The 44,907-nt window shown below is 64.8% G+C and carries 42 protein-coding genes; 8 read left to right on the top strand and 34 right to left on the bottom strand.

The annotated features are described in order from the left end of the window. On the top strand, positions 1-738 hold a 738-nt coding region (locus G3N99_RS05340), incomplete at its 5' end, for a transporter substrate-binding domain-containing protein (protein WP_206121852.1). A 721-nt stretch (positions 739-1,459) separates the two neighbouring features. Here the strand turns inward: G3N99_RS05340 and G3N99_RS05345 are convergent. The 19 genes from G3N99_RS05345 to G3N99_RS05435 form a co-directional block, all read right to left on the bottom strand. Further along, entirely contained in the window at positions 1,460-3,187 is a 1,728-nt protein-coding gene (locus G3N99_RS05345) for an AMP-binding protein (protein WP_206121853.1), read from the bottom strand. 255 nt (positions 3,188-3,442) lie between these two features. Continuing rightward, positions 3,443-3,868: a F0F1 ATP synthase subunit epsilon gene (locus tag G3N99_RS05350; protein WP_006477288.1), complete on the bottom strand. Its 426-nt coding sequence runs from the start codon at positions 3,866-3,868 to the stop codon at positions 3,443-3,445. Positions 3,869-4,024: 156 nt separating this feature from the next. Then, positions 4,025-5,419, bottom strand: coding sequence for a F0F1 ATP synthase subunit beta (atpD, locus tag G3N99_RS05355; protein WP_174940224.1), 1,395 nt, complete (start codon positions 5,417-5,419; stop codon positions 4,025-4,027). 66 nt (positions 5,420-5,485) lie between these two features. Beyond that, a complete protein-coding gene (gene atpG / locus G3N99_RS05360) occupies positions 5,486-6,361 on the bottom strand; it encodes a F0F1 ATP synthase subunit gamma (protein WP_174940226.1) in 876 nt (291 codons plus the stop codon). Positions 6,362-6,430: 69 nt separating this feature from the next. Further along, positions 6,431-7,972, bottom strand: coding sequence for a F0F1 ATP synthase subunit alpha (gene atpA, locus G3N99_RS05365; protein WP_011350525.1), 1,542 nt, complete (start codon positions 7,970-7,972; stop codon positions 6,431-6,433). A 44-nt stretch (positions 7,973-8,016) separates the two neighbouring features. Continuing rightward, positions 8,017-8,556, bottom strand: coding sequence for a F0F1 ATP synthase subunit delta (locus tag G3N99_RS05370; protein WP_206121854.1), 540 nt, complete (start codon positions 8,554-8,556; stop codon positions 8,017-8,019). Between the two features lie 2 nt (positions 8,557-8,558). After that, positions 8,559-9,029: a F0F1 ATP synthase subunit B gene (locus tag G3N99_RS05375; RefSeq protein WP_011350523.1), complete on the bottom strand. Its 471-nt coding sequence runs from the start codon at positions 9,027-9,029 to the stop codon at positions 8,559-8,561. 130 nt (positions 9,030-9,159) lie between these two features. Beyond that, positions 9,160-9,429 (bottom strand): F0F1 ATP synthase subunit C, encoded by a 270-nt coding sequence (gene atpE / locus G3N99_RS05380; protein WP_122167899.1) that lies wholly within the window; start codon positions 9,427-9,429, stop codon positions 9,160-9,162. 75 nt (positions 9,430-9,504) lie between these two features. Further along, a complete protein-coding gene (gene atpB, locus G3N99_RS05385; protein WP_011350522.1) occupies positions 9,505-10,356 on the bottom strand; it encodes a F0F1 ATP synthase subunit A in 852 nt (283 codons plus the stop codon). Between the two features lie 109 nt (positions 10,357-10,465). Next, positions 10,466-10,990: an ATP synthase subunit I gene (locus tag G3N99_RS05390; RefSeq protein ID WP_046550074.1), complete on the bottom strand. Its 525-nt coding sequence runs from the start codon at positions 10,988-10,990 to the stop codon at positions 10,466-10,468. Between the two features lie 571 nt (positions 10,991-11,561). Continuing rightward, positions 11,562-12,692: an SLC13 family permease gene (locus G3N99_RS05395; protein ID WP_206121855.1), complete on the bottom strand. Its 1,131-nt coding sequence runs from the start codon at positions 12,690-12,692 to the stop codon at positions 11,562-11,564. 10 nt (positions 12,693-12,702) lie between these two features. Then, positions 12,703-13,596 (bottom strand): ParB/RepB/Spo0J family partition protein, encoded by an 894-nt coding sequence (locus G3N99_RS05400; RefSeq protein ID WP_041492996.1) that lies wholly within the window; start codon positions 13,594-13,596, stop codon positions 12,703-12,705. Positions 13,597-13,627: 31 nt separating this feature from the next. Next, the gene (locus tag G3N99_RS05405) at positions 13,628-14,407 is read right to left on the bottom strand and encodes an AAA family ATPase (protein ID WP_174940232.1); all 780 of its coding nucleotides are present in this window, start codon (positions 14,405-14,407) and stop codon (positions 13,628-13,630) included. 56 nt (positions 14,408-14,463) lie between these two features. Beyond that, positions 14,464-15,150: a 16S rRNA (guanine(527)-N(7))-methyltransferase RsmG gene (gene rsmG, locus G3N99_RS05410; protein ID WP_174940234.1), complete on the bottom strand. Its 687-nt coding sequence runs from the start codon at positions 15,148-15,150 to the stop codon at positions 14,464-14,466. Then, positions 15,147-17,117, bottom strand: coding sequence for a tRNA uridine-5-carboxymethylaminomethyl(34) synthesis enzyme MnmG (gene mnmG / locus G3N99_RS05415; protein WP_206121856.1), 1,971 nt, complete (start codon positions 17,115-17,117; stop codon positions 15,147-15,149). The genes rsmG and mnmG overlap by 4 nt, the downstream gene beginning before the upstream one ends. A gap of 601 nt (positions 17,118-17,718) precedes the next feature. Further along, complete coding sequence (locus G3N99_RS05420) at positions 17,719-18,474, bottom strand: ABC transporter ATP-binding protein (RefSeq protein ID WP_174940238.1); 756 nt, start codon at positions 18,472-18,474, stop codon at positions 17,719-17,721. Continuing rightward, on the bottom strand, positions 18,474-20,258 hold the full coding sequence (locus G3N99_RS05425) for a branched-chain amino acid ABC transporter ATP-binding protein/permease (protein ID WP_174940240.1): 1,785 nt from the start codon (positions 20,256-20,258) through the stop codon (positions 18,474-18,476). The genes G3N99_RS05420 and G3N99_RS05425 overlap by 1 nt, the downstream gene beginning before the upstream one ends. Before the next feature lie 4 nt (positions 20,259-20,262). Further along, entirely contained in the window at positions 20,263-21,318 is a 1,056-nt protein-coding gene (locus G3N99_RS05430) for a branched-chain amino acid ABC transporter permease (RefSeq protein WP_174945247.1), read from the bottom strand. Between the two features lie 199 nt (positions 21,319-21,517). Beyond that, a complete protein-coding gene (locus tag G3N99_RS05435; protein ID WP_011350511.1) occupies positions 21,518-22,675 on the bottom strand; it encodes an ABC transporter substrate-binding protein in 1,158 nt (385 codons plus the stop codon). Positions 22,676-23,011: 336 nt separating this feature from the next. Between G3N99_RS05435 and G3N99_RS05440 the strand changes: the two genes are divergently transcribed. Beyond that, complete coding sequence (locus tag G3N99_RS05440) at positions 23,012-23,296, top strand: hypothetical protein (protein ID WP_174939969.1); 285 nt, start codon at positions 23,012-23,014, stop codon at positions 23,294-23,296. 506 nt (positions 23,297-23,802) lie between these two features. Here the strand turns inward: G3N99_RS05440 and G3N99_RS05445 are convergent. The 6 genes from G3N99_RS05445 to G3N99_RS05470 form a co-directional block, all read right to left on the bottom strand. Beyond that, positions 23,803-24,777 (bottom strand): branched-chain amino acid ABC transporter permease, encoded by a 975-nt coding sequence (locus G3N99_RS05445; protein ID WP_174940244.1) that lies wholly within the window; start codon positions 24,775-24,777, stop codon positions 23,803-23,805. After that, positions 24,777-25,661: a branched-chain amino acid ABC transporter permease gene (locus G3N99_RS05450; protein ID WP_174940246.1), complete on the bottom strand. Its 885-nt coding sequence runs from the start codon at positions 25,659-25,661 to the stop codon at positions 24,777-24,779. The genes G3N99_RS05445 and G3N99_RS05450 overlap by 1 nt, the downstream gene beginning before the upstream one ends. Positions 25,662-25,789: 128 nt before the next feature. Continuing rightward, complete coding sequence (locus G3N99_RS05455) at positions 25,790-26,989, bottom strand: ABC transporter substrate-binding protein (protein WP_011350507.1); 1,200 nt, start codon at positions 26,987-26,989, stop codon at positions 25,790-25,792. A 76-nt stretch (positions 26,990-27,065) separates the two neighbouring features. After that, a complete protein-coding gene (locus tag G3N99_RS05460) occupies positions 27,066-27,821 on the bottom strand; it encodes an ABC transporter ATP-binding protein (protein WP_174945245.1) in 756 nt (251 codons plus the stop codon). Continuing rightward, positions 27,818-28,597, bottom strand: a complete 780-nt coding sequence (locus G3N99_RS05465; protein ID WP_021160426.1) for an ABC transporter ATP-binding protein — start codon at positions 28,595-28,597, stop codon at positions 27,818-27,820. Before G3N99_RS05465 ends, G3N99_RS05460 begins: the two co-directional genes overlap by 4 nt. A 459-nt stretch (positions 28,598-29,056) precedes the next feature. Further along, the gene (locus G3N99_RS05470) at positions 29,057-30,742 is read right to left on the bottom strand and encodes a GMC family oxidoreductase N-terminal domain-containing protein (protein ID WP_206121857.1); all 1,686 of its coding nucleotides are present in this window, start codon (positions 30,740-30,742) and stop codon (positions 29,057-29,059) included. A gap of 171 nt (positions 30,743-30,913) precedes the next feature. Between G3N99_RS05470 and G3N99_RS05475 the strand changes: the two genes are divergently transcribed. Next, positions 30,914-31,813: a LysR family transcriptional regulator gene (locus tag G3N99_RS05475; RefSeq protein WP_174945240.1), complete on the top strand. Its 900-nt coding sequence runs from the start codon at positions 30,914-30,916 to the stop codon at positions 31,811-31,813. A gap of 138 nt (positions 31,814-31,951) precedes the next feature. Further along, complete coding sequence (locus tag G3N99_RS05480) at positions 31,952-32,485, top strand: class IV adenylate cyclase (RefSeq protein WP_206121858.1); 534 nt, start codon at positions 31,952-31,954, stop codon at positions 32,483-32,485. Positions 32,486-32,547: 62 nt separating this feature from the next. On the opposite strand, the gene G3N99_RS05485 is transcribed toward G3N99_RS05480, so the two are convergent. Then, on the bottom strand, positions 32,548-33,033 hold the full coding sequence (locus G3N99_RS05485) for an Lrp/AsnC family transcriptional regulator (protein ID WP_006408082.1): 486 nt from the start codon (positions 33,031-33,033) through the stop codon (positions 32,548-32,550). A gap of 139 nt (positions 33,034-33,172) precedes the next feature. On the opposite strand from G3N99_RS05485, the gene phhA reads away from it, so the two are divergent. Then, entirely contained in the window at positions 33,173-34,066 is an 894-nt protein-coding gene (gene phhA / locus G3N99_RS05490) for a phenylalanine 4-monooxygenase (RefSeq protein WP_217465779.1), read from the top strand. 147 nt (positions 34,067-34,213) lie between these two features. Next, positions 34,214-34,522 carry a 4a-hydroxytetrahydrobiopterin dehydratase gene (locus G3N99_RS05495; protein ID WP_206121860.1) on the top strand — a complete coding sequence of 103 codons (309 nt, stop codon included), beginning with the start codon at positions 34,214-34,216 and terminating at the stop codon, positions 34,520-34,522. Positions 34,523-34,614: 92 nt separating this feature from the next. Here the strand turns inward: G3N99_RS05495 and G3N99_RS05500 are convergent, their stop codons facing one another. Then, positions 34,615-34,845 carry a DUF3717 domain-containing protein gene (locus G3N99_RS05500; protein ID WP_039351485.1) on the bottom strand — a complete coding sequence of 77 codons (231 nt, stop codon included), beginning with the start codon at positions 34,843-34,845 and terminating at the stop codon, positions 34,615-34,617. Between the two features lie 122 nt (positions 34,846-34,967). Between G3N99_RS05500 and G3N99_RS05505 the strand changes: the two genes are divergently transcribed. After that, positions 34,968-35,660: a response regulator transcription factor gene (locus tag G3N99_RS05505; protein WP_006401494.1), complete on the top strand. Its 693-nt coding sequence runs from the start codon at positions 34,968-34,970 to the stop codon at positions 35,658-35,660. A gap of 118 nt (positions 35,661-35,778) precedes the next feature. Further along, entirely contained in the window at positions 35,779-37,263 is a 1,485-nt protein-coding gene (locus G3N99_RS05510; RefSeq protein WP_174945234.1) for a sensor histidine kinase, read from the top strand. 135 nt (positions 37,264-37,398) lie between these two features. On the opposite strand, the gene G3N99_RS05515 is transcribed toward G3N99_RS05510, so the two are convergent. The 7 genes from G3N99_RS05515 to mnmC all read right to left on the bottom strand — a co-directional run. Further along, entirely contained in the window at positions 37,399-37,929 is a 531-nt protein-coding gene (locus G3N99_RS05515; RefSeq protein WP_174940256.1) for an SET domain-containing protein-lysine N-methyltransferase, read from the bottom strand. Between the two features lie 180 nt (positions 37,930-38,109). Then, the gene (locus G3N99_RS05520) at positions 38,110-39,222 is read right to left on the bottom strand and encodes an NADH:flavin oxidoreductase/NADH oxidase (protein WP_206121861.1); all 1,113 of its coding nucleotides are present in this window, start codon (positions 39,220-39,222) and stop codon (positions 38,110-38,112) included. Positions 39,223-39,437: 215 nt separating this feature from the next. Continuing rightward, positions 39,438-40,148 carry a glutamine amidotransferase gene (locus G3N99_RS05525; protein ID WP_206121862.1) on the bottom strand — a complete coding sequence of 237 codons (711 nt, stop codon included), beginning with the start codon at positions 40,146-40,148 and terminating at the stop codon, positions 39,438-39,440. Between the two features lie 28 nt (positions 40,149-40,176). Beyond that, entirely contained in the window at positions 40,177-40,815 is a 639-nt protein-coding gene (locus G3N99_RS05530) for a MarR family winged helix-turn-helix transcriptional regulator (protein ID WP_043184842.1), read from the bottom strand. 508 nt (positions 40,816-41,323) lie between these two features. Further along, complete coding sequence (locus tag G3N99_RS05535) at positions 41,324-42,439, bottom strand: YbdK family carboxylate-amine ligase (RefSeq protein ID WP_034183814.1); 1,116 nt, start codon at positions 42,437-42,439, stop codon at positions 41,324-41,326. Positions 42,440-42,453: 14 nt separating this feature from the next. Beyond that, positions 42,454-43,668, bottom strand: a complete 1,215-nt coding sequence (locus G3N99_RS05540) for a cation:proton antiporter (protein ID WP_174940262.1) — start codon at positions 43,666-43,668, stop codon at positions 42,454-42,456. Positions 43,669-44,339: 671 nt separating this feature from the next. After that, the coding region (mnmC, locus tag G3N99_RS05545) for an FAD-dependent 5-carboxymethylaminomethyl-2-thiouridine(34) oxidoreductase MnmC (protein WP_206121863.1) at positions 44,340-44,907 on the bottom strand (568 nt) is incomplete at its 5' end.

Genomic DNA, 44,907 nt, shown 5'->3' on the forward strand with positions numbered 1-44,907 from the left:
ACCGGCGCGGGCGCCGCTGCCGCCGCACCGGGCGCCGGCTCGCGGCTCGACGACGTGCTCGCGCGCGGCACGCTGCGCGTGTGCACGACGGGCGACTACAAGCCGTATTCGTATTACCGCGCGGACGGCCGCTTCGAGGGCATCGACATCGACATGGCCGAATCGCTCGCGAAGTCGCTCGGCGTGAAGACCGACTACGTGAAGACGAGCTGGCCGAACCTGACCGGCGATTTCGTCGCGAAATGCGACATCGCGGTGGGAGGCGTGTCGACGACGCTCGAGCGCCAGAAGCGCGTGTTCTTCACGCAGCCGTACGTGGTCGACGGCAAGACGCCGATCGTGCGCTGCGCGGACGCCGACAAATACCAGACCGTCGCGCAGATCGACCGGCCGGAAACGCGCGTGATCGTGAACCCGGGCGGCACCAACGAGCGTTTCGCGAAGCAGTATTTCACGCATGCGAACCTCACCGTCTATCCGGACAACGTAACGATCTTCAAGCAGATCCTCGCCGGCAAGGCGGACGTGATGGTGACGGATGCGTCCGAGACGCTGCTGCAGCAAAAGCTGAATCCGGGCCTCTGCTCGGTGCATCCGGACAAGCCGTTCCAGTTCGGCGAGAAGGCGTACATGGTGCCGCGCGGCGACGTCGCGTTCCAGCAGTACGTCGACCAGTGGCTGCATCTCGCGCTGTCGACCGGCGAATACCAGGCGATTTCGGACAAATGGCTGAAGTAAGCAGGCATGCGCGCGGCGGCCGATAGCGGGCACCGACCCCGCTGCCACCGCCGCAAAAGTCGCTGCGCGGCGGCGGCCGAAGTGCCGCCGTTACACTTCGGCGCAGCGTGCCGACGCCCGGAAAATCGGCCCGAAGCCACCGAATTGGCCGAATGGCCGACTTCCGCGCCGGCCAATCACGTTTCAAAATCTTTCTGACGAATGACTCGTCATGCGCAGTATCGGGCGAAAGGCGCATTTTCTCGCGTGCAAATCGGCAATTCGTCGAGCCTGATACGCATGAAAAACGCATCGCGCGCATGCGCTGAAAACGCTGCGGAAAATATGAGTAAAAATGACCTTTTTCAGGCCCTCAAAAACAGCAAAAAATCCCGGAAAGCCTTATCTGGCGGGCGTTACAACCTGAAACACTTTGTTACCGCGAGGGGTCATTAATTCGCCCACAATGGCCTCAACGGTTTCAACACGGATGCGGTCTCGTGTGCCAAGTGTGAGCGGACGCGAAGCGCTGCGAGCCAGTCGGTCACGTACCGAAGCCCTTCCGAGGGGCATCCCTGTTGGAGTCGTTTCCGGCCCCCCGCCGGACTCGGTTTCATCTTTGGTCTCCTCGCGCTAACCCCGTAGCGTGTGGTTTTTAGCGGGCTAATAAGCCCGCTTTTTTTCGTCCATCGAAAGCGCAACGGCCCGCAGGCCGCCGCGTTTTTCCCACCTGCATGCCGCGCTACGCGGTCTTCTGCACGTCGAGCTTCAGTTCCTCGATCATCCGGTCGCGCATCACGAACTTCTGCACCTTGCCCGTCACCGTCATCGGCAGCTCGTCGACGAAGCGGATGTAGCGCGGGATCTTGTAGTGCGCGATCTGCCCGTTGCAGAACGCGCGCACGTCGTCCTCGGTCATCTGCTCGTCCGCGCGCAGCACGATCCACGCGCACAGCTCTTCGCCGTACTTCGTATCGGGCACGCCGAATACCTGCGCGCTCTGAATCTTCGGATGCCGAAACAGGAATTCCTCGATCTCGCGCGGATAGACGTTCTCGCCGCCGCGAATCACCATGTCCTTCAGCCGGCCGACGATGTTGCAGTAGCCGTCCGCATCGAGCGTCGCGAGGTCGCCCGTATGCATCCAGCCGTCCACCAGCACCTCGCGCGTCTTCACGTCGTCGTCCCAGTAGCCGAGCATCACCGAATAGCCCTTCGTGCACAGCTCGCCCGTCGCGCCAACCGGCACGATGCCGCCGCTGGGATCGACGACCTTCACTTCCAGATGCGGCTGAATGCGCCCGACCGTCGTTGTGCGCTTCTCGAGCGGATCGTCGGTGGAGCTCTGGAACGACACGGGGCTCGTTTCCGTCATCCCGTACGCGATCGTGATCTCCGACAGATGCATCTGCGACACGACGCGCTTCATCGTCTCGATCGGGCACGGCGAACCGGCCATGATCCCGGTACGCAGCGTCGACAAGTCGAATTTGGCGAACTCGGGGTGATCGAGCTCGGCGATGAACATCGTCGGCACGCCGTGCAGCGCGGTGCAGCGCTCGTCGGCCACCGCCGCGAGCGTCGCGACCGGGTCGAACGCTTCGCCGGGGAACACCATCGCCGCGCCTTTCGACACACAGGCGAGCACCGCGAGCACCATCCCGAAGCAGTGATACAGCGGCACCGGGATGCACAGCGTGTCCTGCTCGGTGAACCGCATCGCCGTCGCGATCGAGCGCCCGTTGTTGACGACGTTGCGATGCGTGAGCGTCGCGCCCTTCGGGCTGCCCGTCGTACCGCTGGTGAACTGGATGTTGATCGGCTCGCTGGCCGCGAGCGTCGCGCCGATCGCATCGAGCAACGCGGGATCGACGGCCTGGCGGCCGCGCGCCATCAGGTCCGCGAAGCGGAACATGCCGGCGGGCGCGATGTCGCCCATCGACACGACCGTGCGCAGGCTCGGCACGCGCGCCGCATGCAGGTCGCCCGGCGTCGCGGTCGCGAGCTCCGGCGCGATGGTCTGCAGCATCTCGACGTACGCGGACGTCTTGAATCGCTCGGCAGCGATCACGGCCTTGCAGCCAACCTTGTTCAGCGCGTATTCGAGCTCCGACAGCCGGTAGGCCGGATTGATGTTGACGAGCACCGCGCCGATCCGCGCGGTCGCGAACTGCGTGAGCAGCCATTCGCTGCGGTTCGGCGACCAGATGCCGACGCGATCGCCCTTCACGATGCCGAGCGAGGCCAGGCCGGACGCCAGCACATCGACCTCGTTCGCGAACTCGCGCCAGGTCCAGCGCACCTGTTGCTCGCGGAACACGACGGCCGGACGATCGGGAAAGCGGCCGGCCGTATCCAGCAGGAACCGGCCGATCGTCGCTTCGGAGAGCGGCACGTCGGTCGTGCCACGCACGTACGACAAGCCGTTTTCGGGCGCGATCAGCGCGCCCACGCCAAGGTCTGCTGCCATGAATGTCTCCGTCCTTTTTGTCTGATCGGCCTGCACGCGCCTTCGGCGCCCGCCTCCGCCGCGCAATCGCGACGGACGGCCTCAACACGGATGATGACGCGCGCGGCTGACGATACTCTGACAGCAAATCGCGGCCGACGGATGAAATAGCACGACCGGACGGAATGATCCGGCCCGCAAAAAATCAGACGAACACGACGGACGAAAAAAAAGCAGCCCGAAGGCTGCTTTCTTTCGCGGGATACGCGGCGCGGCTCAGTGCCGGCTGCGGATCTTCGCCAGACGCTGGATCGCCTCGAGCTGCGCCATCGCGGTCGCGAGCTCGGATTGCGCCTTCGCGAGGTCGAGATCCGACTTCGCGTTCTGCAGCGTTTCCTCGGCACGCTTGCGTGCTTCCTCGGCTTTCGCCGCGTCGAGGTCCTTGCCGCGAATCGCGGTATCGGCGAGCACCGTCACGGCACCCGGCTGCACTTCGAGAATGCCGCCTGCGACGAACACGAATTCGTCGTTGCCGCCCTCGACTTCGATGCGCACCGCACCCGGACGAATCCGCGTGATCAGCGGCGTGTGACCCGGCAGAATGCCCAGCTCACCCGTTTCGCCCGGCAGCGCGACGAATTTCGCCTCGCCCGAGAAGATCTGCTCTTCCGCGCTGACGACGTCTACTTTGATGGTTGCCATATGGACTCCTGTCGGCGAGAGCGAACGCCTCGCGGCGCCTGCTCTCGTCCCATGCACGGCGGATTGAGCGTGTTGCGGTCGGCGCGGCCAGCCTGACTATCGGTCAATGAAGACCGACACCCCGGCCAGCACGCGCCGTGCGACTCACTCGAATCCTTACGAGATCTTCTTGGCCTTTTCGAAGGCTTCGTCGATCGTGCCGACCATGTAGAACGCCTGTTCCGGCAGGTGGTCGCACTCGCCGTCGACGATCATCTTGAAGCCGCGGATCGTTTCCTTCAGCGGCACGTACTTGCCCGGCGAGCCCGTGAACACTTCAGCAACGTGGAACGGCTGCGACAGGAAACGCTGGATCTTACGAGCGCGCGCGACCGACAGCTTGTCTTCCGGCGACAGTTCGTCCATACCCAGAATCGCGATGATGTCGCGCAGTTCCTTGTAGCGCTGCAGCGTTTGCTGAACGCGACGGGTGATCGAGTAGTGCTCTTCACCGATCACGTTCGGGTCGATCTGACGCGACGTCGAGTCGAGCGGGTCGACCGCCGGGTAGATACCCAGCGAAGCGATGTCACGCGACAGAACGACGGTTGCGTCCAGGTGGCCGAAGGTCGTAGCCGGCGACGGGTCGGTCAAGTCATCCGCAGGGACGTACACGGCCTGAACCGACGTAATCGAGCCCTTCTTGGTCGACGTGATGCGCTCTTGCAGCTTGCCCATTTCTTCAGCCAGCGTCGGCTGATAGCCCACTGCCGACGGCATACGGCCGAGCAGTGCCGACACTTCGGTACCGGCCAGCGTGAAACGGTAGATGTTGTCGACGAAGAACAGCACGTCGAGGCCTTCGTCACGGAAGTGCTCGGCCATCGTCAGGCCGGTCAGCGCAACGCGCAGACGGTTGCCCGGCGGCTCGTTCATCTGGCCGTACACCAGCGCGACCTTGTCGAGAACGTTCGAGTCCTTCATTTCGTGGTAGAAGTCGTTCCCTTCACGGGTACGCTCGCCCACGCCCGCGAACACGGAGTAACCGCCGTGTTCCTTCGCGATGTTGTTGATGAGCTCCATCATGTTGACGGTCTTGCCCACGCCAGCACCGCCGAACAGGCCAACCTTGCCGCCCTTTGCGAACGGACAGATCAGGTCGATAACCTTGATACCCGTTTCGAGCAGTTCGGTCGACGGCGACAGTTCGTCGAACGCCGGAGCCTTCTGGTGGATCGAACGCGTCGTTGCGCTTTCGATCGGGCCAGCTTCGTCGATCGGACGGCCAAGCACGTCCATGATTCGGCCGAGGGTCGGCTTGCCGACCGGCACCGAGATCGGCTTTGCCGTGTTCTTCACGGTCAGGCCGCGGCGCAGGCCGTCGGATGCACCCAGACAGATGGTACGGACAACGCCGTCGCCCAGCTGCTGCTGGACTTCGAGCGTCAGTTCCGAGCCATCGAGAATGAGCGCGTCGTAGATCTTCGGCATGCTGTCGCGCGGGAATTCCACGTCGATAACGGCGCCGATGCACTGTACGATCTTGCCTTCTACCAAAGCAGCAGTACTCATCGCTTTTCCTTTAAATACCTGATTCTTTACTCGCGCAAAGGCGCAGTTGTCGTCCCGGGCGCGCGCTTAAACAGCGGCTGCGCCGCCGACGATCTCCGACAGTTCTTTCGTGATCGCGGCCTGACGGCTCTTGTTGTACACGAGCTGCAGTTCGCTGATCACCGTCTTCGCGTTGTCGGACGCGGCCTTCATCGCGACCATGCGCGCCGATTGCTCGGACGCCATGTTTTCCGCGACGGCCTGGTACACCAGCGCCTCGACGTAACGCACGAGCAGTTCGTCGACGACTGCCTGCGCGTCCGGCTCGTAGATGTAATCCCACGACGTGGCCGGCGTACCGTCATCGGCTTCGAAGTGTTCCGACGACAGCGGCAGCAACTGCTCGATCACGGCTTCCTGCTTCATCGTGTTGACGAAGCGCGTGTAAGCGATATAAACCGCCGACAGCTTGCCTTCCGAGTACAGATCGAGCTGCGTCTTCACGGCGCCGATCAGCTTGTCCAGATGCGGGGTGTCGCCGAGGTGCACGACCTGCGACATCACCTTCGCGCCGAAGCGGTTCAGGAACCCGAGGCCCTTGCTACCGATCGCGGTAGCTTCGACCTTCTGGCCCTTCTCTTCCAGCTCCTTGAACTTCTGCACCGTCGCACGCAGCACGTTGGTGTTCAGACCACCGCACAGACCCTTGTCCGTCGTGACGAGGATGATGCCGGCCGTCTTCGAGCCTTCGTTCGCCACCATGAACGGGTGGCGGTACTCCGGGTTCGCGCGGCTCATGTGCGCGGCGATGGCACGGACCTTGTCCGCATACGGACGAGCGGCGCGCATGCGTTCCTGCGCGCGGCGCATCTTCGATGCGGCCACCATCTCCATCGCCTTCGTGATCTTGCGCGTGTTCTGCACGCTCTTGATCTTGCCGCGAATTTCCTTCATTCCAGCCATAGCTTGCTCCTTGACCGAAGCGGCGCGGGCGCATCAGCACCCGCGCGGCCTCAGTGTGTCACTCGCGGATCAATAGGCACCGGACTTCTTGAAGGATTCGATCGCCGAGCGCAGTGCGCCTTCGTCGTCCTTCGAGAGATCCTTGGTGTCTTCGATGCGCTTGATGAGGTCAGCGTTGCTGGTCTTCAGGCTTTCGCGCAGGCCCTTCTCGAACGACAGCACTTGCTTGACGTCGAGGTCGTCGAGGTAGCCGTTGTTTGCGGCGTACAGCGACACGGCCAGTTCCCACACCTGCAGCGGCTGGTACTGCGGCTGCTTCAGCAGTTCCGTCACGCGGCGGCCGCGCTCGAGCTGCTTGCGGGTTGCTTCGTCGAGGTCCGATGCGAACTGGGCGAATGCCGCCAGTTCACGATACTGCGCGAGGTCGGTACGGATACCGCCCGACAGCTTCTTCACGACCTTCGTCTGAGCGGCGCCACCGACTCGCGACACCGACACGCCGGCGTTGATTGCCGGGCGGATGCCTGCGTTGAACAGGTCGGTTTCCAGGAAGATCTGGCCGTCGGTAATCGAGATCACGTTCGTCGGAACGAACGCGGTCACGTCGCCAGCCTGCGTTTCGATGACCGGCAGTGCCGTCAGCGAACCGCTCTTGCCCTTCACTTCGCCGTTCGTGAACTTCTCGACGTACTCTTCCGACACGCGAGCAGCACGCTCGAGCAGACGCGAGTGGAGATAGAACACGTCGCCCGGGTATGCTTCACGGCCCGGCGGGCGGCGCAGCAGCAGCGAGATCTGACGGTATGCCCAGGCTTGCTTGGTCAAGTCGTCATAAATGATCAGCGCGTCTTGGCCGCGGTCACGGAAGTATTCGCCCATCGTGCAGCCGGCGTACGGTGCGAGGTACTGCATCGCTGCCGAATCCGAAGCCGAAGCGGCGACGACGATCGTGTATTCCATCGCGCCCGTTTCTTCGAGCTTGCGAACCACGTTCATGATCGACGAAGCCTTCTGGCCGATCGCGACGTAGATACAGATCAGGTCCTTGCCCTTCTGGTTGATGATCGCGTCGAGCGCCACCGCGGTCTTGCCGCACTGACGGTCGCCGATGATCAGCTCACGCTGGCCACGGCCGATCGGCACCATTGCGTCGATCGACTTGATGCCCGTCTGCACCGGCTGCGACACCGACTTACGCCAGATCACGCCCGGGGCGATCTTTTCGATCGCGTCGGTCAGCTTTGCGTTGACCGGGCCCTTGCCGTCGATCGGGTTGCCGAGCGCATCGACCACACGGCCGACGAGTTCCGGACCAACCGGGACTTCGAGAATGCGGCCCGTCGTCTTGACGATGTCGCCTTCCGAGATGTGTTCGTATTCGCCGAGAATCACCGCGCCGACCGAGTCGCGCTCGAGGTTCAGCGCGAGACCGAACGTGTTGCCCGGAAACTCGAGCATTTCGCCCTGCATCACGTCCGACAGGCCGTGGATACGCACGATACCGTCGGTCACGGAGATCACGGTGCCCTGGTTGCGAACGTCTGCGCTCGCTTCAAGGCCCTGGATCCGGCTCTTGATCAGCTCGCTGATCTCAGAGGGATTGAGTTGCATTATTCGCTCCTGATAGTCAATTCTGTTGCGTGCCGGCGTGGCGCTCAGGCGGTCAACGCAGCCTGCATCGTTGCGAGGCGCGCGCGAACCGAGGTGTCGAGCACTTCGTCGCCGACCGTCACGCGCACGCCGCCGATCAGCGACGAATCGACTGCGACCGTCGGTTTCAGCTTGCGCTTGAACTTGCGTTCGAGGCCCGAGACGAGACTCTCGAGATCCGCGCCGTTCAGCGGGAACGCGCTCACGATCTCGGCGTCGGCTGCACCTTCACGTTCGTTCTTGAGCGCCTCGAACTGCTCTGCAATTTCCGGCAGCAGCGCGATGCGATGATTGTCGACCAGCATCTGCACGAAGTTCTTCGCTTCTGCGCCAGCCCCGAGCGGCGACTTCACCGCAGCAAGCAGCAACTCGGCTACTTGCGTGCGCGTCACCTTCGGGCTCGACGCGACCGACAGGACTTCCGGCAGACGCGCAACCTGGGCCAGCTCTTGCACGAGCGTGGACCAGGCGGCGATGTCACCGCCCTCGGCCACGCGGAACAGCGCTTCTGCGTAAGGGCGGGCGATGGTTGCAAGTTCGGCCATGATCAGAGCTCGGCTTTCAGTTGATTCAGCAGTTGGGCGTGGGCCGTTTGATCGACTTCGCGCTTCAGGATCTGCTCGGCGCCCTTCACGGCCAGCGTAGCGACTTCACCACGCAGCGCTTCGCGCGCCTTCACGATTTGCTGTTCTGCTTCCGCCTTCGCCTGGGCGATGATGCGGGCGGCTTCAGCCTGGGCGTTGGACTTGATTTCCTCGGCGACCGCCTGGGCACGCTTTTCAGCGTCGGCGATGCGCTGCTGGCCGTCATTGCGGGCCTGCGCGAGTTCCTGGTCCACGCGCTTGTGCGCTGCGTCGAGTTCTGCCTTGCCCTTCTCGGCGGCGGCGAGGCCGTCGGCGATCTTCTTCGAACGTTCGTCGAGGGCGTTGATCAACGGCGGCCACACGAATTTCATCGTGAACCACGCGAGGACCAGGAACACGACCATTTGCGCAAACAGAGTTGCGTTGAGATTCACGGTGTTTCCTTATCTGCTATTCCGGAAAAATGAAACGGTAAGGCGCTCATCGAGTTGCATTCGATCAGCGCCCCAAGTCTCCGTTCCGCCCTGCGCCGGCTTGCGCCGGACGCATATTTCCGAGGGAACCTTAGCCTGCGAGCTTCGCCAGGAGCGGGTTCGCGAACGCGAACAGCATTGCAACACCCACGCCGATCAGGAATGCCGCGTCGATCAGACCAGCCAGCAGGAACATCTTCGTTTGCAGCGGGTTGATGAGTTCCGGCTGACGTGCGCAGGCTTCGATGTACTTACCACCCATCAGCGCGATACCGATACAGGCGCCGATTGCACCCAGGCCAATGATGATGCCGATACCGATGGCGGTCAGACCCTGGATGTTGGCGATGTAAGCTTGCATGATCACTCCTTTGTGAAAAGACTTGGAACTGAGATTTAAAAAACTAAAACGGAAACTCTTTCTTGCACGCCGCGCTTAGTGCTTGTCGTGCGCCTGGCCGAGATACACCAGCGTCAGCATCATGAAAATGAATGCCTGCAACAGAACAATCAGAATGTGGAAGATTGCCCAGACGCTACCCGCGATCACATGGCCAACGAAGCCGAGGAACGTTGCGTCGCCACCGAAGCTCCACATGCTGCCGAGCAGGGCGATCAACAGGAACAACAGCTCACCCGCGTACATGTTGCCGAACAGCCGCATACCGAGGGAGACGGTCTTCGCGAGATATTCGACGATGTTGAGCGCGAGGTTCGGGATCCACAGCAGCGGGTGGGCGCCAAACGGTGCCGACAGCAGCTCATGCACAAAGCCGCCCGCGCCCTTGATCTTGATGCTGTAGTAGATCATCAGGACGAACACGCCGAGCGCGATGCCGAGCGTGCCGTTCAGGTCGGCCGTCGGGACGATGCGATGGTGGGAAATCACGTCCGACAGACCGAGCAGGCCGATCACGCGGCCCGGCAGGTCGACCGGGAGGAAGTCGAGGGAGTTCATCAGCGCGACCCACACGAACACGGTGAGCGCGAGCGGAGCGATGAAGGTACGATTGCCGTGAACGATGGCCTTCGATTGGTCTTCGACCATCTCGACGAGCATCTCGATCGCGCACTGGAAACGGCCCGGCACGCCCGACGTCGCCTTGCGGGCGGCCAGACGCAGCACGAGGATCGTCACGATGCCGCAAACGATCGACCAGAACAGCGTGTCGAGATTCCAGACGTGAATGTCGAAAATCGACGTCTGATGCGAGGTGGAGAAATTCTGCAAGTGGTGCGCAATGTACTCGGACGGATCCGGACCGCGCGTGCCTTCGCTAGCTGCCATATCGTTAATGCCACCCAAATTGTCGAAAATCGTTTTGCCAGTTCCGCAACACGCTATTGCGGGAACGGGCCGGTGCGGTTCGTTGTCGAAACCGCACGCTGCTTGTTCCTTACCGCCAGGCCAGCGCGATCCAGTACGTCTTCAGCACGACGAGGTACGTGACGAGGAACGGCACCCAGTGCACGCCGGACCAGCCGAACGCCACTGCAGTGAACATCCCGATCGTCAGAGCGAGCTTCAGGGCTTCGCCCATCACCCAGCTCATCACGGTGGCCGAGCCACCTGCCTTCAGTCGTGCCACGAATACCGCACTGGGCACCCAGCCGATCGCTCCGCCCAGAAACGCGGATTGCGCAGCGGCGCCCGGCGACTTTGAAAACAGCCACCACGCCAGCGTTGCAACCAGGGACAGAACCACTTGCGCGAACACCACCTTATAGGGGGTCACGCGCGAGGGCTTGCTCACGTTCGGGCCGAACAGCTTTTCGGCTTCTACCCGTGTGAGCGGAACGATATTGTTATCTTGCTGCTCGGCATCCCAGTCATCATCGAATTCGCGCCGCTCGCCGGCCGCTGAAGCGGTGCGTTGCGTGCGCTGATCATCGTGCCTGTCGTCCGGCGCCTGACCCGCCATCGCAATCTTCCGCAAAATCCTTGAACCCGGCCCCAAGCTTTCTGAAAGCTTTCAGGGGTGCCTAGCTAACAAATCCGGGCGATTGTAAGCGATAGTTGCAAGTGATTCAAGGCTTTAGACGCGACAAAAACCTGCGTAAAACGACGCCTCATCATGTGAAAAAACACGCGATTCGACGACGTACGATGACAGTTGTAAGGTCGCTTTTTTGCACCGGTATTTCTTGCCCGAAGAAATCCGGCGACGAGGGAATGGCGAGGAAACGATGCCCGGCGCGGGCGCGGACGGAGCGGCACGATCACCGCCCAGGATCCACGCTGTGACGCGGCGTCGAGCCCGAGTTCAGCACGACGCCCCGAGCAGACGAAACACTGCGATCGTCCGGCCGCGACGGATGCGCGAAATCCGGATCGACGCTGACGCAGCAAATTATCCAATCAGTTGTCATGCCACCACAGTCGATCGACTGTGGATTGCCACACTTATCAACAGCCCCGCACCAGCGGGAATGCTGTGCGCCCCCCCCCCCGCCACCCGAATGGCACGCCTGTGCCACGCACACCGGCGTCGCTCAACCGTGAACGAGCAGCCATGCGCCGAGTGCCGCGCTGGCGAGCGCGAACGGAATCGAGACCAGGTGGAACGGCAGCCACATGCGTGGCTCCTTCGCGAGACGCACAGCGATCAGGTTCGCCAGCGAGCCGATCGCGAAACCGAATCCGCCGACCGATACGCCGAACGCGAGCGCGCGCCAGTCGTGCGTGAACTCCGACAGCAGGATCGCGGCCGGCACGTTGCTGATGCCCTGTGACAGCACGGCACCGGCCGCAAAGATGCGCAGCGGTGAATCGAGATTCGCATGCGCAATCGCGTCATGGATGACGGGCAGCGCAGCCGCGCTGCGCAACACGACGAACATCAGCACGAAGATCAGCAGCAGCAGCCAGTCGATCTTCAGGACTGCGTCACGTTTTACGGCGAGCAGCACGATCGCGACAGCAACCAGGCCCGGCAGCGGATGATGCGCATCGGCGAGCAGCACGAATGCCGCGAACAGCACCGCCGCGATCAGCGCGTGCATGCGTTGCACGGGAATGGCGACGACGTCGCCGGACAGGTCGAGCGGCTTCGCGCGAAACGCGCACGCGGTCAGCACGAACAGCAGCGCCATCAGCGCGATCGCGAGCGGCCCGAGCGTGACCACGAAGTGGCCGAACGACACGCCGCTCAATTGCCACAGGAAAAGATTCTGGGGATTGCCGAGCGGCGTCGCGACGGACCCCGCGTTGACGGCCAGCGCGACGACGATCACGAGCCGCCGGAACGGCAGCGGCGTCAGCGCACGCAGCGACACCATCAGCGGCACGACGACGAACAGCGCGACGTCGTTGGTGAGCCACATCGACAGCAACGCGGCGAATCCGACCAGCAGCATGGCCAAGCCGCGTTCGGAGTGCACGTGATGCACGATGCGGTGCGCGAGCCACATCAGGCAGCCGGACAACTCGAGCGCCTTGGTCAGCATCAAGAGGCCCGCGAGCGTCGCGACCGTCTGCCAGTCGACGCGATCGGCCAATACGGAAAATGGTTGCGGACGCACCCATTGCAGCAGGATCAGGCCCAGCGCGAGCACCGATAGCACGGGCTCCTGCGCAAGCCATCCGAGCCACCGGCGCGGCGCCGGTGCGCCCGTCTCCTCCATGAGCTGCCCGTTACTCTTCGGTTGCGACGTTGCCGCGCAGTCGCACGAGAATGCCCTCGAGCGCGTCGAGGTTGCCGAAGTCGATCGTCACCTGCCCTCGCCCGCGGCGGCCGAGCTTGATCTTCACCGTCGACGCGAGCAGGTCGGACAACTCCTCCTCGAGACGGCGCGTATCGCGGCCGCCGTCGTCCTTCGCGCGCGCCTTCACGGCCGGCACTTCCTTCGTCGTGTGCGTGACGAGCTTCTCGGTCTCGCGCACCGACATGCGCTTGTTGACGACCTGATGGGCGAGCGTGATCTGCGTGGCCGCATCGACGGCGAGCAGCGCGCGCGCATGCCCCATGTCGAGATCACCCGCCAGCAGCATCGTCTGCACCGGCGAAGCCAGGTTCAGCAGTCGCAGCAGGTTCGACACCGCGCTGCGCGAACGGCCGACCGATTCGGCCGCCTGTTCGTGCGTGAAACCGAACTCGTCGAGCAGGCGCTGGATACCATGCGCCTCTTCAAGCGGGTTCAGGTCCTCGCGCTGGATGTTCTCGATCAGCGCCATCGCCGCGGCGGCCTGATCCGATACATCCTTCACGAGCACCGGCACTTCATCGAGGCCCGCCAGGCGCGCCGCGCGGAAACGGCGCTCGCCTGCGATGATCTCGTATTTGTCTGATGAAATGGGCCGTACCAGGATCGGCTGCATCACGCCCTGTGCGCGAATGCTCGCCGCGAGCTCCTGCAGGCTGCCTTCGTCCATCCGCGTCCGCGGCTGGTACTTGCCGGCCTGCAGCTTGCCGAGCGCGAGCGTGTTCGGTGCCCCTTCGATCTTCACCGCTTCGGTGATATCGGCACTGCCGCCGAGCAGCGCTTCGAGGCCACGTCCCAAGCCCTTCTTCTTTGGTACCGCGTTCATGTCTTTCTTCCTCGCTTCGCTCATGTCCGGATCACGACACCTCGAACGCGCGAACGCGGTCGATCATCTCGGCACCGAACTGGAGATACGCTTGCGCACCGCGCGAGCTGCGGTCGAACACGACGCCCGGCAGCCCGTAACTCGGCGCTTCCGCCAGGCGCACGTTACGCGGAATCACCGCGTCGAACACCTTGTCGCCGAAGTGCGCTTTCAGTTGATCGGAGACTTGCTGCTGCAGCGTGATGCGCGGATCGAACATCACGCGCAACAAGCCGATGATCTTCAGGTCACGGTTCATGTTCGCGTGAACCTGCTTGATCGTGTTGACGAGGTCCGACAACCCTTCCAGTGCGAAGTACTCGCACTGCATCGGAATCACGACGCCATGCGCCGCGCACAGCCCGTTCAGCGTCAGCAGCGACAGCGTCGGCGGGCAATCGATCAGCACGAAATCGTAGTCATCGGCCACGCGCTCGAGCGCAGCCTTCAGCCGGCGCTCGCGGTTGTCGATGCTGATCAGTTCGATCTCGGCACCGGACAGCTCGCGGTTCGCAGGCAGCACGTCGTAGGTGACGCCGTCCGGGCGGATGCGCGCGTCGGTCACCGGCACGCCGTCGACCAGCACCTCGTACACGGTCGCTTCGCAAGCAGCCTTGTCGATCCCGCTGCCCATCGTCGCGTTACCCTGCGGGTCGAGATCGATCAGCAGGACTCGTTGCTCCTGCGCTGCAAGGCTTGCGGCGAGATTGACCGATGTCGTCGTCTTGCCGACGCCCCCCTTCTGGTTCGCAACGCAGAAGATCTTTGCCATCGTTGGTGTGTTCCCTTTACCTTCAAACAAACGGCGCGCTACTGCGCGCCCGCCCTTCAATTCGCCTCGTCGACGGTCACTTCGATCAGATGCCGTTCGGCATCGAGCATCGGTACCGCCAGCCGTATCGTCTGCTTCACGCGGCTGCCTTCCGGCAATCGCGCAATCTCGTCGTCCGGATGGACGCCCTTCATCGCCCAGATCGATCCGCCCGGCGCGACCAGATGTCGAGCAAGTTTAACGAAGTCGGACAGATCCGCGAAAGCGCGGGATACGATCATGTCGAATTTTTCCGGCACTTCGACACCCGGCTGCAGCGATTCGACCCGCCCGGTGACCACCGACAGGTTCGCGAGCTTCAGCTCCGCGCGCATCTGAGTCTGGAATGCAGACTTCTTCTGCACGATATCGTTCAGCGTGATCTGCCAGTCCGGCTCGACGATCGCCAGCACGATACCAGGCAATCCGCCGCCCGAGCCGACGTCGAGCACACGGGCCGATGCACGGCCACGCAGATGCGAGACGATGGAGAGCGAATCGAGGATGTGCTGGATCAGCATCTGCTTCGGGTCGCGGATCGCGGTCAGGTTGTAGACCGCGTTCCACTTGCCGAGCAGCGCGACATAGTCGAGCAGCTGGTTGTGTTGTGCATCCGTCAGTGCGAGGTCGAGCGCCGTCGTGCCTTCGACGAGCATCTGTTCCAGTACGTCCCGATTAACCGCCGGCGCGCGACGCGCCGTCATTGTTGCGTCGGGACGGCGCCGTCCCCCTGCTCCGTTGCCGCTTCGGCAGTGCCACTACGGCGGCCCAGGCCGCGGCGCTTCAGGTGCACCATCAGCAGCGAGATCGCGGCCGGCGTGACACCCGAGATACGCGATGCCTGCCCGATCGTTTCCGGTCGGAACTCGTTGAGCTTCTGGCTCACCTCGAACGACAGGCCACGGACTTCGCGGTAATCGATACCGTCCGGCAGGCGCGTGTTCTCGTTCGCATCGTTGCGTTCGATCTCAGAGGCCTGACGCTCGATATAGCCCTGGTACTTGATGCCGATCTCGACCTGCTCCTTGATCTGCTCGAGCAGCACCGGATCGTCGGCCAGCGGCTCTGCGGAACCGCATTCGCCCCCCTTCAGGCCACACACGCCGTCGTAGCTGATACCCGGGCGGCGCAGCAGCTCGGCGAGGCTGTATTCGTGATCGATCGCCTTGCCGAGGAGCGCGGTCGCTTCTTCCGGCGGCAACGTCTTCGGCGTGACCCACGTCGACTTCAGGCGTTCGGTTTCACGTGAAACAGCGTCGCGCTTTCGGCTGAATGCGTCCCAGCGCGCGTCGTCGACGAGCCCCAGCTCGCGGCCGACCTCGGTCAGGCGCATGTCGGCATTGTCTTCACGCAGGCTGAGGCGATACTCGGCGCGGCTTGTGAACATCCGGTACGGCTCGGCCACGCCACGCGTTACGAGATCGTCGACCAGCACGCCAAGGTACGCCTGGTCACGGCGCGGGCACCATGCGTCCTTCTCCTGCACGTAGCGGCCCGCATTAAGGCCGGCCAGCAGCCCCTGCGCGGCCGCCTCTTCATAGCCGGTCGTCCCATTGATCTGGCCCGCAAAGAACAACCCGTTGATCGCCTTCGTCTCAAGCGACGCCTTCAGCGCGCGCGGGTCGAAGTAGTCGTACTCGATCGCGTAGCCGGGGCGCAGGATATGCGCGTTCTCGAGGCCGAGCATCGAGTGCACGAGCTCGAGCTGGACGTCGAACGGCAGGCTCGTAGAGATCCCGTTCGGGTAGAACTCGTTGGTCGTCAGCCCTTCCGGCTCGAGGAAGATCTGGTGCGATTCCTTCGATGCGAACCGGTGGATCTTGTCCTCGATCGACGGGCAATAGCGCGGCCCGACGCCTTCGATCACGCCTGTATACATAGGCGAACGGTCGAGGCCCCCACGAATGATGTCGTGCGTGCGTTCGTTCGTGTGCGTGACCCAGCACGGCAGCTGCTGCGGATGCTGCTCCGCACGCCCCAGGAACGAGAAGACGGGGACCGGATCGAGGTCGCCCGGCTGTTCGGTCAGCTTCGAGAAATCGATCGAACGGCCATCGATACGCGGCGGCGTACCGGTCTTCAGACGGCCCTGCGGCAGCTTCAGCTCCTTCAGGCGCGACGACAGCGACACGGCCGCCGGATCGCCCGCGCGACCGCCCGTGTAGTTGTTCAGGCCGACGTGGATCTTGCCGTCGAGGAACGTACCGGCGGTCAGCACGACCGCGCGGGCGCGGAAGCGGATGCCGATCTGCGTGACGGCGCCCACCACGCGGTCGCCTTCGACCATCAGGTCGTCGACGGCCTGCTGGAACAGCCAGAGGTTCGGCTGGTTCTCGAGCCGGTGACGGATCGCGGCCTTGTACAGGATGCGATCGGCCTGCGCACGCGTCGCGCGCACAGCCGGGCCCTTCGACGAATTGAGGATCCGGAACTGAATGCCGCTCTCGTCCGTCGCGGCAGCCATTGCGCCGCCCAGCGCATCGACTTCCTTGACCAGATGGCCCTTGCCAATGCCGCCGATCGACGGATTGCAGCTCATCTGCCCAAGCGTTTCGATGTTGTGGGTCAGCAGCAGTGTCTTTGCGCCCATGCGGGCGGACGCCAGCGCGGCTTCGGTGCCGGCATGACCGCCACCGACGACGATGACGTCAAATTCTGTGGGAAAAAGCATGGTGGATTCCGTCCGCAGGACTGCGCACGAACCTATCTGAGAAATGTATGGGCCGAATTATAGCGGGTTCGCTTTTCACCCGAATGCCGTCCGAATGGTAGGGTCTGTGCAATTCGACGATTTTTCGGCGATGGCCAGATGAATCTGTGGTCCAGGGCCCACTTCCGCAAAGCTTCCAGCCCGCCTGCCGCACATCGTTGCACCTGTGCAGAGATCCATTTGTCGGGAAATTTCACGTGGAACATACAACCCGTTCGAGGCCTGTGCCCACCCAACTTCCCGGACGAAACACTCTGTGCGACCACACCCACCCTCTTCCTCACAGAATTTCCGTCGGTTCGCTCGATACTTATCCCCTGTGACGCGGCACATCGTCGGCCTGTGGAACAAGCGGCAACCTCCCACGAGCGACATACCGAATCGTCATCTGTGCCGTGGACACCTCAGCCACTGCTAACGCACAGCGCTTTTGATTGTTCCTCCGGCACTTATCCCCTGGTTGTTAACTGTGGATGTATCGGCATCACATCTCACCCCAAAAACAAAAACGGCGTGTTTCACGTGAAACACGCCGCCCGTTTCCCGCCAACCGCACCTACGATCAAGCCGTTTTCTTCGCCAACCCGAGGTACGTTTCGATCACGCGCGGATTCTGCGCAAGTTCCGCCGCCGGCCCTTCCAGCGCAAACTCCCCCGTCTCCAGCACGTAGCCGTAGTCGGAAATCTGCAGCGCCGCCCGCGCATTCTGCTCGATCAGCAGCGTCGCCACACCCGTACCGCGCAACGCGCTGATGATATGAAAGATCTCCTTCACGATCAGCGGCGCCAGCCCGAGGCTCGGCTCGTCGAGCATCAGCAGGTCGGGCTTGCCCATCAGCGCGCGGCCAACCGCGAGCATCTGCCGCTCGCCGCCGGACAACGTGCCCGCTGCCTGCTTGCGCCGCTCCTTCAGCCGCGGAAACAGCGCGAACACGTGATCGAGCTGGTCGAGGAAGTTCGCTTCACCGGCCTGCTTGCGCCGATACGCACCGAGCACGAGGTTGTCTTCGACCGTCATCGTGCTGAACAGCTCACGCTTTTCCGGTACGAGGCACATCCCGCGCGCGACGCGCTGCTCCACCGGCAACGCACCGACATCGTGACCGCGATACACGACCGCGCCCGAAGCATGCCCGGTCACCGGCAGCGCGCCCATGATCGCGTTCAACAGCGTCGATTTGCCAGCCCCGTTCGGGCCGATCACGCTGACGATCTGCCCCGCACCAACCTTGATCGCCGCGCCATGCAGCGCCTCGACCTTCCCGTACCGGACCGCCAGCCCGCTCACTTCGAGAATCGGCATCGTCGTGTCCGTCATCACTCCACCCCGCCCAGATACGCTTCGAGCACGGCCGGGTCCTGCTGCACATCCTGCGGCAGCCCTTCCGCGATCCGCGTGCCGAATTCCATCACCACCAGCCGGTCGGTGAGGTTCATCACGAAATCCATGTCGTGTTCCACGAGCAACACGCTCATACCTTCCGCCTTCAGCCGCCGCAGCAGGTCGGCGAGTTGCTGCTTCTCCTGATAACGCAGCCCGGCGGCCGGCTCGTCGAGCAGCAACAGCGTCGGGTCGCAGCACAGCGCCCGTGCGATTTCGAGAATCCGCTGCTGGCCCAGCGCGAGACTGCCCGCTTCGTCGTACATGTGCTTTTCGAGCCCGACCCGGCGGATCTGCTGTGCGGCTTCGGCCAGCAACTGCGCTTCCTCGTGGGCATTGAGCCGCGCGACGCTGCGCCACACACCGGTACGGCCGCGAAGGTGCGCACCGATCGCGACGTTCTCGAGCACCGTCATCGCCGGCAACAGCTTCACGTGCTGGAACGTCCGGCCGATGCCGCGGCGAACGATCTGGCGCGATGTCAGCCCGTCGATGCGCTCGCCACGGAACGTGATCGTGCCGCCCGTCGGCTTCAGCACGCCCGTCACGAGGTTGAACGTGGTCGACTTGCCGGCGCCGTTCGGGCCGATCAGCCCGATGATCTGCCCCGCTTTCACATCGAAGCTGACGTCATTGACGGCCACGAGCCCGCCGAACTGCTTGCGCGCGTTGTCGACGACGAGCAGCGGCTCGCCGGCCGTCGGCTTCGCACGTTGCGGCAACGGATCGGCATGCTCGGGCACGTGCGCACGCGGCCCGCGGGGGAACAGCCTGGCGACGAACGGCCACACGCCCTGGCGTGCGTACTGCAGCAGCAGCACCATCAGCACGCCGAACACGATGATCTCGAAGTTGCCTTCCGAGCCGAGCAGCTTCGGCAGCAGCGTCTGCAGGTAGTCCTGCAGCACGGTCAGGATCGCCGCACCGAGCACCGCGCCCCACACGTGCGACACGCCGCCCACCACGGCCATGAACAGGAACTCGATCCCGTGGTTCAGCCCGAACGGCGTCGGGTTCACCGCACGCTGCAGGTGCGCGTACAGGAAGCCCGATACGGCCGCGAGCACGGCCGCATAGACGAAGATCACGACGCGCATCCACGCGGTGTTCACGCCCATCGCCTCGGCCATCACGCCACCGCCGCGCAGCGCGCGAATCGCGCGGCCCGGGCGGCTGTTCAGCAGGTTCTGCACCGACACGATCGCGGCCAGCACGACGGCCCAGATCAGGAAGTACAGGCTGCGCCCGCTTTCTAGCTCGATGCCGAACAGGTTCAGCACCGGAATCCCGTTGATCCCGTCGTACTTGCCGAGCAGTTCGAGGTTGCCGAACAGGTAGAACAGCGCGAGGCCCCACGCGATCGTGCCGAGCGGCAGGAAGTGGCCGGACAGCCGCATCGTGACCGCGCCGAGCACGAGCGCGACGAGCGCCGTCAGCACGACGCCGACGATCAGCGCGAGCCACGGCGACACGCCGTAGCGCGTCGTCAGGAGCGCGGTCGCATAGGCGCCGATGCCGACGAACGCGGCCTGCCCGAAGCTCGTCATCCCGCCGACCCCCGTGAGCAGCACGAGGCCGATCGCGACGATCGCGTAGAGGCCGATGTAGTTCAGCAGCGTGATCCAGTATTCAGGCACCTGCAGCGCGCCGGGCAGCACCGGCAGCGCGAACAGCACCACGAGAAACACCCAGAAGGTCTTGTTGCGTACCATCGTCTTCATCGCGTCACTCCTCTTCCTCTTCCGCGTGCGGCGTGGCGAAGCTCCGCCACAGCAGCACCGGAATGATCAGCGTGAACACGATCACCTCCTTGTAGGCGCTCGCCCAGAACGACGAATACGATTCAAGCACGCCGACGAGCAGCGAGCCGGCGGCCGCGAGCGGATAGCTGACAAGCCCGCCGATGATCGCGCCGACGAAACCCTTCAGGCCGATCAGGAAGCCCGAGTCGTAGTAGATCGTCGTCAACGGGCCGACGAGGATCCCGCACAACACGCCGAGCCCCGCCGCGAACGTGAACGCGAGCCGCCCTGCCTCGGTCGTGCCGATACCGACGAGCCGCGCGCCGAGACGGTTCACCGACGTCGCGCGCAGCGCCTTGCCTGCGATCGTGCGGCCGAAGTACACATAGAGCGCGCCGATCAGCACGAGCGCCGTCACGACGACCAGGATGCTCTGCACCGACACGGTCATGCTGCCGATCGACAGCGACGCATCCGAGAAGCCGTTGGTGCGCGAACCTTCCGCGCCGAACATCACGAGCCCGAGGCCGACCATCGCGAAGTGGACGGCGACCGACACGATCAGCAGCAGCAACGTCGTGCCTTCGGCGATCGGCTGGTACACGAGCCGGTAGACGAACGGCCCCATCGGCACGACGATCGCGAGCGTCAGTGCGATCTGCGCCAGCATCGGCAGCGGCTGCACGGCGAAGCTGCGCGTGATCGCGAACACCGCGAGCGGCAGCAGGATGTAGCGGCTGCCGAGTGTCGCAAGCGTGCGGCCGAGCTGATGGCGCCGTTCGCGATGGCGGATCAGGCCGCCGACTTCGAGCAGGAAGCACGCGATGCCCATCACGAACAACAGCCAGCAGGTGGCGGGAAATTTCTGCGCCTGCAACGCGGCAAGCGTCAGCGCACCGTAGGCGACGAATTCGCCCTGGGGAATGAAGATCACCCGCGTGACGGAAAATACCAGCACGAGCGCCAGCGACAGCAATGCATATATGGCGCCGGTCGTGATGCCGTCTTGCGCGAGGATCGCTGCAATCGAGAGATCCATACGTTTCGTGTATCGAGAATGCTGCGGAGAAACGAAAGACGGGACGGCCGGGGCGCGGACGGCAGGGTCGACGCGTCGGGCGCCATGCAGGCGGCCCCGGCGGTTCCAGGCGGCACGGTCGCGGGCCCGTCAGGCCCGGCGCCCTGCCGACGGCATGCACGGCGCCATTCGCGCCGCGCACGCCGGTTTCACGTGATGCTTACTCGGCCTGCAGCTTCCACTTGCCGTCGACGATCTGCACCATCACGCGCGCACGCGTGTCGAAGCCATTGTGATCGGTCGGCGTCATGTTGATCACGCCGTGCGACACGGGCAGGTCCTTCACGTTCTCGATCGACGCGCGCAGCGCCTCGCGGAACGCCTCGGTGCCCGGCTGGCCCTTCTTCAGCGCTTCCGGAATCGCACGCTGCAGCAGCAGCCCGGCATCCCACGCATGGCCGCCGAACGTCGCGAGCGAGCCCGCGCCGTACGCCTTCTCGTACGCGGCCTTGTAGCCGAGCGCCGGCTTCTTCACCGGATTCGAATCGGGCAGCTGGTCGGTCACGAGCACCGGGCCGGCGGGCAGGATCTCGCCTTCGCAGTCCTTGCCGCACACGCGCAGGAAGTCGTTGTTCGCGACGCCGTGCGTCTGGTACACCTTGCCCTTGTAGCCGCGCTCCTTCAGCGTCTTCGCCGGCAGCGCCGCCGGCGTGCCCGAGCCGGCGATCAGCACCGCATCCGGGTTCGAGCCCATCAGCTTCAGCACCTGCCCCATCACCGATGCGTCGGTGCGGTTGTAGCGCTCGTTCGACACGACCTTCAGGCCGTTCTTCGCGGCCGCCGCGTCGAACGTTTTGTACCAGCTGTCGCCGTACGCATCGGCGAAGCCGATGAAGCCGACCGTCTTCACGCCGTGCTTCGCCATGTAGCCGGCGATCGCGTCGGCCATCAGCTGGTCGTTCTGCGGCACCTTGAACATCCACGCGCGCTTCGCGTCCATCGGCGAGATGATCTGGGCGCTCGCCGCGAGCGAGATCGTCGGCGTCTTGCCCTGCGACACGGGGTCGAGCATCGCGAGCGAGTTCGGCGTGACGGACGAACCGATGATCGCGTCGACGTGATCTTCATCGATCAGCTTGCGCACGTTCTGCACCGCGCGGCTCGTGTCGGATGCGTCGTCGAGCACGATGTACTGCACGCTCTTGCCGGCGATTTCCTTCGGCAGCAGCGCGATCGTGTTCTTTTCCGGAATCCCGAGCGACGCGGCCGGCCCGGTGGCCGACAGCGTCACGCCGATCTTCACCTGCGCCGACGCCGTTGCCGCCGCACACACGAGGCCCGCGGCGAGCACGGCCTCCATCCATCGATTCATCTTCATTTACGTTGTCTCCAAACGCTGCTCGAAAAAGCCACGGGTCGCTCGGGCGGCTCCCGGTCCCCAAAACAAGTTAATAATTTAACTATCTCGCCTTGCCACGCCTACGCTCGTTTTCCCGTGAAACACCTCACCTTCAACCACGCACGGACAGCGCCGCGCGCGGACGCACCAGCCGGCGGTCGAAACGGTCGTTCGATCGTCACGATGCGCAGCAGCGGTGTCGTCTGGATGAAGAAAGCGGAGAAATGCGGAATCGTGCGGGAAATCGATGTATGCGCAACGATCAAGGAAAGGCACGTCGATCCGGCCTGATGCGGCCAGGCCCGCAAGAAGCACATGATCGGGAAGCCGGCCGCTCATGCGAGTGCGGATGCGAATATCGATACGGATGCGCACGCAACGACCGGCGATGGCGCCGGAACGCGCCTACAGGCCGCAGAACGGCTCGGAAAGGCCGCCGCGACGGCAGCCCAACCCCACGACGAACGAACGGCACCAGCCGCCCTTCCTGCCCCGATCCTTCGTCCTGCGCTGCTCATCCAACCGTACTCCCTCTTCTGCATTCTGCTTGTAGGAGAACTGCCGACCGATTTTCCCGACCGCGCGGTCGGCGAAAGCTGAGTGTAACGGACGCGTTTTGTGCACGCCAACCGGGTTAGCCCGAACGGCGCAGCGCACGGCTGCGCATCGTCTGCGAACGAATCGCGGGAAAGCGGAAAGTGGAAAACGGGGGGACGCGGCGAAGCGCGGAAGAAACGCGGTGCGAACGCAAGCGCGGAATACGGCAATCGCGCAGGCCGATGCACCATCGGTGGAAATCCGTGCACGCAAATGAAAAAGCGCTGTTGGATTCCGTCCAACAGCGCTTTGGGGTCCGGGCACTTTGTGCCTCGATTGTCTCCTCGTTCTCCACCTGCAAATTCGTTTCGCGGTGCATCAGAACTAGGACGAAGATTAAAGGACCTTTCACACTGCGACAACTTAGCATTTACCCCTATGGTGCATCGCCGCACGAAAATGGGGCACCAGCCTGCCGCGTGGCGCCGGCCCGAGCCCGCTGCGACGCCCTTCCGGAGCATGCCGGATGGTGCTTCGCATCAACGCCCGGTGACGCGCGCCGCACGCATTCAGGACGCCCTGAGCGGCTTGATCCGCGCGACCATTTCGCCGACGATGCCGCGCCGGAACGCGAGCACGCATGCGATGAAGATCAGCCCCGTGACGATCGTCGCCGATTCGCCGAGCGAATGGAACCACGCGACGCCCGTCGTCGATGCGAGCCATTCGCCGATGTCGCCGAGCCGGTCTTCCAGCGCGACGATCAGCGCCGCGCCCAGCAGCGGCCCGAACAGCGTGCCCATCCCGCCGACGAGCGTCATCAGCACGACGAGCCCCGACATCGTCCAGTACGCGTCAGACAGCGTCTCGAAGCCGAGCACGAGCACCTTCAGCGAACCGGCCAGCCCCGCGATGCCCGCCGACAGGATGAACGCGAGCAGCTTGAAGCGGTCGGTGTCGTAGCCGAGCGAGATCGCGCGCGCTTCGTTCTCCTTGATCGCGACGAGCACCTGGCCGAACGGCGAATGCACGACCCGCACGATGAACGCGCATGCGGCTACGACCACCGCCAGCACGACGTAGTACAGCGCGACGTCGTTCGACAGGTCGAGCAGCCCGAACAGGTGGCCGCGCGGCACGCCCTGCAGCCCGTCCTCGCCGTGCGTGAACGGCGCCTGCAGGTAGATGAAGTAGACCATCTGCGCGAACGCGAGCGTGATCATCGCGAAGTAGATGCCCTGCCGCCGGATCGCGAACAGCCCGACGACGAGCCCGAGCAGCGTCGCGGCAACGGTACCGACCAGCACGCCGAGTTCCGGCGTGAAACCGAGCGTCTGTATCGAATAGCCGGTCGCATAGCCGGCGGTCGCGAGGAACATCGCATGGCCGAACGACAGCAGCCCCGTATAGCCGATCAGCAGGTTGAACGCGGCCGCGAACAGCGCGAACGTGAGCACCTTCATCACGAACACCGGGTACGCGCCGATGAACGGCGCGGCGAGCAGTGCGGCGAGCAGCGCGCCGTAGAGCACTTTTCTCTGCATCATTTTTCCTTGCCGAAGAGGCCCGCCGGGCGGAACAGCAGCACGATCGCCATGATCACGAACACGACGGTGGCCGACGCTTCGGGGTAGAACACGCGCGTGAAACCCTCGATCACGCCGAGCAGCAGGCCCGTGACGATCGAGCCGAGGATCGAGCCCATCCCGCCGATCACAACCACCGCGAACACGGTGATGATCATCGGCTGCCCCATCAGCGGCGACACCTGGATCACCGGCGCGGCCAGCACGCCCGCGAACGCCGCGAGCGCGACGCCGAAGCCGTAGGTGAGCGTGATCATCATCGGCACGTTCACGCCGAATGCCTCGACGAGCTTCGGATTCTCGGTGCCCGCGCGCAGGTAGGCGCCCAGGCGCGTCTTCTCGATCACGAACCACGTCGCGAGACACACCGCGAGCGATGCGACGACGACCCACGCGCGGTAGTTCGGCAGGAACATGAAGCCGAGGTTGGTGGCGCCGGACAGCTGCGACGGCACGTCGTACGGCTGGCCGGACGAACCGTAGATCGACCGGAACACGCCTTCGACGACCAGCGTGAGCCCGAACGTGAGCAGCAGCCCGTACAGGTGATCGAGCTTGTACAGCCAGCGCAGCATCGAGCGCTCGATCAGGATCCCGAACGCGCCGACCACCAGCGGCGCGATCACGAGCATCGCCCAGTACGGCAACCCGAAATACGACATGCCCATCCACGCGAGCATCGCACCCAGCATGAACAGCGCGCCGTGCGCGAAGTTGATCACGTTGAGCAGCCCGAAGATCACCGCGAGCCCGAGGCTCAGGATCGCGTAGAACGAGCCGTTGACGAGCCCGAGCAGCAACTGGCTCAGCATCGCCGGCAACGGAATGCCAAAGATTTCCATCGACTTAGCCGTCAGAATGAGTTTCGTTGCGCACGCAACCTTCTAGCGTCGCGTACGCAGGCGGCGCAGCGGGCACATCGCTGCAGCCGCCACCGAGCGGCGCGCCCGTGCGCGCCGCTACGCCCTGCTTACTTCCACAACGCGCAGCGCGATTCCTGCTTGGTCCCGAACGCCTGTTCGCCCGGAATCGTCGCGAGCACCTTGTAGTAATCCCACGGCTCCTTCGACTCCGACGGCTTCTTCACTTCCATCAGGTACATGTCGTGGATCATGCTGCCGTCCGTGCGGATGTAGCCCTTCGCGTAGAAGTCGTTGATCTTGATCTTCTTCAGCTCGGCCATCACCTTGTCGGAATCGGTCGTGCCGGCGGCCTGGACGGCCTTCAGGTAGGTCGTCACCGACGAGTAGTCGGCCGCCTGCAGGCTCGACGGCATCTTCTTCATCTTGCCGAAGTAGCGCTGCGCCCACTGGCGCGACGCCGCGTCACGGTTCCAGTACCAGCTGTCGGTCAGTACGAGGCCCTGCGTCGTCTCGAGGCCGAGGCTGTGCACGTCGTCGATGAACATCAGCAGCGCCGCGAGCTTCATCGTCTTCGTGATGCCGAATTCCTTCGCGGCCTTGATCGAGTTGATCGTGTCGCCGCCCGCGTTCGCGAGGCCGAGGATCTGCGCCTTCGACGCCTGCGCCTGCAGCAGGAACGACGAGAAATCCGACGCGGACAGCGGGTGGCGCACCGTACCGAGCACCTGGCCGCCGTTCGCCTTCACGACATCCGACGTGTTCTTCTCGAGCGCCTTGCCGAATGCGTAATCGGCGGTCAGGAAGAACCACGTCTTGCCGCCCTGCTTCACCACCGCCGAACCGGTGCCCTTCGCAAGCGCCATCGTGTCGTATGCATAGTGGACCGTGTACGGCGTGCACTGCTCGTTCGTCAGCGTGTCGGCGCCCGCGCCGATGTTGATGTAGACCTTCTTCTTCTCGGCCGCGACCTGGTTCATCGACAGCGCAGTGGCGGAGTTCGTGCCGCCGACCAGCAGGTCGAGCCCGCCGCGATCCATCCATTCACGCGCCTTCGACGCGGCGATGTCGGCCTTGTTCTGGTGATCGGCATAGACGACCTCGATCGGCTTGCCGAGCACCTTGCCGCCGAAATCGGCGACCGCCATGCGGATCGCTTCGAGACCGCCCTGCCCGTCGATATCCGCGTAAAGCCCCGACATGTCGGTGATGAAGCCGATCTTCACGGTATCCGCGGCCTGCGCGGCGCCGGCGGTGAACGCGGCAGTCGCGAGCGCGAGACAGGCGTGTGCGAGGGTCTTCATTTTCATTGACGTCTCCTGTTGTTCTGATGCGTTGTGGTTGTTCGAAGCCGCCACGGCTAGCGGCAAAAGAGACGGGGCGGCGTCACACCCCGAGCAGGTCGTGCAGGGTCGGCATCTTGCTTTCCAGTTCGGCCGCCTGGAAATGTTCGACGATGCTGCCGTGCTCCATCACGTAGAAGCGGTCGGCGAGCGGTGCCGCGAAGCGGAAATTCTGTTCGACCATCACGATCGTGTAGCCGCGCGCCTTCAGCGCGACGATCATCCGCGCCAGCGCCTGCACGATCACCGGTGCGAGGCCTTCGGAAATCTCGTCGAGCAGCAGCAGGTTCGCGCCGGTGCGCAGGATCCGCGCGACCGCGAGCATCTGCTGCTCGCCGCCGGACAGTCGCGTGCCCTGGCTCTGCCGGCGCGACGCGAGGTTCGGGAACATCGCGTAGATCTCGTCGATCGACATCGCGTGGTCGCGCGAACCGATCGGCGGCGGCAGCATCAGGTTCTCCTCGCACGACAGGCTCGAGAAGATCCCGCGCTCCTCCGGGCAGTAGCCGATGCCGAAATGCGCGATGCGGTGCGTCGCGAGGCCGATCGTCTCGTTGCCCGCGACCTTGATCGACCCGCTGCGGCGGCCCGTGAGGCCCATGATCGCGCGCAGCGTCGTCGTGCGGCCCGCGCCGTTGCGGCCGAGCAGCGTGACGACCTCACCCCGATGCACCGTCAGGTCGACACCGTGCAATATGTGGGATTCCCCGTACCAGGCCTCCAGGCCCGTGATCTCCAGCGCGGGCGTACCGCTTTCGACGCCGCTCAATTCGCGTTCCTCCCGTTCGCTGTGCTTCATGCGTGCGCCCCCGCGAGCGCCGCGTCGGCGCTGCCCATATAGGCCTCGATGACGAGCGGATTCTTCGACACTTCCGCATACGAGCCTTCGGCCAGCACCTCGCCGCGTTGCAGGACGGTGATCGTGTCGGAGATGCCCGCGATCACGTTCATGTTGTGCTCGACCATCAGGATCGTGCGGCCGCTCGCAACCTTCTTGATCAGCGCGGTCACGCGGTCGACGTCCTCGTGGCCCATCCCCTGCGTGGGCTCGTCGAGCAGCATCAGTTCGGGTTCCATCGCGAGCGTGGTCGCGATCTCCAGCGCGCGTTTGCGGCCGTATGCGAGCTCGACGGTCGGCACCTGCGCGAAATCGGTGAGGCCGACCTGCGTGAGCAGGTCCATCGCGCGGTCGTCGAGCCGCTTCAGCGTGCGTTCGCTGCGCCAGAAATGGAATTCGGTGCCGAGCGCACGCTGCAGGCCGATGCGCACGTTCTGCAGCGCGGTCAGGTGCGGAAAGACAGCCGAGATCTGGAACGAGCGGATGATGCCGCGGCGGGCAACCTGTGCAGGCCGCTCGTCGGTGATGTCGATGCCGTTGAAGACGATCTGGCCGGCCGTCGGCGTCAGGAATTTGGTGAGGAGGTTGAAGCAGGTGGTCTTGCCCGCGCCGTTCGGTCCGATCAGCGCATGGATCGCACCGCGACGCACACGCAGGTTCACGCCGTTGACGGCCGTGAAACCCCTGAATTCCTTGGTCAGTCCGCGTGTTTCCAGAATCGTGTCGCCGAGAATCATGTTCCCTTCCGTACGAAGTCAGGCGAAGCACCGGGAAGATTCGCGAGAAGCGTCCGCGAAACAGGTCAGCGGATGAGCGGGCTGCCCCGGGCGCCGTGTTACGCCTCGAGGGTGGTCTCCCGCGCCGACGCGTATGCACACTGCGCCACATTGTCTCGCCGTTGGTGCAGTGCAATCATCGGGATTTGCACTTATAGGGCTGGCCGCCATGTCACGCGCGGCTGTGCACGGTTCATCACACCGTTTTTTTGACACGTGCATCATCGTGCGTTGACCATCCGCACGGCCCGGCACGCACGCAACAAAAAAGCCGTGCGACTGCACGGCTTGCATGGATCTTGCCGGACCAACCGGCATATTCGGCACCATCGGCATTGGCTCCGCAACGGCAGCTTGTTTCGCATAGCGAATCAGCGGGCGTCATCATGACCACCCGCTGTCGTGCGTGTCAGCGTTCCGTCACGCGGCCGTCACCGCCGGCTCCGTGCGCACCGGCGTCGCTTCGCGCGCCGCGCGGCGATCGGCACGAATCATGTCGCTCGCACGCTCGGCGATCATCAGCGTCGGCGAATTGGTGTTGCCCGATGTAATGAACGGCATCACCGATGCATCGACGATCCGCAGCCCGGCGATGCCGCGCACGCGCAGCCGGCTGTCGACCACCGCGCGCTCATCGTCGGCACGCCCCATCCGGCAGGTGCCGACCGGATGGAAGATCGTCGTGCCGACCGCGCCGGCCGCCTCGATCAGCTCGGCTTCGCTCCGGTACTGCAGGCCCGGCAGGATTTCCTCGGGACGATAGCGCGCAAGCGCCGGCGCGGACGCGATCCGGCGCGTGAGCCGCAGCGCGTTCGCGGCGACGTGGCGATCGTGGTCGGTCGACAGATAGTTCGGCGCGATCGCGGGTGCCGCGCCCAGATCGGCGCTCGCAATATGTACGCTGCCGCGCGACGTCGGCCGCAAATGGCACACGGACGCCGTAAATGCGTTGAAGCTGTGCAGCGGCTCCCCGAAGCGTTCGAGCGACAGCGGCTGCACGTGGTATTCGAGATCGGGGCGCGTGAGTGCGGGATCGTCCGGATCGGATTTGGCGAACGCGCCGAGCTGCGACGGCGCCATCGACATCGGCCCGCGCTGCAGCAACGCGTATTCGGCGCCGATCATCAGCTTGCCCCACCAGTGCGCGGACAGCGTGTTGAGCGTGCGTACGCCTTCGACGCGAAACGCCATCCGCAATTGCAGGTGATCCTGCAGGTTTTCGCCGACGCCCGGCAGATCCTGCACGACGTCGATGCCGAGCGCCTGCAGCCGCCGGCCATCGCCGATGCCCGACAGTTCGAGCAGTTGCGGCGAATTCACCGCGCCGGACGTCAGCAGCACCTCCGAGCGCGCCCGTGCAACGTAATCGGTGCCGCCGCCGTGATATTCGACGCCGACCGCGCGCCGACCGTCGAAGATCACGCGCTGCGCCTGCGCGCCGGTGATCACGGTCAGGTTCGGGCGCGCCATCGCGGGCCGCAGGAACGCCTTCGACGTATTCCAGCGCACGCCGCGCTTCTGGTTCACCTCGAAATAGCCGACCCCGGAATTGTCGCCGCGGTTGAAATCGTCGGTTGCCGGGATGCCCGTCTGCTGCGCGGCCTGCGCGAACGATTCGAGGATCTCCCAGCGCAGCCGCTGCTTCTCGACGCGCCAGTAGCCGCCCGCGCCGTGCGCGTCGCTCGCGCCCGCATGATGATCCTCGCTGCGCTTGAAGATCGGCAGCACGCTGTCCCACGACCAGCCGGCGTCGCCGGTTTCCTGTGCCCAGCTGTCGTAATCCTCGCGCTGGCCGCGCATGTAGATCATCCCGTTGATCGACGAGCAGCCGCCTAGCACGCGGCCACGCGGATACGACAGCGCACGGCCGTTGAGCGCGGCTTCGGGCTGCGTCTTGTACAGCCAGTCGGTGCGCGGGTTGCCGATGCAATACAGATAGCCGACCGGGATATGGATCCAGTGATAGTCGTCCTTGCCGCCCGCCTCGAGCAGCAGCACACGGATGTCGGGATCTTCGGTCAGGCGGTTCGCGAGCACGCAGCCCGCGGTGCCCGCGCCGACGATCACGTAATCGAATTCGCCTTCTAGCGTGCGTTGGGTAGTCACGGTTTGTCTCCTGTCACGCGGCGCAACGCCGCGCGTCATTTCCAGCATAGTGCGTCGCGAGCCACGCTTGCGGCCCCGCGCGCCACGACCGATGAAGCGTACTCCGGCCGCCGGCCGCCGATCCAATGAGTTATGCTGAACTGCGTTATAAGCTGCGCTCATATCACGACGATGGATCTCACCCTGCTCCGTGCGTTCGCGACGGTCGCGCGCGAAGGCAACCTGACGCGCGCCGCCATACACCTGCACCTGACGCAGCCGGCGGTCAGCCTGCAGATCAAGCATCTGCAGGAAACGCTCGGCGTCACGCTGTTTACACGCACGTCGCGCGGCCTCGCGCTCACGCGCGACGGCCAGACGCTGCTGCCGCATGCGGAACGCGCACTCGCCGCGGCCGCCGACGTGCAGCGCGCCGCTGCTGCACTGCGACACGAGGTGCGCGGCCGGCTGCGGATCGGCACGATCCTCGATCCGGGTTTCCTGCGGCTCGGCGGCTTCCTGCGCGCGCTCGTCGAAACCCATCCGCAGATCGAGACGGCGCTGCGGCACGGAATGTCGGGCTGGGTGATCGAACAGGTGCGCACGCAGGCGCTCGATGTCGGCTACTACATCGGCCGGCCGGGCGAGGACGATCCGCTCGACGGCGCGCTGTTCCACACCGTCACGCTCACGCATTTCCAGTACCGCGTCCTTGCGCCGGCCGGCTGGAAGGAGCGCGTGCAGCGCGCCCACGACTGGCGCTCGCTTGCCACGCTGCCGTGGATCTGGACGCCGCCGGCGTCCGCGCACCACCGGCTGCTGTCACGGCGCTTCGCCGATGCCGGCGCGCAGCCGCTCAAGGTTGCCGAGGTCGACCAGGAGCAGTCGATGCTCGACCTCGTCAAATCGGGGATCGGGTTGACGCTCGCGCGCGACTCGACCGCGCTGGCCGAAGCGCACGCGCATGCGCTGACGATCGTCGAGCCCGTGACGGTGCCGACCGAACTGACGTTCGTGACCCTCGCCGAGCGGTGCGACGAACCGGCGATCGCGGCGGCGCTGCGGCTGATCGAGGCGCAATGGGCGATATGAGCCGTGCTGATGACGAAGCTGCCGAGCCCGCGCGCGTCATCTCGCCACGCCCCCCCACCCGTCGTCACGCCACCGTCTCCGCGTTTTTGCTAGATTGTGCGTTCGCACACCGCGAGACCCCGATTGAAGGAGACCCGCATGGCCCGCAACATCGAGATCAAAGCCCGCGCCCGCGAATTCGACCAGCTGCGCGAACAGGCGGCCAGGCTCGCGACCGAGGCGCCGCTGTTCTATCGCCAGCAGGATTTCTTCTATGACGTGCCGCGCGGCCGGCTGAAGCTGCGCCGCTTCGAGGACGGCACGCCCGCCGAACTGATCTTCTACCAGCGCGACGACCGCGACGGCCCGAAGGCGTCGTACTACACGCGCAGCCCGGTGACGAACCCCGATGCAATGCACGCGCTGCTCGCCACCGCGCTGACCACGCGCGGGATCGTGACGAAGGAACGGCACGTGTACCTCGCGGGCCGCACGCGCATCCACCTCGACCGCGTCGACGGCCTCGGCGATTTCATCGAACTGGAAGTCGTGCTCGGCCCTGACGACGACGAAGCCGGCGGTGAAGCCGAAGCGCACGACGTGTTCGCGAAGCTCGGCGTGTCGCAGAACGATCTCGTCGCGGTCGCGTACGTCGACCTGCTGAACGCCGACACGGAGCACGAAACGGCCTGATCCGGCCCTGCCCTGCGGCGGCGCACCCGCGCCGCCTTCAACCCCGCCGCCCTGTCGCCGCGTCAGGCGGCGCCGGGCGCCAGGTGCGCGAGCGGCAGCGCGCCGTTGCGCTTGAAGGTCGTCAGCACGATGTTCGAGCGCACGCTGTCGACGCCCGGCACACGCATCAGCTTCTTCATCACGAATTGCGACAGCGCGTTCAGGTCGGGCGCGACGATCCGCAGCAGATAGTCGGCATCGCCCACCACCGCATGGCATTCGAGCACCTCGGGCAGCACGTCGATCTGCTGCTGGAACTGCTCGATGATCGAATCGCCGTGGTGCTTGAGCTTGAGGCTCGTGAACGCGGTGACGCCGAGCCCGAGCTTTTCGGGGCGCAGCATCACGCGGTAGCCTTCGATCACGCCGGCCGCCTCGAGCCGCTGCAGCCGCCGGCCGATCTGCGACGGCGACAGCGGCACCTCCTCGCCGAGCTGCTGATGCGTCGCGCGGCCGAAGCGCTGCAGCACATCCAGCAGCGCGAGATCGAAGTGATCGAGTTCCAGCATGAGTATTCTCCGCATTGATTCGTGATTTGATGCGTGATTATCGCATCATCAAGCGAATCAACGCCAATATTGCGCCCATTCCGCGCGCAGCCCGCTCTACACTTGCATGATTCCCAACCGCTACGTGCAGAGCCAGATCATGTCCACCGTCGTCACCGCGAAACTGCAGGAGCAGTTCGATGCGGGCCTCGAAACCCGCGCCGATTTCACCATCGACCAGCCGCTCGCGCGTTACGGCCAGGTCGACCACGCGGTGTGGAAGCAGCTCTATGCACGCCAGTCGGCGCTGTTGCGCGGGCGCGCATGCGACGCGTTCGTCGCGGGGCTCGGGAAGATCGACCTGCCGGCCGATCGCGTACCGTCGTTCGCCGACGTGAACCGCCAGTTGAAGCCGGCAACGGGCTGGGAAATCGTCGCCGTGCCGGGCCTCGTGCCCGACCGTGTGTTCTTCGAGCATCTCGCGAACCGGCGCTTCCCCGTCACCTGGTGGATGCGCCGCCCCGACCAGCTCGACTACCTGCAGGAACCCGACTGCTTCCACGACCTGTTCGGCCACGTGCCGCTGCTGATCAACCCGGTGTTCGCCGACTACATGCAGGCGTACGGCCGCACCGCGCTCGCGGTCGCCGACGACGAAGCGGCGCTGGCGCGCCTCGCGCGGCTCTACTGGTATACGGTGGAATTCGGGCTGATCCGCGACCCGCGCGGCACGAACGGGCTGTCGATCTATGGCGCCGGGATCGTGTCGAGCAAGGGCGAAAGCCTGTACAGCCTCGAAAGCGCGGCGCCGAACCGGCTCGGCTTCGACCTCGAGCGCGTGATGCGCACGAAGTACCGGATCGACACGTTCCAGAAGACCTACTTCGTGATCGACGATTTTGCGCAGCTGTTCGCGCTCGCCGACGTCGACGGCCGTGCGCTGGCCGACCGGCTGGCGGCGCTGCCCGAGTTCGCGGCCGGCGCGGTGCTCGATACCGATCGCGTGCTGCATCGCGGCACGGGCGAAGGCTGGCCCGACGACGCCGACGCATGACGTTCGAGGGCGCCGGAACGCCCCTCTGCCGGCCTCCCGATCGCCGTCCCCGGATGGCCGTCCCACAACTATGAAACAATGACCGGTGCCGGCTTCGCCGCGCGGCGCAGCCGCGCGCGGGCGCCGTTACCGACCGAGAGGTGCAAGATGATCCACAAGCTCACATCAGAAGAACGCAAGACCCGGCTCGAAGGCCTGCCGCTCTGGACGGCCGTACCGGGCCGCGATGCGATCCACCGCAGCCTGCGCTTCGCCGATTTCAACGAAGCGTTCGGCTTCATGACGCGCGTCGCGATCAAGGCGCAGGAAATGAACCACCATCCGGAATGGTTCAACGTGTACAACCGCGTCGACGTCACGCTGTCGACCCACGATGCCGACGGCCTGACCGAACGCGACATCGAACTGGCGCTGTTCATCGACCGTGCCGGCGCGCACGCGCAACCGGCCGCCTGAGGCCTTCCTCTACCGCCGCGCGTCTTTCGATGCGCGGCGCGTCAACTTTTCATTTCGATGAACGTTTTCTAGGATGTAGTGAGCGAAAGCCTTCAGCTTTCCAAGCCATCCTTAAGGCGCACGTAAGTCTCGTACGCATTCCGCGCCTTGGGGTCCAAACCTTCCAGTTGCAGCGCGCTTTCGCGCTGTACAATCAGCAGCGCATACGGCTTGGAAAGCGCGCTGGCCTCTTCGCAGAGTTTGAGTTCGTCGCCGCTCGACGGCGAGCGGGCGCGCCAGAAATTGATCGCGGCTTCTAGGTCGTTGATCGAAATATCGGACATGTTTGGATTTAATCGTTCGCTGGCCGCCATGCTTGATGTCAGGTGTTGCGGCGCCCCTGTGGAAACGGCGTCGTGCTGTCCGCGTGCCTGAACCGCCAACCCATTGTACTTGAGCGAACTTCATGCGACTCCTTCTGATTGAAGACGACCGCCCCATCGCACGCGGTATCCAGAGCAGCCTCGAGCAGGCTGGCTTCACCGTCGACATGGTGCATGACGGCATCTTTGCCGAACAGGCGCTGGCACAGAACCGCCACGAACTCGTGATCCTCGACCTCGGCCTGCCGGGCATCGACGGGATGACGCTGCTCACGCGCTTCCGCCAGACCAACCGCCACACGCCCGTCATCGTGCTGACCGCACGCGACGAGCTGAACGACCGGATCCAGGGCCTGAACTCCGGCGCCGACGACTACATGCTCAAGCCGTTCGAGCCGGCCGAGCTCGAAGCGCGCATCCGCGCGGTGATGCGCCGCAGCGGCCCGCACAGCGACATGCCGCGCCCGGAAGTGTCGCTCGGCGGCGTCCGCCTGTCGGGCGTCGACCGCCGCATCTTCAACGACGACAAGCCGCTCGAACTGTCGCCGCGTGAATTCGCGGTGCTCGAGATGCTGCTGCTGCGTCACGGCCGCGTCGTCAGCAAGGCCCAGTTGCAGGATCACCTGACGCACTTCGGCGGCGATCTCGGCGACACCGCGATCGAAGTCTACGTGCACCGCGTGCGCAAGAAACTCGAGCAGTGCCGTGTCGAAATCGTCACGGTGCGCGGCTTCGGCTACCTGCTGCAGGAAATCCGCCAGACCGCGAGCGTCTGAGCGGCACCGCACGCCGGGCGGCCACGTGCCGTCCGCGTGTGCGCGCTGCTCCGCGTCGCCGCCCGGCGCAAGACCGCGCCGCTCCCCGTGAGCGGCGCTTATCCATTTGCCCGTCGAAATGTCTCCTGATCCGGCTGTGACCACCAGCCTGCGCCGCTCGCTGCTTCGGCGCCTCGCCGCCCCGCTGTCGATGCTCGCGCTGATGAGCGGCCTGATCGCCTACTGGCTCGCGTGGCAATACACGCAGCACGTGATCGACCGCTCGCTCGCCGATCTCGCGACCGCCATCTCCAAACAGATCCAGATCGCCGGCCCCGACGCGCCGTTCACGGTGCCGCCGCTCGCGCAGGCGATGTTCTCCGATCCCGCCGAAGCGCTGATCTACCGGATCAGCGACGGCGAACAGGAACTCGCCGGCGATCCGAAGCTGCCGCTGCAGGGCATCAACGTGCGCCGCATGCATCACGCGTACGTGTTCGAGGCCGAATACGACAACCGCGCGGTCCGGGTTGCGCAGGTGCGCGTCGACGACGTCGACGGCGGCAAGCCGATGGTCGTCGAGGTCGCGCAGCCGGTGCGGCACCGCTATCGCATCGCGGCCGAATTCCTCGTCGCGATCATGATGCCGCTACTGCTGCTGCTGCTCGCGGGCTGGGGCATCGTGTGGCGCGTCGTGAACCAGCAGCTCGGCCCGCTCACGCACCTGGCCGATTCGTTGAACCGGCAGACCCACACGTCGCTGGAACCGGTCGACGAAACCGAGGTGCCGCTGGAAATCCGGCCGCTGACGAGCGCGATGAACGCGCTGCTCGGCCGCCTGAAGACCGCGCTCGACGCGCAGCGCAAATTCATCGCCGATGCCGCTCACCAGTTGCGTACGCCGCTCACGGCCGTGAAGCTGCACGCGGAGCAGGCAGCCGTGGCGCGCGACCCGCACCAGACCTTCGCCGCGGTGCGCGAACTGCGCGCGGCCGCCGACCGCGCGGTGCGGCTGTCCAACCAGTTGCTGTCGCTCGCCCGCGCGGAACCGGGCGAACAGGCCGCGCGGTTCGTCGACGTCGACCTCGCGGCGATGGCGTTCGAGACGGGTGCCGAATGGGTGCCGCGCGCCCTGGCGTCGCACGTCGACCTCGGCTTCCAGCGCACCGACGATCCGGGTGACGACGAGAAACTGGTCGTGCGCGGCAATCCCGTGCTGTTGCGCGAGGTGATCGCGAACCTGCTCGACAATGCACTGAAGTACGTGCCGCTCGCGCGGCCCGACGGCGCGCGGATCACGGTGAACGTCGCGCGCGGCGCACTCGAGGACGGCCAGCCGGCCGCCGAGATCGTCGTCGAGGACAACGGCCCCGGCGTGCCCGCCAACCAGCAGGCCGACCTGTTCAAGCGCTTCTTCCGCGGCGACGCGCAAAGCGGCAACGGTGTCGAGACGGGCGCCGGGCTCGGCCTCGCGATCGTGCACGACATCATCGCGATGCACGGCGGCACCGTCTCGTACGAGGATGCATCGGAAGGCGGCTCGCGCTTCGTGGTGAGGGTGCCGCTGGTCGCGCGCACCGAGAAGCCGGCCAGCGAAACACCGGCCGCCGCGTCGACGCACTGATGGACTGAGAGACTCTCGGTGGGCGGCCGCTGATCGGGCCGCGCGCCGGATGAGGAAGGCGGACAGCACGGCTGCACGATGCGGCAGCCGTCTGCTGAAACGGCAGCGGCAGCGCACGATGCGCCGCCGCCTGCGTCACTTCTTGCTTTTCTTGTCCTTCGACCGCGACTCGGACTTGCCGTCCTTCTTGTCCTTCTTCTTTTTCTTCTTCCCGCCGTCGTCGGTCGTCGCGAGCAGCGTGCCGCGGCACGACGCCGCGCCGCAATGGCACGCGTATTCGCGCTTGAGCGTCTTCGTCAGCTTCGCATCGATCACGAGGCCGTAGTCGTAGAACAGTTCCTCTTCCGGCCCGATGTCGCGCAGCGCATGGATGTACACTCGGCCTTTGACTTCCTCGGCTTCGCAGTTCGGCGCGCACGAGTGGTTGATCCAGCGCGCGCTGTTGCCGTCGATCTTGCCGTCGATCACCCCGCCCTCGTCCAGTGCGAAGTAGAACGTATGGTTCGGTTCGCTCGGGTCGTGCGGGTGGCGGCGCAGCGCTTCCTTCCACGAAATTCGTTCGCCCTTGTATTCCACTACGCGCTCGCCGGCCTTGATCGGCGCCACGGCGAACACGCCCTTGCCGTGTACTCCCGAGCGGCGCACCGCGATCCTGCGTGAACTCATCGAACGAATCCTTGTGAAGACGACTTGAATGGAAGACGACCGCGATCGCGGCCTGGCGTCGCGCAAAACGAAAACGCGGCACCGGTTGGTGCCGCGTCGGGGCATGCGGCGAATCACCCGCATCCTACACGTTCACGATTGCTTCGTTCAACATCACGCGCAATATTGCGCGTGTGGCGCTCAACGCTGGCCGAATGCGATGTCGCCGAACAACGCCTTGTGCTCGCGCGGCTGCGAACGCCAGTATTGCGGCGGCGCCATGACCTGCGCGCCGAGCTCGGCCGCCGCATGCCACGGCCAGCGCGGGTCGTACAGCATCGCACGCGCCATCGCGACGAAATCGGCATCGCCGGCCTCGATGAGCCGGTTCGCATGCGCGGGCTCGTCGATCAGGCCGACCGCGATCGTCGGCACGCCGACCGCACGCTTCACCGCCTGCGCGAACGGCACCTGGTAGCCGGGCGACAGCGGAATCTTCTGCAGCGGCGACACGCCGCCGGACGACACGTCGATCCAGTCGCAGCCGCGGCGCTTCAGTTCGTGCGCGAACGCGATCGTATCGTCGAGCTCCCAGCCGCCTTCGACCCAGTCGGTCGCGGACACGCGCACGCCGACCGGCCGGTCCTCCGGAAACGCCGCGCGCACGATCTCGAAGATCTCGAGCGGAAAGCGCATGCGGTTTTCGAGCGAGCCGCCGTATTCGTCGGTGCGCCGGTTCGCGAGCGGCGACAGGAACTGGTGCAGCAGGTAGCCGTGTGCCGCGTGCACCTCGATCGCATCGATGCCGAGCCGTGCGGCCCGCTTCGCCGAGGCTGCGAACGCTTCGCGGATCCGGTTCAGGCCCGCGGCATCGAGTGCGAGTGGCGGCGTCTCGCCATCCTTGTGCGGGACGGCCGACGGTGCGTGCGGCAACCAGCCGCCGTCGGCGACCGACACGAGCTGACCGCCCTGCCATGGCACGTTGCTCGACGCCTTGCGCCCCGCATGCGACAACTGCATCGCGATGCGGATCGGCGAATGCTTGCGGATCGCGGCCAGCACCGGCTTCAGCGCGGCTTCGGTCACATCGTCCCAGAGGCCGAGGTCGCCATGCGTGATGCGCCCGTCGGGTTCCACGGCGGTCGCCTCGATGCAGAGCAGCCCCGCGCCCGACAGCGCGAGATGGCCGAGGTGAATCATGTGCCAGTCGGTCGCCTCGCCGCGTTCGGCCGAATACTGGCACATCGGGGAGATCACGATCCGGTTCGGAAGGGTCACGCCGCGCAGCGTGAACGGGGAAAACAGCGCAGTCATGGAGGCCGCTCGCCAGGAAAGGAAAGAGCGAACGAGCGTAGCACGCAGGCGGCAAGCCTGCTGACGGCGCCTCCGGCAGTAAGCGGATGGTCAGGTACGGCCGGCGGCCGGTTGCCTGCAACGGAGAAAAGGCAGCGCATACGGCGATGCGCCGGCCTGCAACGGATGCGGGCCGGGCAACACCTACGCGGCGAACGGCAGCGCCGCCGGAGGCGTCAGAGTCCGACGCTGTCGAGCCACTCCGCGAACATGCGTCGCGCGGCCGCCTCGAGCGCGGGGCCCTGCTGAGCGGTATCGGCGCGCAACTGGCGCGCGTCGATGCCGGGCGTCGCCGCGATTTCGCCGGCGTTCGAAATCAGCCACGGTTCGAAACGGTCGGTGCGGATTTCCGGATGGCATTGCAGCGCCAGCACGTGCTGGCCCCATGCGAATGCCTGGTGACGGCAGGCCGGCGTCGACGCGAGATGCATCGCCCCGCCCGGCAGGTCGAACGTGTCGCCATGCCAGTGCAGCATCGACGTCGCCGCACCATCGAGATGGCGCAGCGGCGATGCGCGGCCGGCATCGGTGAGCGTCAGCGGCGCCCAGCCGAGCTCGTGCTGCGCGGCCGGATAGACACGCGCACCGAGCGCCCGGGCGATGAACTGCGCGCCGAGGCAGATCCCGAGGATCGGCAGCCCGGCGTCGATGCGCTTGCGCACGAGCGCCGCGAGCGGCGCGATCGTCGGATACTGCGCATCGTCGTACACGCTGAGCGGCCCGCCGAGCACGACGAGGAGCGACGGCTCGAGCACGTCGAGCACCTCGACCCGCGATGACCCGACGTCGACATAGCGCACCCGCCGGCCCCGTTCGCCGAGCACCTGCTCGAAGCTCCCGAGATCCTCGAAATGCACATGGCGGATCGCCACGACTTCAGCGTTCATCATCGGCCTCCCGGTCGATCGACGGACGTCAGCCTGCGAAAATCTTCCAGGTCTTCTTCTGCGTCGCCGCGTCGGCTTCTTCCTGCACCGAGCAGTCGAGACGCAGATCGCTGTCGGACATCGAGATGTCGAGCGCCGCGCAGTGATGCACGGTCTTCTTCGACAGCTTGCCCGGCTGGAAGTGGGCGCACGTCACGCACATGCGCTGCGGCGGCGTCGCACCGGCCACCTGCAGTTCGCGCAGCGTCTTCAGCAGCGCGCGATACAGTGCGCCCTGCTCGTCCGCGCCGAGCTTGCCGACCGCTTTCGTCAGGAATTCAGGCCATTGCAGTGCCTTCTTCGCAGCCGTCCGGCCACGGGCCGACAGGCGCACGGCCAGCGCGCGGCCATCGTCCAGCGCACGGCGCTTCTCGACGAGACCCTTGGTCTCGAGCGTGCTCACCGCATCGCTCGTGGTCGCCGCGGTCAGCTGCGTCTCGCGCGCGATCTCGCCGAGCCGCATCGGGCCCTTGCGCTGCAGCAGCAGCACGAGAATCTCGCCCTGCGTCGGCGTCAGGCCAGCGCCTTCCGCCCAATCCCATGCCTGGCTTCGCATGGCCGTACTCAACCGCAGCAGGCTGTGGGTCACACGTCCCGAAGCCTGATTCCCGTAAACGCCTTCGCTCATAGTCTTTTCGCTTTGCCGCCGCCCGGTTTGCCGAGCGGCCGTAGTGTGGAGATCGAATGTCTATCTCAAAACAGACACGCTCTTGCGAGTGCGTCAGCACGGCCGTCGCGAGGGCACACGCGGCGGTCGCGTTCGCGGCGACCGGTAAGACACTCATCGTTCCGGTGTCCGCAAAGCCGACATTCTAAGCGAGAGCGGAAAATCGCACAGCTAAGTTATCCCCTTCATTCTGTGGAAAATCACTGGATAACCAAAATTTTTCGTTGTGCCTGCAATGCCGAACGCCCGCCAAACGGTGCACCAGGGCATTTTCCTGTTCGGATCGGCCATCGGGCCGACCGCAATGATCCACCGGGTTATCCCGTGCACAGATCGTTGACTTTGCAGCGGAATATCCGGTTATCCACAGATTTTCAGGACAACCGGCAACGATTTCGGCCGCAATCGGGGCCGTCGGTCGTTCAGTGAATCGCGACTCGGTCGAGCCCGTAATCTGCAAAACATTTTTTCACTCGCGCCAACGTAAGCACTGCTGGCGGACCGTCTCATTGAGCGATTTTTCCTGTTTGAAAACGGTTCTCAACCACGATGCGTCGTTCACGCGCGCCTTGGCGAGCGCACCGATCTCGTCGAGTGCCGCGCGCGAACCGAGTGCGGCAGCATGCGGCGCGATCCGGTCGAGCGTGTCGAGGATGTCCTCGGCGATCGTGCGGCGCTCACCCGTCTGAGGATTCACGCAGGTGCCCTCGAGCCCGAAGCGGCACGCCTCGAAACGGTTGAACGTGTAGACGAGGTAGTCGTCCTCGGACAGCTTCAGCGGCCGGTCGGTCAGCAGGTAGCGCGCGAGCGTCTGGATGTAGCAGGCGATCGCCGCCGCGCGGTCGACCGACAGCGGCGTATCCATCACGCGCACCTCGATCGTCCCGTAGCCGGGCTTCGGGCGGATGTCCCAGTAGAAGTCCTTCATCGAGTTGACGACGCCGGTGTTCACCATCTTCATGAAGTACTCCTCGAAGCTGTCCCAGGTCAGCACGAACGGTGCGCGGCCCGACAGCGGGAACGCGAACACCGAATTCAGGCGTGCCGAATGGAAGCCGGTGTCGACGTTCTGCACGAACGGCGACGATGCGGACAGTGCGATGAAGTGCGGGATGAAGCGCGACATCGAGTGCAGCAGGAACAGCGCGCTGTCGGGATCGGGGCAGCCGATGTGCACGTGCTGGCCGAACACCGTGAACTGCTTGGCGAGATAGCCGTACAGCTCGGAGATGTACTGGAAGCGCGGCGCATCGTAGATCTGCCGGTCGCTCCATTGCTGGAACGCGTGCGTGCCGCCGCCGGCCAGCCCGACGTTGAGCTGGTCGGCCGCCTTCACGAGCACGTCGCGAATCGCGTGCAGCTCGCTCACCGCCTGCTCGTGCGAATGGCAGATGCCGGTCGACAGCTCGATCATGCTCTCGGTGATTTCCGGCGTGATGTTGCCCGGGAAGGTCTCGCCCTGGATCAGGCGCATCAGGTCGGACGCCGCTTTGGTCAGGTCGTAGTTGTGCGTGTTGACGACCTGGATCTCCAGTTCGACGCCGAACGTAAACGGCTCGGAATTGACGAAGGTTTCGAGTGCCATGGCAGGTTCCGGAATCAGTTGCTGTCGCTGCGTTCACTGACCGCCGACAGGCAGCGATACACGATGAACGGGCTGACGAGCTGCAGGATCACGATCGTGCACATCACGATCGCGCGCAGGTGCGGGTCGAAATTCGGATAGAGCTGGTAGGTGTCGTCGACGAGCAGGTACGACAGCGCGGACATCGGCGTGAGCGCAATGCCGAGCGCGATGCCCTGTTTCATCCCGATGCCGCTCGGCTTCGCGAACGCGACGACACCGGCCAGCTTCGCGACGAGCCGCGTGACGATCAGCACGATCGCGAGCAGCCCGCCGAGTGCGATGTCGCCCCACGTGAACGACGTGAGCGTGAGCACGAACAGGATCACCGTCAGCAGCCAGCCGGCCGTACCGAAATGCTCGGGCCACAGTTGGGGGCGCGCTTCGAGGTTCTTCACGATGATGCCGGCGAGCAGCAGCGTAAGCAGCGTCGACAGCTTCAGCGCCTGGGCGACGGCGATCGCGAGCATCACGAGCCCGAACAAGGCAACGAACGAATGCTCGTCACGCATCGTCGCGGTCATGTGGCGGAACAGGTAGTTGCACGAACGCGCGACCACATACGCAACGATGAACGAACCGGCGATCAGGTAGAGCGGCTGCAGGATCGTCGCGAACACGTTGCCGTACGCTTCCTGGTGGAGCCAGCTCGTCACGAGCTTGGTCAGCACGATCGCATAGACGCTGTTGAGCGCGGTCAGCGTGATGAGGCGTTGCGACACCTGCCCTTCCGCACGCAGCTCGGTCTTCAGCTGGATCACCATCGATGGCGACGTCGCGATCGCGATCGCCGACAGCACCAACGCGACCATCCCCGACACACCGAGCGCGAGCATCACGAACAGCACCAGCACGAACGACAGCGTGGCTTCGGCCAGGCTCGATGCGATCAACCACGGATTGCGCCGGATCCAGCGCAGGTCGAGGCGGCTGCCGAGCTCGAACAGCAACAGGCCGAGTGCGACGTCGATCAGCAACCGGGAAGTTTCGTCGGTGCTGGCATCGATCACGCCGAATCCGAACGATCCGGCGATGAGACCGATCACCGCATAACCGGTGATGCGAGGCAGACGCCATGCGCGATAGCAAAGCTCGCCACACAGGCCGGCTGCGAACAACGCAAGCCCGGCCCAGAACACGGCATCCGGCGTAAGCGGCCAGTTGGGCAGGAATGAGAACGCCGACTTCATCGTGGTGACTTCTCCTTTGGAAGCGACCGCCAGCAACACGGGGTCAAGCGTCAGAAATGGATGCGCGCCGGCTGGATATCGCCCCGAATGTGATTGTTGTGTCGACGACGGCGGGACATGGGATCCGCCTTTTCCGCCACAGGGCGGAAAGTCGTTCAGGTTGCCGATCTGGATTGTCGGCCTGGTGTGTGAACGGACTGCGCAGTCTCGAAGATTCAGATTCGAAATCGTGCCGACCGTTCCATTGAAGCATGTCCGGCGCCTGGCCGGATGAACGCGAAGGAAACCGATTGTGCCACAGCTTTTTCGGTCTGGAACCCATTGAATCGACTCGCGGCGCTGTGCGGCATCGCAGGTCTTTGGTTTCAAAGGTTTACTTGTATATATACATAGTAGAAGTTAACAAAGGACGCACAGTTCTGTGGATAACTTCGGTTTACGTCGACAGATCAAGGTGTTGCGGAGCCCATAACCCGTTGCACAGACTGTTCGTGCACAGAGGTTTGAGTTGAGCAACTTTTGGGCCGCTTCACAGCTGTGCCGAGTTGCCCAGTTTACGTCCACTGTGATTGCACACGAAGTGCGCGCGGATTCCGCGCGGTTATCCACAGCGTCGAGTGGATAACCTTGCGCGAAAAAGTCGGGAAACTGTGAGCGGTTCGGGTGAGTGGTCAGCCGGTCTGACCGACGCGGCGTGCGCGCAACGCGCGGATCAGGAAGCGTGCGGGGTCGACGGCATCGGCAAGTTCGCGCTCGAGCGGCCACGGCTCGCCTTCGAGTTGCGATGCGATCAGTTCGGCGCCGAGTGCGGCCCATACGAGGCCGCGTGAGCCGAAGCCGAATGCACCGTAAAGCCCGGGCAGGCGTGGCAGGTCGCGCGCCTGCGCGCCGCTCAGCGCGCGAGCATTGGCGATGGCGCCCGCTTCGTCCGCGAGCGGGCCGAGCAGCGGCAGGCGGTCGCCGACGACCCAGCGGAACGCGACGCGGCCGCGCAGTGTGTCGGGATCCGGCAGGTCGCCGATCAGGCCTGGCAGCAGATGCCGCACGCGCTCGAGGTTTTCGAGGTGGCCGGCCGCACGCATCGCAGGATCGACGTCGTCGGGTTCGAACGTCGCACCGATCAGCAGCGTGCCGTCGTCGAGCGGCACCGCGTAACCGTCGCCGATCGTCGGGCACGGCAGCGGTGCTGTGCTGCCGGGTGGCAGCAACGTGAGCTGGCCGCGCACCGGTTGCAGCGCG

Origin of the sequence: Burkholderia sp. Ac-20392, assembly GCF_017104585.1 — a bacterium.
Classification (GTDB): Bacteria; Pseudomonadota; Gammaproteobacteria; order Burkholderiales; family Burkholderiaceae; genus Burkholderia; species Burkholderia lata.

Excerpts from the sequence above, each read along its gene's own strand:
- G3N99_RS05425 (WP_174940240.1), bottom strand. The coding sequence starts at position 20,258 with ATGAAGACGATGGTACGCAACAAGACCTTCTGGGTGTTTCTCGTGGTG.
- G3N99_RS05485 (WP_006408082.1), bottom strand. The coding sequence starts at position 33,033 with ATGCTGGAACTCGATCACTTCGATCTCGCGCTGCTGGATGTGCTGCAG.
- G3N99_RS05500 (WP_039351485.1), bottom strand. The coding sequence starts at position 34,845 with ATGTCCGATATTTCGATCAACGACCTAGAAGCCGCGATCAATTTCTGG.
- G3N99_RS05390 (WP_046550074.1), bottom strand. The coding sequence starts at position 10,990 with ATGGCGGGTCAGGCGCCGGACGACAGGCACGATGATCAGCGCACGCAA.
- mnmG (WP_206121856.1), bottom strand. The coding sequence starts at position 17,117 with ATGCTTTTTCCCACAGAATTTGACGTCATCGTCGTCGGTGGCGGTCAT.
- atpB (WP_011350522.1), bottom strand. The coding sequence starts at position 10,356 with ATGGCAGCTAGCGAAGGCACGCGCGGTCCGGATCCGTCCGAGTACATT.
- G3N99_RS05370 (WP_206121854.1), bottom strand. The coding sequence starts at position 8,556 with ATGGCCGAACTTGCAACCATCGCCCGCCCTTACGCAGAAGCGCTGTTC.
- phhA (WP_217465779.1), top strand. The coding sequence starts at position 33,173 with ATGTCCACCGTCGTCACCGCGAAACTGCAGGAGCAGTTCGATGCGGGC.
- G3N99_RS05510 (WP_174945234.1), top strand. The coding sequence starts at position 35,779 with ATGTCTCCTGATCCGGCTGTGACCACCAGCCTGCGCCGCTCGCTGCTT.
- atpE (WP_122167899.1), bottom strand. The coding sequence starts at position 9,429 with ATGCAAGCTTACATCGCCAACATCCAGGGTCTGACCGCCATCGGTATC.
- G3N99_RS05530 (WP_043184842.1), bottom strand. The coding sequence starts at position 40,815 with ATGAGCGAAGGCGTTTACGGGAATCAGGCTTCGGGACGTGTGACCCAC.
- G3N99_RS05520 (WP_206121861.1), bottom strand. The coding sequence starts at position 39,222 with ATGACTGCGCTGTTTTCCCCGTTCACGCTGCGCGGCGTGACCCTTCCG.
- G3N99_RS05540 (WP_174940262.1), bottom strand. The coding sequence starts at position 43,668 with ATGAAGTCGGCGTTCTCATTCCTGCCCAACTGGCCGCTTACGCCGGAT.
- G3N99_RS05465 (WP_021160426.1), bottom strand. The coding sequence starts at position 28,597 with ATGATTCTCGGCGACACGATTCTGGAAACACGCGGACTGACCAAGGAA.
- atpA (WP_011350525.1), bottom strand. The coding sequence starts at position 7,972 with ATGCAACTCAATCCCTCTGAGATCAGCGAGCTGATCAAGAGCCGGATC.
- G3N99_RS05430 (WP_174945247.1), bottom strand. The coding sequence starts at position 21,318 with ATGGATCTCTCGATTGCAGCGATCCTCGCGCAAGACGGCATCACGACC.
- G3N99_RS05440 (WP_174939969.1), top strand. The coding sequence starts at position 23,012 with ATGATCGGGAAGCCGGCCGCTCATGCGAGTGCGGATGCGAATATCGAT.
- atpD (WP_174940224.1), bottom strand. The coding sequence starts at position 5,419 with ATGAGTACTGCTGCTTTGGTAGAAGGCAAGATCGTACAGTGCATCGGC.
- G3N99_RS05505 (WP_006401494.1), top strand. The coding sequence starts at position 34,968 with ATGCGACTCCTTCTGATTGAAGACGACCGCCCCATCGCACGCGGTATC.
- G3N99_RS05435 (WP_011350511.1), bottom strand. The coding sequence starts at position 22,675 with ATGAAGATGAATCGATGGATGGAGGCCGTGCTCGCCGCGGGCCTCGTG.
- G3N99_RS05495 (WP_206121860.1), top strand. The coding sequence starts at position 34,214 with ATGATCCACAAGCTCACATCAGAAGAACGCAAGACCCGGCTCGAAGGC.
- G3N99_RS05525 (WP_206121862.1), bottom strand. The coding sequence starts at position 40,148 with ATGAACGCTGAAGTCGTGGCGATCCGCCATGTGCATTTCGAGGATCTC.
- G3N99_RS05460 (WP_174945245.1), bottom strand. The coding sequence starts at position 27,821 with ATGAAGCACAGCGAACGGGAGGAACGCGAATTGAGCGGCGTCGAAAGC.
- G3N99_RS05535 (WP_034183814.1), bottom strand. The coding sequence starts at position 42,439 with ATGGCACTCGAAACCTTCGTCAATTCCGAGCCGTTTACGTTCGGCGTC.
- atpG (WP_174940226.1), bottom strand. The coding sequence starts at position 6,361 with ATGGCTGGAATGAAGGAAATTCGCGGCAAGATCAAGAGCGTGCAGAAC.
- G3N99_RS05480 (WP_206121858.1), top strand. The coding sequence starts at position 31,952 with ATGGCCCGCAACATCGAGATCAAAGCCCGCGCCCGCGAATTCGACCAG.
- G3N99_RS05450 (WP_174940246.1), bottom strand. The coding sequence starts at position 25,661 with ATGGAAATCTTTGGCATTCCGTTGCCGGCGATGCTGAGCCAGTTGCTG.
- G3N99_RS05405 (WP_174940232.1), bottom strand. The coding sequence starts at position 14,407 with ATGGCAAAGATCTTCTGCGTTGCGAACCAGAAGGGGGGCGTCGGCAAG.
- G3N99_RS05445 (WP_174940244.1), bottom strand. The coding sequence starts at position 24,777 with ATGCAGAGAAAAGTGCTCTACGGCGCGCTGCTCGCCGCACTGCTCGCC.
- G3N99_RS05400 (WP_041492996.1), bottom strand. The coding sequence starts at position 13,596 with ATGAACGCGGTACCAAAGAAGAAGGGCTTGGGACGTGGCCTCGAAGCG.
- G3N99_RS05345 (WP_206121853.1), bottom strand. The coding sequence starts at position 3,187 with ATGGCAGCAGACCTTGGCGTGGGCGCGCTGATCGCGCCCGAAAACGGC.
- G3N99_RS05475 (WP_174945240.1), top strand. The coding sequence starts at position 30,914 with ATGGATCTCACCCTGCTCCGTGCGTTCGCGACGGTCGCGCGCGAAGGC.
- G3N99_RS05350 (WP_006477288.1), bottom strand. The coding sequence starts at position 3,868 with ATGGCAACCATCAAAGTAGACGTCGTCAGCGCGGAAGAGCAGATCTTC.
- rsmG (WP_174940234.1), bottom strand. The coding sequence starts at position 15,150 with ATGACGGCGCGTCGCGCGCCGGCGGTTAATCGGGACGTACTGGAACAG.
- G3N99_RS05420 (WP_174940238.1), bottom strand. The coding sequence starts at position 18,474 with ATGACGGACACGACGATGCCGATTCTCGAAGTGAGCGGGCTGGCGGTC.
- G3N99_RS05515 (WP_174940256.1), bottom strand. The coding sequence starts at position 37,929 with ATGAGTTCACGCAGGATCGCGGTGCGCCGCTCGGGAGTACACGGCAAG.
- G3N99_RS05395 (WP_206121855.1), bottom strand. The coding sequence starts at position 12,692 with ATGGAGGAGACGGGCGCACCGGCGCCGCGCCGGTGGCTCGGATGGCTT.
- G3N99_RS05455 (WP_011350507.1), bottom strand. The coding sequence starts at position 26,989 with ATGAAAATGAAGACCCTCGCACACGCCTGTCTCGCGCTCGCGACTGCC.